The sequence below is a fragment of the Chthoniobacterales bacterium genome, from assembly GCA_018883245.1.
GTDB lineage: Bacteria > Verrucomicrobiota > Verrucomicrobiia > Chthoniobacterales > JACTMZ01 > JACTMZ01.
This window is the reverse complement of sequence record VEQL01000017.1, coordinates 1-54,004: the sequence shown is the minus strand read 5'-3', so window position 1 is coordinate 54,004 and position 54,004 is coordinate 1. Positions and strand designations below refer to the sequence as shown.

Here is a 54,004-nt window from a genome sequence, read left to right as displayed (position 1 = left end):
CGCCATAGCCTTGGTGACCTCTACGACTTTACGAAGGATGTCGCAGAGCACTGCGAATATATCACCATAGAGAAGAAAGATTGGGATGCCGGGATGCCCGGACGCTCTGGCGTCTGGCATGTGGTCACAACCACCAGCCGGCGTGCACTCAAAGCAGAGATGAGGGCTAGAGTGTCTGAGATTCTCCGGACGGATCGGGACTCGATCGAACGCTACAAGAAGAAGTTGAAAGCTGAAGCCTCTAAAGAGGCGAAGGGACCCAAGTCCGCCCGCCTGTTGTTCGAGGCGGATATCTGGGACGATTTCAATCCGACATCCTACGCCGTCTACCTAGAGGAACCTTCTCAAGACTCGCGCATGTTTCGTTTATGGGAACGCACGAATGATTTTTGGCGACTCAGCGCTATTTCGGTCCCTGCCTACATTAGTGTGAAGGAAGCTGCTCGCACCATGGTGCTTCAGTATCTTGGGCCACCAGGGGCGTCGGGAGTGCTGTCATTTAAGGCTGGGCCTGTTTTCTCCGAGGAGGGCCTTGAATCGCTGGCAAAGGAATACCAACGTGGCGGTTGAGAAAGCTCGGGCATTGGCACGCCACGGAATTTGGGCAGCGCTGCCCACCAAGGCTGTATTCAAACAACTGCACGCCCCGTTCCCAGCCTAGCAACACCTTCAAATCGATAAGGTTGTGCCCGTGAGCCTTGGGGTGAGAACCAAGCTCTGGTGGGGCGGGCAATACGAGGGCTGAGGCTGCTGCTCAATCAGCGAGCCGATCCTGATTGGCTGATCCGTTTCGTTTATGACGCACAAAATCCTCGCTTGCCGTGGCCTCTTTCAGAATGGTTTCTCCATCTATCGCACAATCACAAATCAGCCATGAGTTACTACATATGGATCGGAGAGCAGGAACAGGGACCGTATTCCCTTGAGGAACTTCAGCACTCGCTGAATGCGGGCGAAATAGGTCTGGACCAAATGGTTCGACTAGCAGACAGCTCCGACTGGGTATCGGTCGGCCAAATCGTTTCTGCTGCCTCAGTTCCGAAGCGTTCACAAGTTGAACCGACAGTTAGCCGGTCAGCCCTTAATGTGCCTCGGGGAATCCTGCTAGGCGTTGGAGGTGTTGCAGTTGTTGGTCTAATCGCAATGGTTTTTAATAGTTGCGGCCCTGCTCGATCTGGTGCGGTTGCCACTGCACCTGTTGAGCCATCTGAATCTCAGCCTTTACCAGCAACGTTAGCCATCGCCGCAAAAACGCCTGAGGTCGTGGTGGACGAATCTGACCCACGGTTTGCTAAGGCCGCGCTTTTTAGGCAACACGGCCTTAATGAGGATTCAAAGCGTGAGTTAATTCTAATCCTTACTGCCGATGATGATGATGCCCTAAAGGCTAAGGCGGTCTACCTGCTAGGCATGATCGCATTCGACCAGAATCAGATCCCTCTTGCGCTGGAGACTTGGCAGAATCTCGTGGCCACTTATCCGGAATCCGAAGAAGCGAAACTGGTCAAAGAACGCATCAATGACCTCGCCCAAATCGTCGGCGAATCTCAGAAAGAAAGTCTCAACAATGCTGTAGCCGAATCCTATCTACGACACGCTGACTTTTGGTCTCGAGGGAAGAGCGAGGTATTTTCGTTGGATACTAGTTGGATACCGAATGTTGATGCGGCAGTGAAATGGTTCGACAAGACCATAGCTGAATTTCCGAAGTCGACGGCCGCCCGTATCGCCTATGAAGAGAAGATGAAGACTCTTCTCGGGTGGGAGGAACCCGGACAATATGGAAACAAGCATGGTGTAAAAGCATCTCCTCAAGCCTACATCCCGAAGCTTGTTGAGACGTTCAAGCAATTTGAGGCTGAGTTTCCCGACGCAGCAACTTTGCCGGCGTTTCGCTTCCAGATTGCGCAAGCTTACTGGGGGGAGAAGGACTGGGAGAATTCGAAGGAGTGGCTCAACTCCATTATTGAAAAGAGCAATTCTTCCGACACGTTCTATGTTGACTTGGCTAGAAGGCGTTTGGAGAAGCTCGAGTTTTGAAGTAAGCAATCTTTTATGGCGACCGATGGCGTCCAAGGGTTGGTCGTCCCCCAGTTAAATCCCATGAGAAAACGTTTTTCAGCTTTACACTTTTTTCGGGGGCATCCCTCCCATACCCGAAAGTAGCAAAACGCTGATAACGAGGCTTCTACGCTCAAACAGGCGGCAGCTTACGGGTGACTTGGAAGAAGTGGAAAAGGTGGAAAATGGTGGATTTTGGCTCACCGCGCGCGAGTGGCGGTGAATTCCACCAACCGCTCGATCATGGGCGCGGTGATGTGCACGTCGGCCAACCGAACCACGGTCCAACCGGCGAGAGTCGCCTCGAGGTATTTCTCCATGTCGGCGACGAAGCCCGCCGCGCGATTGTGGCGCCCCTGGATCCAGATGCCGCCCTCGATCTCGATGAGGGTTTGGCTCGGGAGGTGGGCAAAGTCGGCCCGCCAGCGCCGGCTCAAGTCGAAGCGATATTCGCGCTCGATGGGCGGACCGCCGAGGGATTTCCAGTAGAGGGCGAACTTGGATTCGAGCTTTGAGCCGCTGGAGCGGTAGCGCAGGCGCCGGGGCATGCCCGACGGGCCGAAGTCAATCCGGGTCGTCTTTGAAAAGCGATGGCTGCTCGAGGCTTTTGGCGGGGGTCGGCTTTGATGAGCCGAGACCGAAGAGGCCGAGGATGCGATTGAGCCAAGAGCGAAGGAGTTCCATTTCCACCGCTGAAACTAGACAGGTCGTGGCGACCGGGCAACCATGCGGCGATGATCCGCGATGACGCCGCCAAGGGAGTTCGAGTCCGCTTTGCGGGAGGAGAGATCGGTCTTCTTGGTGAGCTTGGCCGATCGCTCAAGGGCAAGACGGGCACGATTGTCTATGGCGTGAGCGAGGACATCTTCTGCTACCCCGACAATCCGGAGATGGACATGGTCTGGGTGGCCTTTGACGAGGACCGGCTGCCGATGAGGCAGGTGTCATTGGCGTTTCTGGAGCCGGCGGGCTTATGACGCGCAAAGTCCTTGCTGCCGCCTGAGCGGGAGCCGGATGCTGGTCGAGCGATGACGAAGCTTCAGATGATCTGGGCGTGTCCCAAGCTGCCGAGCGGCCGCTGGGTGGCACTGGACTGCTGGCGCTTGAGGGAAGCGGTCAACGAGGCCGACCGCACAGGTGATGTGACCGAGTTGCTGGAGATTTGGCGCGAGCACAACGTGCGCCGACACATCGAAGTGGTGGAAATCGTGGAGCGTCCGGATCTTCCGCCAAGCGAGCTGGCCATGGCCGAGATCAACGATCAGCAGCGGGTGCCGGTCATGACGATGGAAACCGGCTACACGATGGACGATGTTCTCTCGGACAAAGCGCCCTGGTCGCCGGAAGACACGGCTGTGTTTCGCGAGTTCACCCGTGAGATCTGGGTGCATGCGCGGGTTGCCCTCTGCCTGATGAGGTTGCGTGACTGCTTGGCCATGATTCTGGCCCGCACGCCCGAGGAGCAGGCATGCCGATGAAACTGGCGGCGATTCTGGTTTTGTTTGTTGCAGGTTGCGCCACGAGGCCCGAACCCGAGCCTGAGCCGATCGTGGAGCATTGGCGGGAGGTGTTGGTGCAGACGATTCCGCGCGGCGGTTACGTTGAAAGGGACAACGAATACATCGGTGTGGCGCCGATCCACGTGCGCGTGCGAACTTCGGAAAGCGGTTATCCCAAGCGCCGAGTGAAGATCACGGCAACGGACAGGCCGACCGGTTCGTATGTCTTCAAGGTATTGATGCCGGGCGAGGTGGTGCCGGAGAAGATGCTGATGGACATCCGCCCGTATCTGCCGCCGCAACTCACGTTTTAGATGTGCGGCTCGGGAGCGAGTTCAAGCTCCGGCTGATTCGGATCGGCGACACGCAGTTCGATCTCATCGACGAACGCGCGGCTGACGCGGGAGGTGACCTTGACCATGGTCTGCGGGTGGGAGCGGTCGAAGGTGACGCGGAAGGTGATGGCGAAGCGGCCTTCGTCGTCGGCGGATTTTTCGGCTTCTAGGAAGTTGGTTTCCAAAAGTTCCTTGATCGCCTCGAGGGCGGCGGCTTGATGGGCTTCGGTTTGGGCTGGTGTCATTGGTCGTCGGGGCGCATTTGGTATTCGGATTGGAGGGCTTTGACGATGGCGACCACGCCCTCGAAGTCCTTAAGGAGATCGCGCAACTGGTCTTTGGAGAGTGTGCGCAACCAGTCGCGACCACCGTTTTGCCGCCACCACAGGCAAAGATTTGTGATTGCTTGGACGGCCCGGGAGCTGTTTTCCCCGGCTGGCGTCAAACCGTCGGATCCTGGGGCCAATTTCTCGTAGATGTCGAGAACCGGACGCAGGTCGCGCTGCATGGCGGCCCGCTTTTCGGGCGGCGCATCTGCTATGTAGCCGGCATCAAGGAAGCGGCGGTAAAGTCCACTGATTCGGTTGACCCAGACGCAAAATGTTTCGATCGGTTTGTCGTTCGGATCTGGCTCGAGTTCCTGTGGCGCGAGAACCCGGCCGGCCTCGATGGAGCGGGCGAGGCGCCGCTTGCCCATGCCATGCTTCTCGGCCAGAGCGAGCCACTTGTCTTGCTCGGACGGCGGGAGCTTGGCGACCGTGTAATGGTGTTCAAAATATAGGTTACGCCGGCGTAACCCATTTGCGATATTTCGGCACACGCTCGCAGCTTTTTCCAGTGTCTCGGTGCTCAGGCCCGTAATCTCGGTCGCCATCTCGTAGCGCCTTTTGATCTCTTCGGACATTCTGCGACGGCCGAATTTGAGTCCGCCGCCTAGTTCTTCCTCCCGATGGATCAGCCAATCGCCGATCATGAACATGGACGCTTTGGTTACGCGGCCAATGCGGTGGCCGAGGCTGGTCCACTCGTCGTCGTTGAGGCGTGTGTGGAACTGAAGCCCGACTTCGGTGACGGTGATCTTGTCGTTGTTGATGGTCAGATCATCGTTGGTGATCGCGAGATCGTTGCTTGGAATGGCGAGTTGTTTCATCGGTTGGCCTTGGCGTTGTGTTTCAATTGGGCTTGGCGGTAGGACTGGCGGGCTGTGGCCGGCCGCATGGAGCGGGACGGCGGAAGATTCAGTTCGCGGGCGATGTCAATGCAGCGCTTGGAGACCGCCGCGCGTGTCATTCCGTGCCTCCGTGCGATGGCCGTCATGCTATCGCCCAGAAAGCTTGCTCCGCTGACAAGAGCGAAGCATTCGAGGGTTAGCTTGGCGTTCTTCTGGTTGAGGAGTTCTCCGAGCATTCGGCGCAGCGCATCCCACAGCGCCTCTGAATCGAATGGTCCTTGGTCGTTTGCCTGCGTCTCGGGTTCGACTTGGGCCATGATGTCGGGGGTGTAGGACGCGAGGCTGGAATCGGCCATGTCGCCGTCAAGGCCGGTGCCGGTTGCGTGGTGGTCATCGACCAAAGGCTTGTCCAAGCCGAGGGCCGCCAACTTGGCCAGATCGGCATCGCCCAAGCTTGCGGTCCATTCCGCGTAAGCACGCACGTATTTGTTCGTTCGCGTGTGCTGACCCTCGGCGGAGGTTTCGACGCGCGAGAGAGGCTTCTGCGCACGATTGCGGGGTGCTGGCGTTTGGCGGTCTGACCCCGCATCTGCCGGCTTACCTGCTTTGCTACGTGAGTCGCGTGGTCCAAGATTTTTGGTCTTTTGGCCTCCCTCCTCGCGCGTGCTGCAAGCTGCAAATACAACACCACCCCCCTTTAGGGGGTGGGTATGTGTATTATTTGCAGCAGCTGCAGCTTTAGTTTTTTGCATCACTTTTTTCGGCATTTTTGCAGCAAGTCACGAAGGGTTGGTTTGCAGGAGCTTGTGCCAGTTCCAAATTGTGCGGATCGACACGGCTAATTTTTCAGCGACCTCGTTTTGGTTTTGACGGGTCAAAGAGCCGCCGAATTCGCTCAAAGCGGCGCGAAAAGCGGCCTCCTCAAACTTGCTCGGACGACCCCGTTTGCCCGTGGAGTAGGAGGCTGCTCCCTTCGATGGTTTCGGCGGCTGTGCGCACTGCTCCCAGCAGATGCCGGGGCCAGAGGAATGGCGGACAAAGATGGTGTCGGTGGGGTTCTCATCCATGTCGCGCAGGCCCGCGCGCTTGCGGCGCTTGGTCATGGAAAACTGAAAGGTCGGGGGTGCGCCCTCGGGCATCGGTACGCGAAGGATGACGGCCATCTCGCGCGCCCAGTTGGTGAGGGCCGAACTGCCGAGGCCGCTGTAGGCCAAGTCCGAGGCGGTCCAATGGGAACCCGCCTTGGGATCCTTTGACGGCTTTCCCGTGTGGTGCAGGAGAGCCCAGATGACGCCGGTGCGGTGGGAGATGGCGTTGAGCTGATTGCAGCAGAACTCGGAGATCACCTTCTGGTCGCTGATGTCATCTCCGATGAAGTTGAGCAGGGGATCGACCCAGACGATGTCGGGCTTGTGGCGGTCGATGAGCTTCGAGGTCATCTGCACGAAGCCGGGTCCGGTGTGCGTGGTGTTGCGGTAGATGATGATGCGGGAATCGAGCAGTCGTTCCTCCTCGGGCGTGAGGCCCATGCCTTGGCGCACGCCCTGATACATTTCGGCCAGATCGCCGATGTCGTTCTCGGCCTGGATGAGCAGCGACTTGAGGGGCTTGCCGCGGGTTGGGGCGATACCGAAGGCCTCGCGGCCGAGCGCCCACAGGATCATGAGCTGCATGCAGAGCGAGGACTTGCCGATGCCCGATTGGCCGACGATGACGAGCGACCCGCCCCGGCAGAGCCAGCGGTTGCCGAGCACGGAGTTTGGATCGTTGGAAATGTCATACACCGACAGCGACGACACCGGCATCGGCTCGAGTTCGTCGTCGATCTGGCGGGCTTCCCACTCGATCCACGACGCGGCGCCCAGCCCTGTGGCCAGCAGGCGCTGACGACGCAGTTCGGAGCCGACCTGGCGGAAGCCGTCGGGACAGCGGGAGAGGCGCGAGGGGTTTCGGTTCTGGCGATCGAGGTTGAGGTGCTTGAACTTCTCGTAGACCGCATCGACGCGCAGGCGGTATTGGGCCTCGTCGGGCGCGTCGACGCGGATCCAGGCGTGCAGGCTCTTGTTGCCCGAATCGATCAAGGCCGAGACCGGAAGGCCGCTAGTGACAATGGCGGCCAGTTGCTTCTCCTTGGGGATCGGCTGGCCCGCGGCATCGCAGTCGAATTCCACGAGCACGTGGCGGAAGGCGGCCACGTCCTGGTTTCGCGCCCCGCCGTCGCGCATCGGGTTGATGCGCACGTAGAGACCGAGCTTGGCGGGGAAGACCTCCTCGATGCCGCCCTTGGCCTCGATGTGGCGGATCCACTGAGCTGCGGTGCGCGTCTTGCCGCGCTTGGGCACGGCCGCTCCGTCCTTGCCCTCGCCGGCTACGGCAATGGCGACGAACTCGTCGGGCATGAAGCAGGTTTCAAGGAGCGTGCGCCATCCATGGTCGAGCGGGGTCGGAAGTGCGGGCAGCGGTTCGTGGTTCTCGCGGTGGTCGCCGTTTTTTCCGTTGGATCCGTTGGAGCCACTTGCTGCCGCGCCCGTGGCGGGCGAGCGCACGGCACCGGAGTAGGCGCTGTGCACGGTGTGACGGGCCTCGTGTTCGCTCAGGCCGTCGGCCAGGGCGCGGGCGATGAGCGCCTGCTCGGCCTCGGCCGCCTCGATCATGGCATCGCGGAACTGGCAAGCGGCCTCGAACAGCTCGCGGTTGCGCGAGCCTTCGGGAGCGCCGCGTTCGAGATACTCGCGGGTGCGGCACGGAAGACGGCCGCCGCTGGTGGCGCGATACTTCATGCTGCGACGGCGGTGGCGGGCGAACGTTTGCCAAACTTCTCGTCCAAGAACTGCTTGGCCTCCTCGAAGGTGGCCAACTGCGGCTCTGGGTGCCCGAGCTTGGTGAGCCAGCGAAGTTGCTTTGGCGTGGCCAGCTTGAGTTGGCCGCGCATGAAGACACGATCAAGGATCGCCGCGGCGTGGCCCTTGCAGGTGACTTGCTTTGAGTCGAAGCCGAAGCGGCTCAGGACTTGAAGTTGTCGGGGCGTGGCCGCATCGGTGTGCCAATGCATGGTCGGCTCGAACTCGGCCAAGTCGATGTCGCCGAGCGAAACGGCGTATTCCAGCGGGTCGAAGAAGCGCGCGCGTCGGGTGCGGTTAAAGTCGAGTCGCTCCGAGAGCTTGCGCGTGCGCTCTTCGACAGCATTGCCCGCAGCGGCTTCAAGATCCTCTTCCTGCTGCAGCATCTCGGCCACCTCCTCGGCCTCCTTCTCGTCCTTTGCCACCAAGTGCGCGGGCTTGATGAGCGAGTGGTCGTTGGTGAGCCAAAGGAAATCCAGGAGCAGCAGGTGGTCCTTGTTCGGGTAAACACGTGTGCCGCGGCCCACGATTTGGCAGTAGAGACTTCTGACCTTGGTCGGCCGGAGACAAACGACGCAGTCGATGGATGGCTCGTCGTAACCCTCGGTCAGGAGCATGGCGTTGGACATGACGCCGGTGCGCGCTGACGAAAACTCCGACAATATTTCAGCACGGTCCTTGGTCGTTCCGTCCACATGCCAGGAGGGCAAACTGGCCGCTTGGCACATGCGGGCGAAAAGCTGTGAGAGGCTGACCAGCGGCAGGAAGACGATCGTCTTGCGGTGGCGGTACTCCTTGGCCAGCACCTCGACGATTTTGCCGAGCTGCGGGGCGATGATTTCGCCCAGGTCCTCGGCGTTGTAGTCGCCGGCCACGGTGCGCGCGCCGCGCAGATCGAGACCGAGAGGAATCGTGCGAACGCGGATCGGGGAGAGCCAGCCCTGCCTGACCAAGTCGAGCAGGCCCACCTCGTAGGCGATGTTCTCGAAATACTTTCCGAGTTCGCGCTTGTCGGACCGCTCCGGAGTGGCGCTGGCGCCCAGGGTGCGCGTGTCGAAATACCACAGCACTTTTTGCCAAGAGTCGCTGGTGGCGTGATGGGCCTCGTCAGCCACAACCAGCCCGAAATGTCCGCGCGGCCAGCGCTTGAGGCGGTTGTCGCGCATGAGGGTCTGCACGCTGCCGACAACCGCGGGCGCATCGAGCGACGCTTTGCGGTCGGCCATCTCCACCTCGGCCGCGATGCCGAAAGACTCAAGCCGTCGGGCGGCCTGATCGATCAGCTCTTCGCGGTGGCAGAGGATGAGCGAACGCTCGGGCATGATGCGCCGCACCACCTCGCAGAAGATCTGGGTCTTGCCTGCCCCGGTGGCGGCCACCAGGAGCTGGCGGCGGAATTCGCCGAAGCCCGACATGATCGAGTCGGCCGCCGCCAGCTGGTAGCCCCGCAGGGAGCTAGAAGGGGAGTCCATCGCGCTTCTCCGGCTTGGCGGGCATGAGCCAGGCGGCCACTTTGCTGCGCTGGCGCCCCTCGTAGGTTTCGTTGACGACGCGGATGCGCGCGGTTTTGCCGACGAGTTCGTCGGCCTCGATGTTCACTTCCTCGTCGGGCACGACCTTCTGGCCGATGGCGGCGCGGAAGCTGTCGATTTTCCAGAACGCCGAGGGCGTGAAGACCAGGCGGTCGTAGAGGACGGCCTCGTTCTCCAGCCGCAACTTGAGGGAGATGATCGGGTTGCCGCCGCTTTGGGACTTGCCCTCCTCGGCGTTGATGATTTCGCAGTGGTACTCGCCGGGCTTGACGGCCTCTGGAGCAACGGACGGTTCGCTTGCTTTGTAACTTGGCATGTTGGTCTATGGGTTGGTTGTTGTGGTGGTTGTTGGAAGCGAGGCGGTCTTGTCGGCCAGGAGAGCCGCGACGGGCTTGCCTTGGCGGATGACCTCCTCGGGAAATGGACGGGACGGGAGCCTCGACTCCCAGAGCGCGCGGAATTTCTTGGCCGACAGGTTTCCGTAGGCGGCGAGCACTTCGCCGAAGCCGAGCGCGGTGATGTGGCGGCCGACGTCCACGTGGTCGACGAACTCGCGCGCGGAGCGCTTGGAGAGTTTCCAGCCGGGCACGGTCTTGCCTTCAGACAGAAGCGTTTTGGCCGTCTCCTGCGCTTTCTCGCGGAAGTCATCGAGCACCGAGCAGGCGGTGAGAAAAAGCCCGAGGCGTTCGGGATCGGCCAACACCGCGGCGAAGTCGAAGCCGGCGCCGGGCGCGATCACCGAGTTGGCCAGCTCCATGCGCGCCGGGCAGGACATCGCCTTGGCGCACCATGAGCAGTATTCGCAGAGCACGGGCTTCCTGTGCTCGTCGCGGTAGGAGGCCACGACCCGCTCCACGATTTCGCGCGCCTCGCGGTGCGTGAAACTGTGCGTCACCACCTCGCGGCTGTCGCAAAAGAGCAGGTGCGCGGTCCAAGTCGGGGCGAAGTGCTGCTCCATGAGTCCGAGGGCGTAGGCCGCCATTTGCTCGCGGTAGTTGCGCTTGGCCCCGGTTTTGAGGTCGGCGTGGAAGAATTTGGTCGGCACGATCGCATCGGCCGTGCCCGGGGCTTCGAATCCGGGCACCGCCACACGACAGGCCTCCTCGTCAACGATTTGCCGCTCGCCGCCGGCCATGGCGCGCAGCGCGCTCACGGCCCACTCGACCGCCTCGAGGTCGGCCTCGGTGAGATTCTCGAAGTTCGGGGCCGGCTTTGACTCGACGCGGGCGCGGAAGACCGCGTCCATGCGCGTGCCGCGCTCGGCGGCCGGACCGGGACTTGGATCCGACTCGTAGCAGGGGCAGAGCGCGAGCTTGGGCAGCGCGGAGGGACGAAGACTCACTGCGCGGCCCCCGAGTTGAAGCTCTCCACGGCCGCCAAGAACTTGTCGGGATCGGCGAAGATGCGCGCGGCGTAGTCGGCGTCCACATCGTTGAGCGATCCGTCCTTGGTGAGTTGGCCGCGGTCGATCAAGAACTCGCGCCCGTCGTTGACGCGGTCGCCGAGGATTTCTGCCAGACGCTCGCCTTGGGATTTCGCGCGTGCGGCAGGCGCCATGTTGGAGGCGAACACCGGAGCGATCGCGTCGTAGGAAAAGGGGAGCTTCTCCTCGAGGCCGTGGCGATTCTTGGCGTCGTAGGCCGCGCAGTGCGTGGTCATGATGACGCGCTCGCGCCCGCCGATGCCGCGGCGGCGGCCGGAGTCGCTCTCGGCCACCTTGGTCACGTAGTTGGTGAAGAGGATGAGATCGGCCCACTCCTTGAGAAGCGGAGCCACCTGCTTGGAGAGCTTCAGCTCGTAGCGGTCGTAGCTGCCTACCTGATCGGGCGACTCGAATCTGCGCACGGTGGAATGCGCGAGAAAGACGATGTGCATGCCGCCGTGGAGCAGCGTGTCGAGGGAGGCCAGGAACTTGGCGAACTCCTCGGCGACCAGCACGTAGCCCTTGCCGTAGCCGAAGTCCTCGATCGACTCCTTGCTGGCCTTGCGGCAGAGGTGCTCGGCCAGTCGTTTCTCGAGCCAGTCGGCCGTGTCGATGACGAAGCTCTTGAACTCATGGTCGCCGCGGGCGAGTTGCGCGGCGGCGGAGGTGACGTCGTCCCACGTGCGTGCATCGGGGAAGCGGACAACGTCGAGGTGGTGCGTTCCGCCTTCGGTGTCGAGGAAGACGGGCGAGGGGAGGTGGCTGGCGAGCGTGGACTTGCCCACGCCCTCGGGGCCGTAGATCACGGCCTTTTGCGGCCGTGCGATCTTGCCGCGCGACAGCGTGAGGTTGGAATTTTTCATATCGGGGTTCGGCTGCCGCTGCGTTGTTGGCGGGCCCCGCCGACGATCGCGGCTTGTCATCCGCGGGGCCGTGACACCGCTGGTTCGGCGCACGCAAGAGCCATACACCCCGATTTTTTTTGGCCGGTTGCGCGATCCCGCGAAATCCCGCTCAGTCCTCCTGGGTCCTCCTCAGTCCCGCTGAGTCACGGATTTTCCCGCGCAAAAAATTTGACGGTGCTCGCGGAGAGCCAGCGCTTACTGGTGCTGCTTGAGCGTGAAGTCGGGATGCTCGTGCAGCCAATCAAGCACCCACTCGGGACGGGTGCGGCCGCCCGGAAACGGAGCACCTGCTCTTCGCGCCGCAGTGATCCAGTTCTCGGTCACTTGCAGTGCATCGGCCGCCTCACGAGCCGTGTAGAGCTTGTAGACGTGGGCCGGCGGCATTGGGGCGGCGGCAGGCATGGTGCTTTAAAGGGGGAGGAGAGTCTGATAGCGCTGCAAAAATTTTCCAGAACTGCCCCGTAAACTTTGTCTTACAATGAAAAGAACTGAAAACGTGTCACTTAGGGTGAGCGAGCCGGTCAAAAAGGCTCTTGTTCACATCACCAAGAACGAGGAAAAGCCGGAGTCGACCGTTCTGGTTGAGGCCGTGGTTGCCCACATCACCGAGCGGGGGCTCTCGCTGCCGCCGGAGTGCCCGGAATACCAAGTAAGCGAGGCGGCCCGGGGCAGCCTCAATGCCCAACTGGCAGAGCTGATGGACAGGGCGATCCCGGTGGCGAGGGATCGGTGCTGGAAGTGGGCCGAAGAAAACGCCCTCAGCCGGTTCGGGGCGGTGTGGCAGCGGGTGCAGGAGATCGACCATCCGGCCCTGTACAATGCGGCCTTGGAGCTTTTCTCCGATGCAAAACGCACTCCGCGCGAACGGCTTAGGGCCATGGAGTTCCGGGTGCGGACCTTCGAGGAGGAGATGGCGACTGACAGGTGCTGAAAAAAATCGCCTTATGACACATACGGTTGTTTGCAATGACGCTTTCGTGCCTACCATTCGGAGGCGATATGCGTCGCCGCGAATTCCTGTCGCTTTGCGGACTCGCCGCGGGGTCGTGCCTTGTGCCTGACGCCGTGGCGAGAGTCATCCGCGAAACCTGCGTGCTGGCCCGCCAGCCCTATCTTGTGCTGCCGCGGAACCCAAAGAGCACGCTCTACGCGCTGAGCACGGACGGTGCCACGGATTTCATGCTCCACCTTGGTGATCCCTCCGAAGAAGCAAAGATTCCGACGTGGCGAGAATACTTTGACGATTACGAGGGCATCGACATCAACGACAAAGCCGCGGTTGAGGAATGGTGGCGCGAGCAGGTTGGAGATCCCGAGGACGATCCGGTCACGATCCAAGCCGACGAGGAAATCGACGGCGTGGCTCTGGAGCGCTACGAGACGCACCAAGAACTCATTGAAGGCCCTGCGGCCAGCGCTTTCCACTACCTGCGCGATGTTCCGCTGGACGATGATCGTGGCGTCGGGGAGGGGAACCTGCTTGGAGAGTTGAGCTTCATCCAAGGTGATCGCCCCGGATCGAACCTCACCTATGTCGAGGCACCCGATCTGGCCACCCTGGCCTGCCTCCAAAATCGCCTCAACGAAATCGGCGAAAACCTCGCCATCGAGATTCGGGGTTGGTGATCCATGACTGCCCAAAACAGAGTCCGAAAATTTCGTATTGACAGCAACACTGTCAACTGTCAGAGTGGCCGCATGAACCGCTCATCTACCTACGACAACCTGCAGAAGCTCGCCGACGCTGTGAACGACTGGTGCTCCGAAAGGGGCTTCTCTCCCGCCAGCGGACAAGCCGCCGAAAACCTCTCCCAGCGTAGCCTGCGCTACTACCGCACCCTCGGGCTTCTCGACGGACCAAAAGCCGGCGAAGGGACCTACGGCGAACGCCACTTCCTCCAGCTCGCCTCCATTCGCGCCCTGCAATCCCGCGGCATGCCCCTGCGCCGCATCCAGGAGCTTCTCTACGGACGCGACAACGCCAACCTGCGTGAGCTCCTCACCCGCGCCCGCCAGGAGCACCGCCCCGCGGTCACTCTTCCTCCATTTTCCGCCGAGACTTGGAACGTCGTCCCGCTCGAAGGCTCCTTCGCCTTGATCGGACGCGACGGCGCGCGCCCCACCGCCGCCCAAGTCGCCGCCATCAACCGCATCCTGCAAAAGAAAACCCCCGTCACCAAATGAACAACCGTCTCGACGAAAACTCCAACGAACCCTTTGGTCTCGAAGGCTGGCTCGAATCCACCCGCATCCTCCTCCCGCTCCGCTCCATCTCGGTCAACGCCGACGTCGCCGCCGGCCTCGCCACCGTCGAGATCGACCAACTCTTCGAGCAATCGAACGAAAACCCCCTCGATTGCCGCTTCGTCTTCCCGTTGCCCGCCGACGCCGCGGCTTACCGCTGCGAGATGCACGTCAACGGACGCATGATCCTCGCCAAAGTCGAGGAAGCCTCCACTGCCCGCAAACTCTACAAGAAAGCCAAAGCCGCCGGCCACCGCGCCGCCCTGGCCGAATCCGAGCGCGAGAACCTCTTCACCCTGCAACTCGGCAACCTGCAACCCGGCGACAGCATCCTCATGCGCTTCGCCTACCTGCAACCCGTCCAGCGCCTGCGCGAACAGCGCACCGTCCGCATTCCCGTCAATCCCGGCGTCCGCTACATCCCCGGCGAACCGCTCCTGCGCGGCAACGAAGGACCCGGAGCCGCCGACGACACCTCTGAAGTTCCCGACGCCTCGCGCATCACGCCTCCCCGCATCGACAACGACCATCCCGATGCCGCCGGTCTCAGCGTCCAAGTCCGTTTGCGCGGGGAAAACGGCATCGCCGACTCCGTCTCGTCGCCCTCCCACATGATCGCCGTCCGCGGCGAGAAGAGCGACCTCACCGCCTCCTTGGCCGTGAACCACAACATGCCCGACCGCGACTTCGTCATCTCCTGGAACGAACCCAAGCCGCAAAGTCCTGTCACCCGCGCCTGGCTCGACGCCAACCGCCGCGGAGTCCTCGAAATACGCCTTCCGGCCTCGCCCTCCGACAGCGCCTCCAAATTCTCGCCTCCGCTCGACGTGTATTTTCTCCTCGACTGCTCCGGCAGCATGGAGGGCTCCAATTGGGAAGGCGCCTGCAAAGCCCTGGCCTCCTTCCTGCCCCGCCTCGGTCCCGACGCCCGTGTCTGGATCACGCTCTTCGAGAGCAAGGTCCACGACCACGACAGCAGACTCGTCCGCGCCGCCGAACTCGACCTCGGTCCCAACGGTGAAAAAATCTGCAACTTCGGCACCCGCGGTGGCACCGAGTTGGTTCCCGCCCTGCGTCACCTCGGCGAAAAAATCCGCCAGCACAGCACGGAACGAGACACCGCCGTCCTCCTCATCACCGATGGACAAGTCGGCAACGAGAGTCAGGTCATCAAGGATGCCCGCAGCCTCGGATGTCCTCTCCACATCGTCGGCGTTGCCATGACGATGAACGACGCCCTAGGCGCCGTTTCCACCGCCACCGGTGGTCGCTCCGTCTTCCTCTCTCCCGGACAAGACATTCCTTCTGCCATTGAGCGCTTCGCTCCCGTCCTCCGTGCACCTGTGCTCACCGATCTCGCCCTCCCTGCTGGATGGACCACCGCGGACGGCGAGAAATTGCGCAACCTCGTCGACGGCGACGACGTCATCATCCCCCTCAGCGCCAGTGCGGATGCCCCGCCACTCTTCGTCGCCGCGCAGGATACCTCCGATGGCATGCTCAAGCTCGTGCCCGAAGAGCACGTGCTACCCGGCGCCGGCCTCGCGTGGGCACGCGCCCGCGTCCGTCACCTCGACTTCAAGCACCGCTGGTCCGACTCCCTCGCCATTGCCAAGGAGTTCAACATCCTTTCCGAGAAGTCCGCCTTCGTCGCCTGGGACGAAGCCGAGAAAGTCCCCGTCGCCCAGACTGAACTCTTCCAGCCCGCCATGGCCGTAGCCGAAGACATGAATGTCCGCTACAGCCTACGCGATCCCGCCGATTACTGCTCCGCGCCTCCTCCCGAGCCGCCCGAAGATCGAATTCTACGCGGTGGTTCCTCAAGAGCGCCGAAAAAACGCGCCGAAAAAGCCCCCAAAAAATCACCGGCCGAAAAGTCCGAAGAGCAACTCGTTGCCTACCTCGTCCGCCTGCACGAAGACCTGCAACGCTTCTGGGATCCGCAACCGATCCCCGCACGCCTGCAAGACATCTTCGATGAACTCAAAGCCCTCTTGGGAGCGTCCGAAGAGCCCGACTTCGCCGAGCGCGTAGCCGTGCTCCTGGAAGCCCTCGTCAAGGAACTCCAAGAGATCCGGAGCCAAGAACACAGCCTCCTGCGGAAGTTGCGCCTCATGGCCGGTCTCAACCGCCGCGCCGAGGAAGCACTTCACCTCTTCCAATCAAAACCAACCACCGTCCATCCATGAAAATCACATCCTGCACCATTCGTTCCCTGCACCGGGTCGTCGTGAGACTCGTCCTTCTTCTGTCCCTCGTTGCGTCTGCTCGGGCTCAAATTCTGACCTTCCAAGTCTCCTCCGGCTCCACCAGCCTTTTTTACGATACGGTTGGATACGCTTTCACGGTGAAGCAAGACCCCCTCAGCGTCCATCGCTTGGGAGTCAACGATATCGGCGGTGATGGACTCGACAGCATGAACATTATTGGCCTCTGGCGTGAGGGAGGGAGTTTACTGGCCACTGCCATTCTGCCCTCGGGAAGATCCGCGCCATTGGAGTCCGGCTTCCGGTGGTTCGACTTGACCACTCCGGTCCTCCTCGATGCCAACACCACCTACCGCTTAGGCGTGCAAGCAAACTTGGACATGCGGGCATCGGGCTTCGTAAATGACCCCATCTCCCCCAACGTGAACCTCGTCGGCGCGGTGCGAAACAACCAGCAGGGGAACTTTACCTATCCTGGAACCGTGCCATTTTCTGGCCAAGCTATTGTCGGTCCTAACATGGGTTACACCGTCGTCCCCGAGCCCTCGACGTTGGCTCTCGTCGTCGCCGCGGGAATTGCGATCGTGATCCATCGGCGCATCAACTTGCGTCGCCGATTGGCGCGAGCCCTTGGCCTTCGCCCCTAGAACGCCGCCATGTTCCCCCTTGGCACCTCAATCATCGATGTCTTCTTCATCGGGCTGATCGTCTTCGTTTTCGGTTACATGATCTACTACAACATCACCGAGATCAGGAGCGCGAGGAAGCGCCTTCGGGAGGCGGAGCGAAACCGCCAGAAGCCATGAACAAACTGGCATTTCTCTCCAACTGTTTCCCCAGGGTCATTTGTTGCCTGCCGTTGTCAGACGGCAGGCAATTATCCGCGCCGATCCGCGTCAATCCGTGGCCCGGCTTGGTTCGATTGGCTCTCACGATCATGCTCACGCTTTCAGCGACCACGACACACGCGGAAGACGAAACCAAGGTGACGGATACGACCACGACCGACACCTACCGCAGTCTCTGGACTGACGAGTCCGAGTCCGACCCGTTTGCCACTTCCACTCCGGTCTCAGCCTTCACGTCTCCGCTTTCCAAGGATCCTCTCCTGCCAAAGCGAAATCCGGACGACATCATCGACCAGCGCCCGACGCGCAAAGTCTACGACGTCGACAACCGCGGGGACCGCGAGCTCTACCCGGACCTCATCATCGAGCCCTCCGTTTACGACCGCTACGAGGTCTACGAAACGGACCGGGATGGTCTGGCAGTGGAGGAGCCCAAAGCCGTCATCAAGCACGGGCTTCGTGGCAGTTACGAGGTCTACAAAACCGACCGCTACGGCATGGCCGTAGACGAACCGCACCTCGTCATCAAAGAAGGCGTCTACGACGGCGAATACAAAGTCTACGAGACGGATCGCTACGGCATGCCCGAGGACACTCCTAGCAAGGTAATCAAAACCGACCGCCTCGGCCGCCAAGAAGTCTACCGCACCGATCGCTACGGCATGCCCATAGGCGACCCGATCGATGAGCAGATCATTGAATGACCCTCACGCCTCAACACATGAAGCCTCTGCGCCTGTTTGCCAGCTTGATTGCCTTGGCTTTCCTCGGTTCAGGGCAACTGTTTGCCCAAGAGTCCTGGCGCAGGACCAACAGCACTACCGGCGAAGATCACGAGCGCCGTATTAGGGAAATGCGCGAACGCGGCGAGCACATCCGTCAGCGTCTGGCTGAGGAATATCGGCAAGAACAGGAACGAATCCAACGCGAGCGCCGGGAAGCGTGGGAGAAGAGACAAGCTGAGGCACGAAACAATGCACAACGATTCCGCTTCGGCTACGGCACCTACACTACACCGGCTCGCCTCTATCCGGTGCCAAGAGTCACCCCGGCTCCCGGCTACTACTATCGCCCAGTGACACCAGTTGCACCCAGCTTCTGCCCTGACGACAAACCCGCCTCCATTGACATCGAGAGCGATTACGACGCGCTCAATGCATGGACAGCCCGTCGCACTTACGCCGGGCGCATGCGTATCCAGAACGACTACGATTACAGCAAGTCCTACACCTACCGCCCTACCTATGCCGGTCGCGGGCGTATTGAAAACGACTATGACGCCATGGACACGTTCACGGTCAGACCTACCTACAACGGACGCTTCCGCGTCGAACACGACTACGACTACAGCAAGTCCTACACCCTCAAGCCCCGAGCGCTTGGAGGATACACGCTGGAGAATGACTACGACCCTCTGGACACCATGACCGTGCGCCCTCGAGGCGGAGGAGGCTTCCGCATCGACGAATGACCGCTCTAATACCCCCATGGACCTCCTGATCACGATCCTCGCCTACATCCTCGCCCTCATCGCCTCGGCGGTGGCTAACGTCATTGGGTTTTGGCTCTTCCTGCCGCTGACCTACTTCGCCGCAAAAGCTCAAGACGGAGCGACCGAGTTGCGTTTACGAATCCTTAGGCAATTTCTCGGCTCGGTCGCAGCGTTCCCGCTGGCGCTTGCCGCTGCGTGCGTCGTTTTGAGCCTGTTCGGGATTTGCTACGGGTGGCTTATTTTCGTCCTCGTTGCTGCGCACATTCTGTCGGACGTCTTTAGCGCGAAAGTCTTTCCTCTCAGTCAGCAGGCAGGCGCGGCCATCTCGATCATTGTTACCGGGGCTGTCTATTTCGCCTACTTTCTGAATGGCTAAGCGGCGCTTGGTTAATTGCTTACAACTGGCGCTTTGACGACCGCCTCCAAGATTCCGAAACTTTCACAATGATCACCGAAAAAGACACAACAGATGGCTCGATGGCATGCCCGTTTTGCGGAAAAGAGATCATCCCCTCGGAGGAAGTCGCAGATGAATCAGACTGGTCGTTCGACATGGGTGACGTTTGCGAGCACACGCTCTTTGTGGCGACCTCAGAGGGTGGCTTTGAATACAGGTCTTCGGTGTTCAATAGCCACATGAATTTCCCCGACGACCAAGACCCGGAGCCGAGCAGTGAGGATGTCAGTGTTGACGAGCTAACGTCACGCGTTTCACTTCCCGGCGCAGTCAAAATCTGCAATCGGGACCCACTCTGGCAACTTTACGCGGGCTTTGCACCGAACTCGGCAGGGTAAGTGTCTTTACGGTCAGCTCAAGCAGGCCCCAAGGAGGGTCTGCTGAGTTTATGACCCACAAAGTTCTGTGAAGCGGCTCGCCAATCGTCTCTCGGTTCTCTAAGCCTACAGAGACATGCCCCTAAAAATGCCCCCTATCTGTCTACTCCTGATGGTCTAATACCGTAACGCCCGTTAGCCGCCATGTTTCGTCAGCGTCCCTACACCTTTAGCTTCACAGCCGCTTCCGTGCGGCCTGAGATGGTGGGAGCAATCGCCGATCGGTTTGTCCCTACAGGTTCTTGGGATAGCGCGAAAACGGCCGTGCTCACAGCGAATGCTCTGCAAGCACGATCCGTAGCCAGCTCGATTCGAATGGAGCGCGAGATACGTCAGCGCCTCCAGAATCTCACCAGCGAGCAACTTCGACTTCTGCCGGGGGCCACTTCCGACCTTCTCAAGGCCGTCGGCTGGTTGGCCGCAGCCAAGCACTCAGCCTTCGTTTATGATTTTGCGGCGGAGTGCCTGCGGACGAAACTCGGGCTACAAGATACAACCCTGCGGTTGTCTGATTACGAGTGTTTCGTCGCGGAGAAACTTCCGTTGCACCCCGAGCTTGGCAAGTTGGCCGAATCAACTTACGCCAAGATCCGTCGTGTGCTCTTGCTCATGCTCAAAGAGGCAGGACTTCTTGAGCCGGGACCCGAACTTGGCCTGATCCGTCGTCCAGTGTTGTCGCCGGCTCTTTCTGCCGCAATAGCTCGAGATGATCCTCGTTGGCTTGCTGCCTTTCTCGTTCCCGAAAGCGAGATTCAAAGAATCGGAGGTGTTGAGCAATGAATCACACCGACCGGCTCTATGGCATTCTTTCAAGCGAACGATTTCTCTCCATGCAAGGTTTGGCCAACGAGGTGCCGATTTTCATCCACGCCTACGATGTTACAGAAGAAGATCGGGTGGCATCGATGATCGGCGCCCTTGCTGCGCGTCTTCGCAATGCCGGAATCCAGACCGCCGAGGTGGACCTCTTCAAACTGTTTCTCCAAGGACTAAAGGAAGCGGATCTGCTCGATGAACTCATCGCCGACGAAGCGGATTACGACCGGCGGGACCTACGCGAGACATGGCAAAACTTCGCTGCCCCCACGCGCTTAGTTCCGCGCATGACCGGCATCATGCAGGAGACCAATGCCCGTCTTACTTTGCTATCCGGCATTGGTCATCTTTACCCTGCATTGCGAACGCACATCCTTCTCAACGCCATCCAACCCGCCATGCTCAGGCATCCCGTGGTGCTCTTTTTCCCCGGTGAATATGTTCAAGATTCCAGCAAGGGCTTCCAGCTGCGTCTGTTCGGAACGCTCCCCGGCGAAGGTTACTACCGGGCATTCAATCTCGAACACTACCGACTGCCAGCCGTATGAAAATCCAGGACCTTTTTCTCAAGCCCGTTGACCGCCCAATTGAAGGAGTCATCAAAGCCGACGACCAACGCCACCTTGTCACCGAAGTCGAGGAGTTTGTCATCACACGCGAGGTTGGCAAGGGCTTGGACCAATTTGTCGAGCGCTACCTCAATGAGACAACAGCAAACGGTGTATGGATCTCCGGGTTCTTTGGGTCTGGCAAATCCCATCTACTCAAAATTCTCTCCCTGTTGCTGGACCACCGACCTTTGGCAGACGGTCGACATGCCAAGGATATCATGCTTCCTCGAGTCGAAGATGAGATTCTTAAAGACAACCTGATCAAGGCCGCGCGCATCCCCGCCCAAAGCGTCCTTTTCAACATCGACCAGAAGGCCGACCACATCGGTGGCGATGGCATGGCGCCGATCTTGGAGGTCTTTGTTAAAGTCCTGAACGACCTGCGCGGCTATCACGGCAAGCAGGGTCATATCGCCAAATTCGAACACGATCTCGATCGTGCCGACCAACTGGCTTCCTTCAAGAAAACCTACCAGCAAGTCAATGGCCGCTCGTGGGAAACCGACCGCGACGTGATCAGCACAGCCCGGAGAAAGGCCTTCGCCGCTGCTTACGCCGAGCATTTCAAGATGTCCGAGGCCGAGGGCTTGGACGTGTTGACTAAGCTTCGCGACGACTACCGCCTCGACATCGAGACCTTCGCCGAGCAGGTGCGTGATTACATTGATGCCCAAGGGAAAGAATTCCGGCTCAACTTTTTCGTCGATGAGGTCGGACAGTTCATTGGCCAGAACTCCAAGTCTATGCTCAACCTGCAGACGGTCGCGGAGACGCTTGCCACCGTATGCGACGGCCGTGCATGGGTGTTTGTCACATCTCAGGCCGACCTGCGTGGCATCATCGGAGAGTTTGAGAAGACGCAGGCGGACCAATTCTCCAGGATTGAAGCACGGTTCAAGACAAGAGTGAACCTCACAGCGGCGGACGTCGTTGAGGTGATCGGGAAACGGCTCTTGGCCAAGACGGAGGAAGAGCCGGCATGCTTGACGGAGATTTACGACGCCGAGAAGGAGAATCTCGCCACGTTGTTCCGCTTCGGTGACGAGTCCCTGCAATTCAAGCCTTGGCGGGGTAGCGATGAATTCTGCGCCCTTTATCCCTTCGCCCCGTTCCACTTTCACTTGTTCCAGCGCTGCGTGGAGCAGCTTTCCAAGCACGAGATCTTTGCCGGGCGGCACACGTCCGTGGGCCAGCGCTCCCTTCTGGCCGTGTTTCAAGAGGTTCTGAAGCGGATGCGATCTGAGAAGCCGGGCGAACTGGCGACCTTTGATCGCCTCTACGAGGGCATTGAGGCTGCTCTCCGACCGGACAAGATCACGCCCATCTTACAGGCACCGGCCACCATTCACTCTCCCTTTGCCATCCGCGTGCTCAAGGCGCTTTTCCTCCTCAAGTGGGAGAAGGCGTTCAAGGCCACCCCGCGCAACATTGCCATCCTCCTCATTGATCGCCCTACGGTGGATATCGCCGCCCACGAGAAGGCCGTCAAGGACGCCTTGGAACTGCTCGCCGGCCAGTCTTATTTGCAGCGCAACGGCGACCTCTACGAGTTCCTCACGGACACGGAGAAAGACGTCGAGGTCGAGATCAAGAATACGGAAATCGAGGACTCCCAAGTCACGAAGCTACTCGCCGAGGTCCTCTTTGTGGACCTCCTCCGTGATCCCAAGATCCGCTTCGAGGCCAACGGTCAGGACTATCCCTACGCCCGGAAGCTCGATGACCAACTCGTCGGCAAGGACGCCGAGGTTGCCCTGAACATCATTACGCCGGACCACCCGAATCACGCCGAACCGGCTGTCCTTGCCGCGCAGAACACCGGCAAGTCCGAACTACTGCTGGTCCTTCCGCCGAATCTTCGTCTCATCGACGAAGCTCGGCACTTCCTAAGGACTCAAAAGTTCATCCAGCAAAACACTGGAGGCAGCAATGACGAAACGCGGCGCGCCATTCTCATCGAGCGCGGTCAGCAAAACGCCCGCCGCCGCACGGCGCTCCAAGAACTCTGCGCCGACCTTTTCAGCAAAGCGCCCATCTACCTCAACGGCTCCAAACTCGACACCGTTGGTTATGGAGAGCCCAAGATGCGCTTCCACAAGTCCGCGCAGGAGTTGATCGGCTTCGCCTTTCCCAACCTCCGGATGCTCAAAGGAAGCTACGACGAAACTACTCTCAGCAAGACTCTCCTTGAACCGGACGACCTGCTGGCGAGCGGCCAGATGCCTGTCTCCGAGGCCGAGCAAGAAATCCTCACCTACGTCCAACGCAACCAAAACGAGGGCGAACGGACGTCCGTGGAAGCGATGGTGCGCCACTTCGCCCGCCGACCCTACGGCTGGCATGCCTTGGCTGTCTGCACTCTCATCGGACGCCTTTTCCGCATGGGCAAGCTGGAGCTTCGCGCCTCCGAACTCCTTGATGCCCGATCGGCTTTGGAGCACCTGAAGAACACCCGCCAACACGGCGTGGTGCGTGTGCGTCTGCAAGAACAGTTTGATGCCACAAAAGTCAACGCCCTGAAACGGTTCCACCACGAGTTTTTCGATCGGCCCAACGAAGGCACCGACGCCCGATCCGCGGGCCAGATCACCAACGAGGCACTCTCGGGCGAAGCCGCCGACCTTGGTGTTTTGCTGGATCAAGCCTCGCGCTACCCGTTCTTGGAGAGCCTGCGCCCGGTCCGCGACCAAATCTCCACGATGGCGGGTAAGGACTACGCTTATCTCCTCAACCACCTCGGCGATTTCGAAACCTCCCTGTTGGAAGCGAAAGATGACCTCTTGGATCCCATCAAGACGTTCATGCACGGCCCTCAGCGCAAGGCTTACGATGAAGCTGTGTCCTTCCTTCGCGAAGAAGAAGCCAACTTTGCCGACCTGCCTGCCGAGGACATCAAGCCCTTGCGTGACTTGGCTGGGGCTGAGGCTCCTTTCCGTGGCGACGTTGTCCCTACCGCCAAAGCCGCAGTAGCCAAGCTGCGGAAGAAGATCGCGGCATTACTTGGCGAGGAAGGTGCCGCGGCCTCCACGGTTCTCGATGAACATGAGTCGAAACTTCAGAGCCTTCCCGACTTTGCCAAGTTGACCGAAGCCGATGCCGGTCGCGTGCTACTCCCGACCGGTGAGGCGCGCGCTGCCATCGCGTCTGCGCGCTTTGTCACTGCCATCCGGGATCGCCTCAACCGCTACCGCACGCAGGACTATCCGGCGCAGCTCGCGCTTTTGGCCCACCTCGCGGCGGCGCCTTCGGGCAAACAGGATCCTGGCGCGGGAGGGTCTTCCAAACCTGATACGCCTGTGCCGACCTACATCCCAGCCTCCGCACTTCGGCCCGATTGCAGTCTTCCCTTCATTGGATCCGAAGCCGATCTCGATCAATGGCTGGCCGCCCTCCGTGCCGAAGCCATCAAAGAACTCAAAAAGGGCAGCAGGATCAGCTTGTGAGGGAAAGACTCTACACAGGTAAGCGACTCTACACTTTACAAGTGTAGTATTGCATAGTAGTGTAGCCAAGATGAGCAACCTGAAGGCAAAGTTGGCGGAATACTGGAGTGATCTCACAGGAGACCCGTTACTCCTCGCGCCCCGCCCGGATTCCAATCTCCCACTCTATTTGCGTGAACGATACGCGATTTACGGAACCAAGTTGCTGGGCAAAGAACTCGTCATGGCGCTTGAGAAGGATCCTCCGGAGAGTTTCTCCGCAGGTGAATACGAGCGGCACGCATCGGTCCTCAGGGAGAAGCTGGGTGAGGGCGTTGTCTTCGTTATTTCTTCGCTGCCGTCGTATGCGCGGCCAGCAATGATCCAGCGCCGAATCCCTTTTGTGGTTCCGAAAAGCCAGACCTTCCTGCCTTCCGTCTGGATTGACCTTAGAGACCGGCAGCCTGTGCCTATGCACACAAAGCAGCGCAGCAGATTTACGCCGGCCGCCCAGTGTCTGCTTCTATTTCACCTTCAGCGCAAGCCACTGAACGCAATACCCCTCCAAGACATCGCAAAAACCATCGGCTACTCGCCGATCATGATTACCAAGGTGAAAAGCGAACTGGTAGCCAGCGGGCTCTGCGAAGTTGTGAAAGAGGGGAGAGTTGTCGTGCTGCATTTCGCTTACGAGCGGAGGGAACTCTGGGATAAGTCTCGTCCCTTCCTCTTCGCCCCCGACCGGCACCAACACTGGGTTCAATGGAACCAGCCCGGGCCACCGGCGCTCCTGGCCGGCATGAGTGCTCTGGCCAAGAAGACCCTTATCACGCCGGACTCCATACCAACTTTTGCCCTCGACCGCCGGAGGTATCAGCAACTTCTTGAAAAAGGAGTGTTCCACGGCTGCAGAGGTCCGGAGGATGCCAATGTCCGCATCGAGAGCTGGGCCTATGACCCCACCTTGCTGTCCGATGGCGACTGCGTTGATGACCTCTCTCTCTGCCTCAGCCTTGCGGACTCTCCCGACGAGCGGGTCCAGCAGCAAGTGGGTAAACTCTTGGAGGCTTTCCCATGGTGAAAGGCCTCGACGTTTTCCGGGAACGCTTCCGGGAATTTGAAGCCGCCTTCGTCCTGATCGGCGGGGCCGCCTGCCACGAATGGTTTGCCCGGCAGGGAGCTACGTTCCGCGCCACCAAGGATCTGGACATCGTCCTCATTGTAGAAATGGTTGATCCGGCCTTCGTTGCGGCGCTCCGGGCCTTCGTCGCCGAGGGCAACTATGCGATTCAAGAGAAGTCCGAGGGTGCGCCGGTGCTCTATCGTTTCGCCAAACCGGAGAACCCCGAATTCCCGTTCATGCTGGAGCTGTTTTGCCGCAAGCCCGAAGGGATCGAAATGGGCGACGGGCAGGTCATCGTTCCGGTCCCTGCTGGTTCTGACCAGCACAGCCTCTCCGCCATTCTTCTCGACGATACCTATTATTCGCTGATCCGAAATCAGAGCATTACGCAGGCTGGTCTCCCGTTTGCCAACGCGACCGCGCTCATCCCGTTGAAAGCGCGCGCGTGGTCGGACCTGAGCCAGCGGAAAGCAGCAGGCGAGGACATCGACTCCAAAGACGTCGCCAAACACCGCAACGATGTCTTCCGGCTGGCTGCGACGCTTCCGGGAGAACCCGGGCCAGAGCTGCCCGTTTCCATCGTCGCTGACTTGGCAAAATTCATCTCTGATTTTCCCGAGGACTCTCCCGAGTGGGCTGGCATCCAAGCCTCCTTGAAAAACACCGTCGCGGCCGGTCTCAAGCCCGCCGCACTACGCTCGGCGATCCAAACCTACTTCCGCCTTCCCTCAGCATGAACACCTCCGCGCTCAAATCCTTCGCGCCCGCTGTGCGCCGCCAACTCATGGAGGCGGTCACGCGGAAGCTCGACTACGTGCTTACCGGGGATACGCCTGATCTTCGTGCCGCGGCCGAGCAGGTGAAGTCGCTGCGCAAAGAGGCCGACCGCGACCGCACAACGCTCATCGAGCGCGTCGCCTACACTTGGTTCAATCGTCTCGCTGCCATCCGGTTCCTCGATGCCCGCGGATGGCATCCTTTTCATGCTCGCGTTCTCACGCCAGCCACGGCGGAGGAAACCCAGCCAGAACTGCTCAAGCTCGTCCGTGCCGGCTCGCTGCCGGCGGAACTCAGCCCGCACACCGATCCCGACCGGCTCAATGACCTGCTCGATGGCCGCCTGCCCACCGCCATCGCTGGGGCCGATCCGCAGGGCGAGGTTTACCGCCATCTCGTGCTCGCCGTGTGCCGGTTCTACCACGCCACGCTGCCCTTTCTTTTCGAGCAGCTCAACGACGAGACCGAACTCCTCCTGCCCGACGACCTCCTCACTGCCACATCGGTCGCCGAGGGCTTCCGCACCGAGATCAGCGACGACGATTGCAAGGATGTCGAAATCCTTGGCTGGCTCTACCAGTTCTACATCTCGGAGAAAAAAGACAACGTCATGGCGCGCAACGCCGCCGTGCCGAAGGAGGACATCCCCGCCGTCACCCAGCTCTTCACCCCGCACTGGATCGTCCGCTACCTCGTCGAAAACTCCCTCGGCCGCCTTTGGCTGCTGAACCGGCCCCAGTCCCGGTTGCGCGAGCACATGCCCTACTACATTAAGGGTGAGCCCGAGACCGACTTCCTGAAAATCGCCCAGCCCGAAGACATCCGGCTCCTCGACCCCGCCGCCGGCTCGGCGCACATGCTCACCTACGCCTTCGATTTGCTGGTGAAGATTTACGAGGAGGAAGGATATCCCCCGAGCCAGATCGCGGAACTCATCCTCACCCACAATCTCCACGGACTCGACATCTGCCCGCGCGCCGCCCAGCTCGCGCAGTTCGCGCTCCTCTGCAAAGCCCGCGAAGTTTCCCGTTCGGCCTTCCGCCGAGCCGTCGCGCCGAAGGTGCTGTGCCTGGAGGAAGTGCGCTTCGAGGAAAACGAGCTGCACGACTACGTCCGCGCGCTCGGACTGGGCGATCTCTTCGATCAGCCGGTGCTCAAGATGCTGCATCAATTCGAGGAGGCAAAAAGCTTCGGCTCACTTATCCAGCCGTGCCTCGACGAACGGGCCATCTCCGATATTCGCCGAGCTATCGAGGCGAAGGAGTTGGGCGACCAGTTGTTCCTGCGCGAGACGCACCGCAAAGTCTTGCTTGTGCTTGAACAAGCCGAGGCGCTCACCCAACGCTATCACGTCGCCGTGGCGAACCCGCCGTATTTCGGCCCGAAGCAGATGGGCGCAAGTTTGAAGGACTTCGCCAAATCACACTTTCCGAATTCGAAAACGGATCTCTACGCCATGTTCATGGAACGTGGTTTTTCCTTAGCAAAGAACAACGGCTACTGCGCGATGGTTACCATGCAGAGTTGGATGTTTCTACACAGCTTTGAGGCGTTTCGCATTGAGGTGCTTTCCACCAAAACGATTCTTTCGCTGGCGCACTTGGGCGCGAGAGCCTTTGACACAATCTCGGGCGAAATTGTTACGGTTGCCGCCTTCTGCTGCGCAAATCGGTATCTTGATGGCTACAACTCCACCTTCTTCCGGTTGGTCGATGGCAACGAGACAATCAAAGACGAGGCACTCCGCGAGCGGAGAAACTGCTACAGCCATGTTTCGCAAAAGGAGTTCGCGGCAATTCCGGGCAGTCCGGTCGCCTATTGGATCGGCGATCAAGTAAGAGCTGCGTTCAAGAACCAACATGTGTTCGACCTGACAATTTCTGACGGACAAAACATTACCGCCGACAACGAACGGTTTGTTCGCAATCACTGGGAAGTCGGATCTACGACCATTGGTAAAGGCGAGAAGTGGTTGCTCTATGCAAAGGGCGGCCCATTTCGACGGTGGTATGGGAATTTAGAAGCAGTAGTCGACTGGTCGCCAGAAGCTCGCGCTCACTACCGGAGAGACGGCAGCGCTCGCATCATTCCTGAGTATCTCTGGTATCGGCAAGGAATCACGTGGAGTCGTGTCGGCACTGCGCTCGCTGGATTTCGACTGCTTCCGGAGAACACTACCTTCGACAAAGTGGGCTCCTCGGTGTTTCTCAAGAGCGATGACGACAAGTATCTATTGCTGGGACTACTGAATAGCCCGCTTGCGCAGACAGTTTTGGATCTTCTAAATCCGTCAATCGACATTCAGGTCAAAGATGTTCGGAACGTTCCGCTCCCCAACGACCTCAATCGACAATTGGTTCAGGAACTTGTATCGCCGTCGATTTCCATTGCAAAGGACGACTGGGACAACTTCGAGAGCTCGTGGGACTTCCGTGACCAGCCGTTACTGCGGCCGGGGCTGAAGGGCGCGACTCTGGAGGCGAGCTGGCGGAATTGGCAGGCGCAGAGCACCGCCGCCATCCGCCGGATGCAGGAGTTGGAGACGGAGAACAACCGACTCTTCATCGCCGCCTATGGGCTCGACGGCGAGTTGCAGCCCGAAGTGCCCGAGGAGCAAATCACCCTCGCGCGCGCCGACCAGACCAAGGACGCCGCCGCGCTCCTCTCCTACGCCGTCGGCTGCATGATGGGCCGCTACTCGCTCGACCAGCCCGGCCTCATCCTCGCCGATGCCGGCGCGACCGTGGAGGATTACCTCTCCAAAGTGCCAAAGGCTACCTTCGCCCCCGACGAAGACGGCATCATCCCCGTGCTCGACGGCGAGTGGTTCCCGGACGACGTGGTCGCCCGCACCCGTGAGTTCCTCAAAGCCGCCTGGGGCGCGGCGCACCTCGATGAAAACATGGCCTGGCTGGAGCAAGCCTTGGGCAAAGACCTGCGGAAGTATTTCCTCCGCGACTTCTACAAAAACCACCTCAGCAACGAGCGCGCCTACGGCTACAAGAAGCGCCCCATCTACTGGCTCCTCACCAGTCCCAACGGCAGCTTCCAAGCGCTCCTTTACCTGCACCGCTACACGAGGGACACCGTCAACACTCTCCTGAACAGATATCTGCGCGAATTCATCCACAAACTCGACGCCCGCCTCAACCACCTGGCCAATGTCGAAGCCACCACCACAAGCACCCGCGAAAAAACCGCCGCCCGCAAGGAAGCCGACAAACTCCGCAAATCCCTCAAAGAATGCCAAGACTGGGAGCGGGACGTCGTCCTTCCGCTCGCCCAGCAACGCATCGAGCTAGACCTCGACGACGGCGTAAAGGTGAACTACCAGAAGTTCCCCGGACTGTTGGCGAAGATTGCGGGCTTGGAGAAGAAGGAGGAATAATGTCCCCCACACTTCAAGCATCCGATTGCCGTTTTGAAACAACGGACGCGTTCGGCTGGAACGGCTTTGCTACTAAGCTGGAAGGCTTTTTGTTAGGCGAGAGGGAATTCGTCGAGGGCAGTTTGGTTGTCAGTCTCAGTGCACCTTTTGGAAGTGGTAAAACTACGTTTTTTCAGATGTGGAAAAACCATTTGGACTCTTGCCGCGGGACTAACGCCGATGTTCCCCTGTGCATTCAGTTGAATGCGTGGGAGGACGATTATTGTGGCGACCCGCTGCTGTCCCTCGTGGACGCTATCGACAGAGAGCTTTCTGAGCGCATACAAGACCCAAAGACTGTCAGCCGTCTTAATTCCGTCAAGGAAGCGACCCGAAACCTCGGTTGGTTCATGGTCGGGATGGCAAATTCGGCAGTCAGTCATTGGACGGGGATTGATGCCGTTGCAGCTGGGGAATTAGCTGAGGTTAAAAATGCCAAACGCAGCCAGAAACCAGTGGCGCCCGATATTCTCAATCTTTTTCAGTCGCGGAAGAAGGCTCTTGGGCGCTTGAAAGTTGCTCTACGGTCTCTCTTCCAGGAGCGCAAGCAGGCGGTGTTTATCCTTGTGGATGAACTCGACAGATGCCGGCCAGACTTTGCCATCCAATATCTTGAGACGATCAAGCATATCTTCGATATCGAGGGCTTCGTTTTTGTGATCGGGGTTGATCTGAAGCAATTGGAGAACTCGGCACGGGCAATGTTTGGAGATGGTCTGAATTTCCCGGAGTATTTTCGCAAATTCGCCCACCGGAACATTCGTCTCCCCATCCCGGATGAAGCCGGCATTCGGAATCTTGTCAACAAATACACCGACCGCTATCTCGACGACTCAGCCCCAGAAACTCCCCGTCGTAAATCGCTGCTTAATTTAAATAACACGCGCCGCGCGCTAACGGAACTGCCCTACGACTTTCGCCTGACACCGCGTCAGATTCTGGAGGGATTCAGAATCCTCGGCCACATGACGTCGGTGCGCGAAAAGAAGAGCGGGGACCTTTATTACCACATCGCGAATGCAGTGATCTTTCTTGTCTTTCTGAGTTTTCTGAAGCCAGAGAAGTTTCACGAATTCCAATCAGGAAAGGTGTCCCTAGCTAGGCTGCTGGAGATAATATCCGCGCTGCCAATTTCGAAACATCGAGAATGGTGGGCGAGCGTGCTCACGTTAAGCGTGGACAATTGTGGCAATCTAAAAATCGAAGACATCCATGCGGCTTTCGTCAAACACGGTTTTGCTGCGAGCGAAATCTCTGTTGAGCAGTTTCAGAAAGATTTCGCACGTTTCACCCCAGATCTAGGCAGTTGGTCCTCCTTGGGCGACTTGGCTAGAAGGATTCAAGAAGTCGAAAGTTTTGGGAAATAGCGCATGAAACGCATCCACGAGAGCCTGCAACAGACTTTCCAACGGCACCGTCTGGTTTTCTGGTATGACACCCAGGGCGAGTGGCGGAAGGTCTTCGATGCCTTCGCCGTAGAGGGGGTGGAAAAGCTCGTTCTGGATCGAAATGATTTCGGTCTGAAAGTCAAAATCCTTGGCGGGGACGTTCGGGCGCGCTTCTTGGTTTACTCGCCGTCAGCCCGTCCCCCGGATGCGGACAACTGGCTGCTGGATCTTCTGCTGCAGGGGCACGAGTTCAAAGCCGACCGTGCTTCGCTGGCCGTGCAAGAGGTGGGGCTGCCCTACGAGTTTCGATCCTTGGCCGAAGAACATGTCGAGTTCTTCAAAGACCCCAAACGGGCGCAGGCCTTCAAAGAGGCCATCTCCAAGCATGATGGAGTTCCCGAGCTGCGTCTGAAAATGATGGCGATCATGGCCGGCTGCCCTGCGGAGATTGATTTGATTCTGCTGGAGTTTCTCAAGCGTGCTTCCAGACAGGAGATGTTCGACCCAGCCGAGGCGGCCTTGGGCGAGTTCAACTTGCTGGAACCGTTCTGGAAGGAGGTCGGCAGACTGTTTGGCTATTCGCCAGAGACTCCGTCCCTGCGGGATTTCGCGGTGACGTTGTTCCGTGGTGCGAATCCGCTCGACTCCGCTGTCTCGCAGTCAGCGCATGCGGTCGTGTTCCTCCAACGGTGGAAGGACAGTCAGTCGCACCGGGAATCCTTCCGGGCATGGGCATCGGCCCTCGAACAGGATTTTCGTGTGGCATCGCAGTTAGAGGCAGCAGGGGGCAAACTAGTCCTTGGTGGGGCGGACACGTTTGAGGTTTTCGAGAAGTTCACTATCCACCAGCTTTGCCGGGCTTTTGAAGACGGGGCCCGCGCTGAGGACGTCCAGCAGAGGATCCAAGCACGACGGAATTCCTTCTGGTTCCCTGAGCACCAACACGGCTACGGAGCCATCCAGCAGGCCGTCACTTTGCGAGAGTTGATCGCCTCAGCCGAGTTGACGGTGGATTCCGTCGAGGCGGGCGTCGAGCGTTACCGCAAGAGTTGGTGGAAAATCGACCGCGCTTACCGTGAGGCTTGTCTGCACCTACGCCGCTACGGGCAAGTCAACGTGATGGAGCGGCTGGCGGGGTGGCTCGGCAAGACCTACGTGAACAACTTCCTCCTTCCGCTGGCGGATCGCTGGGGCGACAGGGTTGGTGCCTTGGAGAAATGGGCGTGCACCTCGTTGACGCCTCAACAACGCTTCTACGAAACCTTCGTCGCGCCCTACTTGGAGAAGGGGCAGAAGGTGTTCGTCATTGTGTCCGATGCCCTCCGTTACGAGGCCGCAGCCTCCCTCGCCGAGCGCATCAACACTGAGAACCGTTTCACGGCGGAGGTGGATGCCGTCTTAAGTTCACTCCCTTCCTTCACGCAGCTAGGCATGGCGGCGCTGCTGCCGGGCTCCAAGTTGGAGTTGGACCCCGCCAGCGGTCAGGTTGCGGTCGATGGTCGTAGTGCCACAGGAACGGAAAACCGGGGCGAAATCCTGCGCGCAGCAACTGGGGGGCGGGGTGCCGCGATCCAAGCCGAGCGTTTCCTTGAACTGAACACCAAGACCGAAGGCAGGACGCTCATGCGGGAGCACGACGTGATCTACATCTACCACAACACGATCGACAAAACCGGGGATGCTTTGGCTACGGAGGCCAAGACGTTCGAAGCTGTGGAGCATGCTTTCGAGGAACTGCTGCAGATAACCAAGAAGGTAGCCAACGTGAACGGCAACAACATGCTTCTCGTGTCCGACCATGGCTTTCTTTTCCAGCAGGACCCTCTTTCGGAAGACGATGACACCCAGTTCCCTGCGGGCGCGGCTTGGCTGATGCGCAACCGGCGCTTCGCCATTACTGAAAGCGTGGGCGATCACACCGGTGTCATCACCTTTAGCGCGGACCAACTCGATCTTCCTGGGACATGGCACTGTGCATTTCCCAAATCACTCGGCCGTTTTCCCATCCAAGGATCTGGCAAGCGTTACGTTCACGGAGGGTTCACGCTGCAGGAAACTGTCGTGCCGGTGATCCACATCCACAAGGCTCGCACCGACGACACTGGGCGGGTTGAGGTAGAGTTCATGCGCGTCCCTTCAAAGATCACAACCGGTCAGGTAGCTCTGTCCCTTTATCAAGAGAAGGCAGTCACAACAAAGTTACTTCCGAGAACTCTGCGGGTCGGTCTCTATGCAAAGGACGGTGCCGTCCTCTCCGAGGTCAAAGTCGTGCAGGCGGATATCGACGACGAGGATCCGCGAAAGCGTGAGTTCAACCTCGTGCTCGTGCTTTCACGGACAGCAGATTCCCACAATAATACCGAGGCGGAGATCCGGCTGGAGGAGACGCTTCCCGGAACAGCCCAGACGGTCACCTACAAATCACATCCCATCAAAATCCAGAAACCATTCACCAGCGACTTCGATGAATCCTGAATCCGATCAGAACACCCCTCCACAGGACGTGACCGAAGCACTGCTTCTCGATTCCCCGCCGCTTCGCGATTTGGACCGTAAACTCATCGACGCGTTCCCCGGACTGGTTGTCCGGAAGGATCTCACCAAAGGCCTCAAACAAAATGCCGTGGTGCCGACCTACGTGCTGGAATTCCTGCTCGGGCAACACTGCGCGACCGACGACCCGGTTGTGCTCAAGACCGGCTTGGAATCCGTGCAGCGAATCCTTGCCAAGCACTACGTCCAGCGCAACTTGGCTGAGTTGGTTAAATCTACGATCAAGGAGAAGGGGCGCCACAAGGTCATCGATAAACTGACTGTCGAACTCAACGAGAAGGGTGGATTCTATGAGGCGGAGTTTACCAACCTCGGACTCAAGAAGGTGCCTGTGTCCGACGACTTCGTTCGCCGGTTCCCCAAGCTTTTGGTTGGCGGCATCTGGTGCATCGTGGATGTCGCCTACGAAGTGGCCGACGACACCAAGCGCAGTCCTTGGACCATCGACACCCTCAAACCAATCCAAGTGGCCAAGGTGGACTACGAGGAGTTCCTGGCGGCCCGGTCGAAATTCACTTCCGAGGAATGGATCGACGTGCTGATGCAGAGCATCGGTTTCAATCCGGAGATGTTCACCCGCCGGGGCAAGCTCCTTGCCCTGCTTCGTTTGGTGCCTTACTGCGAACGGAACTACAACCTCATCGAACTCGGTCCGAAAGGCACGGGAAAGTCCCATGTCTATGCCGAGTTTTCCCCACACGGAATTCTCATCTCAGGAGCCGAAATCAGCGTTGCTAAACTTTTCGTCAACAACTCCTCCGGAAAGATCGGGCTGGTGGGGTTCTGGGATGCCATTTGCTTCGATGAGTTCGCCGGAAAAGACAAGAAAGTGGACAAGGCGCTGGTGGATATCATGAAGAACTACATGGCGAACCGTTCTTTCTCTCGTGGCATCGAGCAGCTGACCGCGGAGGCTTCGATGGTCTTCATGGGCAACACGAAGAAGTCCGTGGCCTACATGCTCAAGCACTCACATTTTTTTGACCAGTTGCCCGACAAATACATCGATTCCGCCTTCCTCGATCGTTTGCACGCTTTCAGCCCCGGATGGGAGGTGCCAGTAGTTCGGGCCGAACTCTTTACCAGCGGCTACGGCTTCATTGTCGACTACATTGCAGAGATCCTCAAACACCAGCGGACGGAGGATTTCACCGGCGCTTACAAAGAACACTGTGAGGTGGTCTCCGAAGTTTCGACCCGCGATCAGACCGGGTTCGAGAAGACCTTTTCTGGGCTCATGAAAATTATTTACCCCGCAGGTGGAGCTACCTCAGCGGAGATCCAAGAACTCCTGCACTTCGCCATGGAATGCCGGCGAAGAGTGCGCGAGCACATCCTTCGCATCGACGACACATTCCAGAGGCATGATTTCGTTTTCAAGCCTCTGGACGGGGAGCCGGTCTCGGTAACAACTCCCGAGGAGCAACAGTATCCCTTGTTTGCCGCGCCCCGACCGGTCGGCGAGGAAACGCCAGCGGTCGAAGTAGCCGCGGACTCTGCCATTCCGGCATCTTCATTGGCCGCCGCAGCTGTCGAAGCACCGCAACCAGGTCATCTGGTCGTCCCCGAGAACACCACGGGTTGGAGTTACCGGCGCCTTTTTGCCAAGCACCTGATTGGAGCTCAACGAATCACCATCCATGACCCCTACGTGAGGTTGTTTTTTCAAGTGCGGAACCTCATGGAATTCCTTCAAATGGTCCACGAACTTGTCCCGGAGGGCGATGAAGCTTCCGTTCATTTGGTGACCCAGTCTGATGATGTCTCCTGCGTCAAACAGGAGGAGAACCTCAACCAGATCGTCGAAGCGTTCACAGGTTCGCGCGTGGCGTTCAGTTGGGAGCTTGATGCGAACCCCAGTTTCCATGCCCGCAATATCACCACCGACAGCGGGTGGAAAATCACCATGGATCGTGGTTTGGACATTTTCCAAAAGTTTGAAAGCGGCCCATTTTCTCTAGAGCAAGCGATGCAAGAGGCCAGGCTGACGCGTGGCGTGGAAGTAACCTATTTAAAGGCTTGAATGAGGCTTAGCTGTGAACGCAACCAGTTTATGTGTCATAAGCGCCTACGGCTTGCAGGCGGCCTGAAATGTGGCTGAATAGGAATATGAGAAGCCTTGGCTTTGGCCTCTGCATCTATCTGGTCTTGGTTGGTCCGTCTTTCGGGCAGGACAGGTGCACCGCCCCGGTGGTCATTCCTGGCGTCCGGGGCAACGCCACGACCAGCAAGTTCGGGGATGGCTACATCACCCGCACCTCGGACGGCAAAAGCTACACGACCTCGCGCTTCGGCAGCGGTTGGATCACCCGTGGGTCAGATGGCCAGAACTTCACCACAAGCAAGTTTGGCGATGGGGCCATCACGCGCGGGCGCGACGGCCAGACGGTGACCACCAGCCGTTTTGGCAGCGGCACGATCAGCCGCTCCTCGGACGGTGCCACAACGACGACCCAGCGCTTTGGCGACGGCACGATCAGCCGTACCAGCTCGGGTGCCTCGGCTACGACCTCGCGCTTTGGCAGCGGCTTTACGACCTCGCAGAGCAGTGGGCGCGGCGGGGCAGGTGTGTTGGTGGTGCCGGGATCGGTGCGGTGTCGATAAGCTCTGCCCGCAGTTGGTCCCGCCTTGGCAAAGCACACTGCCGAACGTAGTTTTCGCGCCAGCCGCTTAGCCTTGATGAAAGCAGTCTTCGTATTACTGGCCCTTATCGTTGCCTTAACTCCGATCCGCGCGGACCTGGCCTCCGACATCCAGTCCATCGTCGAGGCGGAGATGGCAGCCAATAGCGTGGCGGGTGCCGTTGTCGGAGTTTGGCGCGGAGGTCAACCGGTTACGGTGTTTGCGCGCGGTTTCTCCGACATCGGGGGCGGTGTGCCGATGACGGTCGCAGACCATTTTCGCATCGCGAGCATCACCAAGACGTTTACCACGACACGGGTGCTTCAATTGGCGGATTCTGGGCGGCTCTCGCTCGACGATCCGATCAGCGCTTACGTGAATCTGCCAGGCTCGGGTTTGCTTAACGGCACGGCGACCCTGCGACAGCTCGGCAACATGACCGCGGGATTTTTCGATTACTCCCGCGACCCCGACTTCATTGCGGCGGTCACGGCCGCTCCCCTCAGGGTCTGGAGCCCCTTGGAGTTGGTGGAACGGGCCAATGAGAAGGGACCCAATTTCGCCCCGGGAGCAACCTGGGAGTATTCGAACACGCACACCGTGCTGCTGCAAATGGTCATCGAGCAGGTGACGGGCAACAGTCTGTCTCAGGAATTCCAGACGGCGTTCACCACACCGCTGTCCCTGACTCAGACCGCTTACCCTGCGACCGCGGACCTGCCGGATCCCTACGCGCGCGGTTACCTGGTTGATTCCGCCACGGGAGCGCAAACCTTAGCCGAAGTCGGCCACCCGTCCATCTTCGGCGGGGCGGGGGGCATCGTTTCAACCTTGGAGGACGTGCGGGTTTGGATCGAGGCGGTGGGACGCGGCGACTTGGTGTCTGCCCAAAGTCAGAGCGAGCGTCTTGATCTGGTCCCGCTCGCCGAGGGCTTCGGCTACGGTTTTGGTGTCATGGATGCCGAGGGTTGGGTTGGGCACAACGGCAGCTATCCGCCCGGCTACCAAACGATTGCCCTTTATGATCCGGCGCTGGACCAGACGATGGTCGTCCTCGCCAATTCGTATTCTACCGACGGCTATCACTTCCCCGACGAGGTGGCCTCGCAAATCAGGCCCCTGCTCGTGCCAGAGCCGTCGACGTATTCGTTACTGGCCTTGGCCGCGGCTGGTCTCGGTGCCTGCCTCTTGCGGCGTTGCGTCTAGGTTGTTCTGCCACGCGGCGCGGGCCGCGGTTTCGAGAATATGCCGGCTGACCAATGCCGGTTCTTTGAGGAAGATGTAGTGTGGTGCCCCGGGGACGACTTCCACAATGGCTGGCACTTGGCTGCGCACTTGTTTTAGGCCAGCTTGCTCGGCCCATGTAGCCATCTTGGTCGCATGGTGGCGCAAGGTCTCCCGCGCTTCCGCTCCTGCCAAGGCTGTGATGGGAAACGCCGCCGCCGGGTCGCCCCAATCGGCATAAAGCGCGGTGACCGGCACGACGATGCCCCGGTAGTCGGCCTTGACGCGACTGGAACCGGTGCGGATCGCCCTCTCTTGAGCGGAGGTGTCCTTGAAATGGTAAACGCCGTTCCGATCGACCGACAGTTGTGCGCGCAGCTCGCTGGCGGGCACCGGCGCTCCCTGCTCTGCTTCGATCAAGCGTCGGGCGGCAGCGAAGCTTTTCAGCTTCAATTCTCCTGATGCCACCTCCGCTTCGTCGCTGGAGAAGCGGACGACTTCTTCTGGCTGCGGCAAAAGTGGCACCACTCCAGCGAATGTTGCATCGGCCGCCTGGTCGGTGCGGTCGAAAGCCGCATCAAGGTAAACCAAACCCGCAACCAGATCGGGTCGCGCCTGCACGATACCGGTCAACTCATCTCCCGCGATCGAGTGTCCAACCAACAGTGCCCGCCTGATGCCGAGAGCCTGCATGGCTGCCGCATCATCCGCCACGCGCGAAGCAACATCGTAGCCTTCTGCCGTCACGGTTGAACCGCCGTACCCGCGGCGGGTCAGTCCGATGACCCGGTGAGCATTCGTCAGCTGCGGTGCCAGATCGTCGAAAATCGCTGCCGTATTGCCCAGGCCGCTCAGCAGCACAATCGGCGGACCGTCGCCGCCCCAGTCGCGGTAGTGCAAATCCACGTTTTCCGCGACGCGGACAAAACCCTCCTCAGGACCGACGCGTCGGGCACTGTCCTTTTGCTCGCAACCAATCATCACGCAAGCCACCGCGGTCGACATGGCCACGTGGATCAAAGGGCGCAAAAGCAGGGCATGCATCTGGGTGCTTGTTTCGCAAGGCGAGCGCGAAGGCAAGTTCTTGTCTTCTCATGCCGCGGCGACGATCGCAGGCCTTGGCAGCGGCTTTACGACCTCTCAGAACGCCGGTCGGGGCGGGGCAGGGGTGTTGGTGGTGCCGGGGTCGGCGCGGTGTAAGCAGGCTCTGCAGCAAATACGATTCCGCCTTGGTTTAGGACCCTGCTGTAGCGAACGTGCGGCGCTAAATGCACGCAGGAGTTCCTGAGGACGCGTTTACTCTGGTGAATTGTTGCAAAAGCGACGACGCCGCGGTGCACGGGAAATAGCTACGTGCACCGATGCACCCCCGAAATTTCTTTGAATTTTTGCAACGGTTTGCAACAAACGGGACATAACGAATTTCAACTCATGTCAACTCGGTCCAAAAACGAAAAAGCCCGCGAAGCCAGTATTTATGCGGGTTCGCAGGCGGGTCGGTCCGGCGGAGGGGTGGCAGCGCGCACGGGATTCGAAGGGAAGCCCGTATTTTTGACAATCAGGAAGTTATGGGGCGGCCCCCGCTAGCAACTTGATTGCAATCCGTTTCATGATGAAAAACAACACCCACAAAGCACTAGTCACGACGCGCCGATTCTTCGGGCCGTGGGGGAGAAAGGCGCGCAGTTCTTCAGGCAGTCCTTTGAGCTGAAGATCAAGGGCGACATGATTCCGGAGTCGGCCGTGGAGTCGATTATCGGCGAGTTGCAGGACCTATTCGCCCGCCACGGGGCAGGGGCCGCGCTCTCCGCCAAGGCCGTGTTCAAGCCCACCAAGGACTTCCACACGGCGCGTCACACGCTGTTCACAGCCGAGCAAAACCTTGAGATCGACAAGGTTGTGCCGGTGAGCGCGAGCGTGAAGACCAAGCTCGGGCGGGGCGGGAGTTACGAGGATTGAGACTGCTGCTCAATCAACGGGCCAATCCGGGAGGGTTGGTCCGTTTTTGTGTTGCCTCAGCATTCGTTGGGTGCGAACAGGGGAAAAGAGTCTAGCATTCTATGTTTTCTCGTAAAATCCGGTCTCCCGTCATTCTGCTGCTCGCCCTGCTTACGCTTGGCGCTGGATTGGCCTGGAAGCACTGGTCTGTTCCTAATCATTCGATTATAGGCGAAATTGAGACTGTCGAGTGGGAGGAGACAAAGCCTCGCGTAACGGCCGGTGAATGGGTGCTTGTTGATGCGCGGAGCGAGAAAAGGTTCGCTAACGGCCACCTTCCCAAGGCGTATTCCCTGCCGGCGGACGCTCCTTCGGAGTACCTGCGATTCGCCGTGGAAGAATGGCCCCCGGATAGCGTTGTGGTTGCCTATTGCGGTTCGCCTTCGTGCAGTCTCGCGGCGGAGCTGGCAACGCGGCTGCGCGAGGAGGCCGGGCTGGAGGGCGTGCGCGTCCTTACGGGAAACTACTTCAAAGACCTCTACCAGACGGGGCGGGATGCGGGAACGCGTTCAGCGCAGGACCGCGAAGAAGAGTCCGCTCACTGAATCATGCAACGGAGGTTCGGTGACGAGACGAATGCGCGTTTGACCGGGTGCGACATCTTCCTTGGGAGTGATCTTGAGAAATTCCTCGCCAGGCGCGGGGCCATCGACGACCTCGGCGGACACCAGGTCTTTTTCCGGTTGCGCGCCGGTGACCGCAACCGGTGAGCGCGCATCGATCTTGAAAGGGATACTCTTGGCCGCGCGTTCCTCGCCTTGCTCCCACACGGCCACGCGCACCCCGGCCTCGATTTGGCGGGCGATGTTGACTTTGAGGATGAGTTCGTCGGGCTTCGCGCCGTCTTCGTCGGTCCGGACGGTGATGCGGTAGGCGCGGACGCCGGTGCGTCCTTCCGGATCGTGGGTCACGGGGAGTGTGCCGCTTTCGCCCGGGGCATATTCACGTTTCTGCGGGGCGGCCACGGTGCAACCGCAGGAGGTTTGCACGGCTTGGATCCGGACGGGAACGGCTGCTTTGTTGGTAAAATGAAACTCGGCGTTTACTTTCTCGCCCATGGTGTCACGCTCGATGGTGGTCTGGTCCCACGTCAGGGCAAATAACGGCGCAACTGGCGACAAGATCAGGACGAGTGCAGCAGTAGATCTCATGGCCCGAGCGACACGCTATACCAATATCCTGTTGACCGCAAAAAACTTGTTGCGCATTCACATTAGCTGCGTATTTATCAATTGTCGTCGGCCTTGTGTTTCGGGTGAGACGCGCCCCGAAACGCACTTTCCCCCTTATGCCGAGCGTAAAAAACGTCGCGACCGTAGCGTTCAACGCTCTCCTTATTTGCGGCGCCTGTGCCGCGGTGACAGTCACCACGCCGAATTACACCGTCCCCGGCCACGTCATTGCGGGCGATGCGACGAGGCGCTCGGTCAGGTCCAGAGCGCAATTTGCCTATGCTTCGCCGATCACGGGAAATCGCACGTTGCGGGTGACATTTCAATTGGTCGATGACTCGGCGTTTCCGGCGCCCGTCGGGATCTACCTCGATGGCGGCACGGCCAAAGCCAACGAGACCGTCTCGGTTGATGTCACGCAGGCTTTTGTCAAAAGCACGCCCGCGGGCGTCACCGTCGATGCCGACATCGTGCCCTACGATCGTCTCGATCCGTCGCGTGTTTACAAATTCAAGGTGCTTTCGGTCTGGGATGTGACCGATGCCATTCACGCGGATCTGAGTGAGTCCGGCACCCAAGCGACCGGGAACAGCTACATTCATTTTGCGAACACCGCTGCCGCATCCCTGCGCGTCTCGGCCCTCATGCAAACCGGTGCCTACTCGCAAACTTTCCGCGTCTCCTCGGCCGACGCCGCCGCGCCCGAATCCGCTTTCAAGATCACGCCGACGGTGAAGCTCTACCGCTACGATCCCGGTGCTGCCACCGCCTCGGTCAGCCTGCGGGTCTCAGTGGTCCTGCGCGACGACCTCAATGCGGTCATTCCTCTCGCGACTTCGACTTTCGATCGTTCGGTTGCCGATGTGCTGGCCAAGGCTTTGTTTGCCGATGATCCTTATTCCAAGACTTCGGCGTTGGGCGACCTCGAGATCCGTCCGACCGGCCAGCTTGATGCGGTCAATCGCACCTACACTGCGACGGTCACGGTGGCTTTCATGGATGTGCCCGGCTCCGAGACCTACATCAGTGTTTACAATGGAGCCGCAACGGGCGCCGCCACGCTGCTCGACTTCAACGGGGAACTGCGGTTCAACACGATCCAGACCACGTTCACGGACATTTCGAACACGCCGTCGGCGGGCGGAATCAGTGGCACCCGTCGGTCCACGACGCTTACGCTCGCTGCGGGAACAGGGCGCATCGTCGGGCAGGGGGATGCTTACACGTTTGGCGGCGGCCCGTTGAACGTGGCCCTTGCCACGAACGGCATCGCTTATCTGCTCGCCGGCAGCCCGACGGTCAACGTCACTGGTCCGGCGTCCGACACGGACTCATTGAAGGGTATCGGCTTCGAGCGCGCGAATCTTCAACTCAGCACCTCCGGGTTGGCGGCGGGAACCATGTCGGTCACTCTGCCGCCCGGTGTCAGCTGCACGACGAATGCGAATACCATGCGCTTCGGTTCGACGCTCAGCACGACGAATGTCGGTTTGACGCAAGCGCTCGACCCGTCCGGTGTGGTCAGTCTGCCCGCCGGCCGCCTGACCGAGGAGTCGAAACCGGTTGAGTATGCGGTCAGCGGCATCGACTGGACGGGATCGACGGGGCAGATGACGGCCGCTGTCACCAGCGTCACGCCAGTGCGTTTGGCCGAGGTGGAGTCGCTCGAGGCTGATAGCGCAAAACTCATCAATCCCTCCGCGGCCAAGAAGGCGGCCAACGACCATCTTTACCTCGGGGCCAACAATGTGAGCGGGGGAACTTTGACCATCGCCCGTGACGGCAACGGCAATGGCACCGTGACGGCCCAGTTGACGCTTGGCGGATACAAATTCCATCCGCATTTGCCGTATGCTGCGCCGACGGATCTCAGTCAGGACATCAACTACGGCGGTGGCACGATCACCATCGCGGCTGACAAGATTGTGCCCGCGGCCAGTTCGATGACAGGGGTGGGGGCTTTCCTTGTTCCCTACAATCGGGCATGTGCCGACAGAGGAGATGTCTCACCAGCCTGCGACAACGCGCCGGATACTGGACTGATGCAATTCACACCCGACGGTGCCGTCTTGCGGGTCACGCGGGACGGCGGACTGCAGGCCAATGGCCAAGCGCGGGAGAGTGATGGCGGGGCGGTTGGTCCGCTCTATCTCATGTGGGGTCAGAACCCGGGCGATATCACCAAGTATGCGCACACCATCACGACTTCGTTCGACGAGGGAGCCTACCTCATGGCGGGTTCGTCCTTGCCCGGCGGCGTGGCGGCAACAGCCTCAACAGCCCCGGAAGCTTCGAGCAGCGCGTGGCTCGGGGCGGGTGCCATCCTCTACAGCGGCGTCGATCGCGCCGGCGTGGCCGACGACAATGTGGCACGCCCCGGCACGGCGGCTTACGTCGAGTCCGACGCGCACATCGCGGACTATCCGGGCATCAACTTCCGCACGACGGATTTCGGCACGGCGAATGCCAGCAGCATCCTCGCCGGCGGGGCACCTGCGGCTTACGCGCTCACTGCGCGCTCGCAATACTACACCCGCAATGCCGGCGTGAGCGGCATCCACGAGGCGGCGGATTTCGACCGTCTGCTCCAGCTCTATGGCGCGGCACCGGTCGGCTACCCGGTCAAATTTACGACGTTCAAATTCTCCTACCTCGACAATTTCAACGAAGACTCCCGCACGGACGGCAGCATCACGTTGCCCGAGCCCTCGGACTTCACGGTGGATTTCAGCCGGCTCACGCTCACTTGCCCCGGCGGACTCAACGAGGCGCAGGTGGATTCGTCGGTTCCGCTGCTCCTCAAGTATTGGGGCGATGCGCCGATCACGCCGCTCTCGTTGCGTTTCCACACGGCCGACGGTTGTTCGCCGGCGGGTCCGGCCGTGCTCGTCATGGGCGTGCAGGCCGAGTGCGAGTTGTTTGACAAGTTGTTGAGCGGCGAACTTGGATTCCGCGGGTCGGGGCAGATCGCCGCGCGCGCGGATCCGCAGGTGGCTGCGAACGGTGTTCCGCCGTTCGACTCGCGCCTGAAGGTTCCGTCCGTCGGTCTGCCCGGCCCCGCGTCGAAGACTTACACGTTCACGCCGAGTCAGGATGCTTATTTCAACGCCGCCGATGCCGACGGTGCGGCGGACACCGGTTACCTGAATTTGGCCGGCACCGTCGATGTGCCGTTCTTCGAGGATCTCAAGTGGCATGTGCAGTCTGGCGCGGACTATACCGAGGGGCTTGTTCCCGGGCTCTATGAAGTGGCCGGCGGATGGGAATCGGCAGGCGACACCTTTTTCAGCAACATCTTTTTCGACGCCGAGAACAAGGGCTTCGGTGGGGCATCGGCCGAAGCTTACCGTCAATCCTTGCGTGACGGTGGCACTTACGCCGTCACTGCTCGGCAGGACTGGCTCGGGATCACCGATGCGTTCCATTACGACCTGCAATGGAACCAAGGCGGCCGCGCCTTCTCCTCGGAAGATGTGACGAAGGATTTCTTCGTCGTCAGCCTGAGCCACCGCGCGAAATACCTCTGCCCCGACACGGCCGAGCTGACCTTCGGACTCAGCTATGACGGTCTCCCGCAGGTCAATCTCTCTGGATTGGCCGACAGCGCGCTGGATTCCGGCGTGGGTTACACGCAGAACCTCATCGATGCGATGGGCGACGTGGCCGCGGGAGCTTTGCTCGGCGGCCTCGATGCCGGGAAGACTTTGCTCTCGAACGAAATTGAGGACCTGATGGCGCCGGTCATCGACGGGCCGGTGATGTCCGAGGTGGACACGTTGCTGGACAGTCTTTACGGCGGTGCTCCCGGCGAGCCCGCTGCCGAGATTTCCGTGGCGAACGCAACGGCCGCGGTCAACAGCGCCATCCGCAATCCCGGAGCTGTTCGCGCGGCGATCAACACGGCCTTCACCACGGTCGGCGACGTAAATGGAACAGGCACCGCCGTCGGGGTGGTCAATTCAAGCCTCACGGATATCCGCGGCGGTGTGGAAAAACTCACGGCATCCAACGGCCTGTTCCAGACCGCGGGAATCAAGAAATTGGTCAGCTCGCTCGTAGCGCGCGAGGCGCCGCAATTTGTCAGCCTCGTCGCCGGCGAATTGGCCGGAGCCGCGCTTGATGACGTGGTCAATACGCCGGCCTTGGACGAAATCCGCAGTTCCCTGGGCGGTGTGAACACCTTGCTCGCGGAAATCGGCGACAAAGTCGTCAATCCGACGACCGGACTCAAAGCCCAACTGAATGCGAAGATGAGCGCGGAAATTGTCTCGCTTTCGGATTCCATCGCCGATGCCGTCGACGAGGAGTTGGCGCGTTTTGCCAGCGCCGGGAATATCGACATGGCCGAGGTTCCGCGCGCGGAATTACGCGCACGCATCCGCAGCATCATCGCCGACCGGTTGGTCTCGAGTGAGACAGCCGGCGCGCTGCAAACGCAGGTCCGGCAATACGTGCAGGATGCGGTGACCGCCTGCACCACACAGATCGACAGCGGCATGCAGCAGGTGAATGGCACGCTGCGCGATGTTATTGCCACGCGGTTGGCCGAGGTGGACCAGTCGATCAACGGCTCCATCCTCGGTCCGATGTCCGACATGCTTGGCACGGGCCGGCTCAGTGGCTACGCGCACATCACCGGCGACTCCCTGACGTTGTTGCGGGTCGACGGGCGGTTCCGCTTCAAGGTGCCCGACGATCTCGATCTCAGCGCCTACCTGCAGATCAAGCAACTCACCTCGGACAATGCCGGCGGCTGCGTGCCAGCGGGACAGACGGCCAATGAGGTGCTCATCGGTGCCGAGCGAGTGCCGCTGGAGTGGATCTCCCCGAATCTGAAAGCGAACGTCGGCGTGAAATTCACCCTGATGGACGGCGATCCGATCGGTTTGGGCGGATTCTTCGACATGACCGGCGGACCGCTGACGTTCGAGGCTTTCACCATCAACGACATGAATGCCGCGCTCGCCTTCGGTGCGATCGACGGCGATCCGTGGGCGGCGGAAAATTATCTCGCGGCCAGTGCCGATTTGCAGATCGAGAGTTGGGGGATGGCCGGCGGCGTCTTCTTCGGTCGTTCTTGCTCGCTCGATCCGATCGCGCTGATCGATCCCGAAGTGGCCGGTGTGCTGGGTAATCCTCCTTTCACCGGCGCCTATCTTTACGGCGAAGCGCGATTGCCGGTGAACGAACTCATCGGCATTCCTTCCTCCTGCATGCTGCATATCGGCATCGGCGCCGGCAACGGGGTGTTCTACTTCGCCGAGGGCCCGACGTTCGGCGGCAAACTCGTCGGTGAAGTCAGCGGCGAGGCGCTGTGCCTGGTGTCGATCAGCGGGCGGATGTCTTTGGTCGGGTCCAAGCAGGGGCTCGACCTCACCGGCCCGATGCGCTTCGCCGGCAAGGGCACGCTCAAAGGCAAGGCGGGCGCGTGCCCGTTCTGCGTGAGATTCAAGAAGAGCGTGGGGATCAAATTCAACGTCTCCGGCGGCGACATCAGTTCGCCGGATATCAGCTACTGACATGAGAAAGACTGTCATCACCGGTTCGACCGCGCTGCTTGCGGTGGCGGCGACGCTTTTCGCGCCGCCTATTCCGGTGTGTCCGGATTGCGACAACTCGAACCGTTCGCTGGTCACGGGCGCGACGTTTGTCACCGATGGAACCAACGCCACGGCTTATCTCGTCAGCCAACTCGCCGGGGGACATTCGCCCGCAGCGGGTGCGGATCCGGTTTACACGGTGTATCGCAAGGACGGCGTGGCTTCCGCGGCGGGCACGTATTCCGCCGTGGGCACGATGCGCGCGGCGGTGGATCCGGGCACGGTGAAGGCTTTGCTGCAGCGCTCGTGGTCGCTGCGCTCGTCGAGTGTCCCCGCCGCGACGCAGGAAGAGGAACTCTCCGCCAAGCTCGACCAGATGTTCGGCAGCCTGGCTGCCTCGGCGCAGGGTCAGGATGTTTCGACCAAATTGGCCAACGTGGTCGCCGCGGCCATGGCCGACGAGGAATACCGCACCGACCTCGAATTGCTCGGCAAAACCTTTCCGGGCGTGAATCTCTGCCTCGGCTCCGCGTGGGCCGGTCCGGTGCCGACCGCGGGACCTTCCACCTTCGAAGTGCGCTTGATGGACCCATCCACCGGGGCGGACATGGCTGTGGTGGGACGCGTGACGATCGATCCGAGTGTGGCGCCGGCCAAATTGCCGCGGCCCGGCGCGCCCGTGAATGCCGGGGTGGATGTGACGCCGGTCACCTTGCCGGCTATTTCCGCCAAGCCCACGCTCTTCGCGTCCTATCGCGGTGCGAGCAGCACGAACGATGTGAAGGCAACCGCGGGTTTCAACCAGTTCGTCACGCAACTGCAGGGCCAGAGGGTCAATCGCGCCGTGCGCCTGCGCTGGGCCACGCCAGACGATTTGCGGCAGCGGTCCGTGCTGCAGAACGGTTACAATATCTACCGGTTGGACGGCACCAACACGCCGCCTGCGTGGGTGGGGGGCACCAATGGTCCGACTTTCCAAGATCTCATGAACAGGTCCGGCGTGGTCAAAGTGAACACGCTGCCGGTGGTCAATGCGGACGATCTCAGCGCGGTGCAGGCGGCGGACACGAACAATACCGCGACTGTGTTCTACACCGACGAGATCACCAACAGCGTGACGTTGTCCGGTGGCTACAAAGAGTATTCCTATTTCGTTACCGCTCTGGATGTGCTCGGGCGCGACGGTGCTGTCTCCCCCGGAACGAAAGTCGCCATCTTCAACCGCATGCCGCCGCCGACCGTGCGCGGGGTCGAGGTGCGCAACGATTTCAATTGGTCGGCAGCGGCCGGCGACCGGCAACGTTTCAAAATCACATGGGACGCCGTCGATGCCGGACCGGAAGCGGGAACCATCCGCTACGAAGTGTATCGCTGGGATACCTACGACGGAGCGCGGCGTTCGGTCGGTGCCGACCCCGTGGCCACCAACATAGCCACGACTTATTTCACCGATGACATCGCCGGAAGCCCGGACGAATCGGATGCCGGCAAGACATTCTGGTATACGGTGCGGTCCGTGCGGACGGTCAACGCCGGCACCTACGGCACGCAGACCTTCCGCAGTGGTCACAGTGCGCCGGTTTTCGGTGTGATCCGTGATCGCGAAGGCCCGCAGGTGGTCGGGGGCGGCGTCGATGTGCCGTGCCAGCGTCCCACGGTCACGCCAAAAGCCCCCGTGACGGTGAAGGGCACCAACACGGAAGTCGGCGGACGCATTCCCTTCATGCTGAAATGCACGCGCACCGATCCGGCCATCGCGTGGGTCGAGTTTTCCTACAAGAACGGTGGAACTGCGCCGGACACGGTGCTGGCGACGATTGCTTACGGCCCCGGGAACAACGTGGCCGAATATGTCGTGACGTATGATGCCGCCACGTTCGGACAATCCTCGGCCAATGTCGCCAACCTGCGCTGCCGCGCGGGCACGGCCAACGGTGCCGTGTCGCCGAAAGTCGCGCCCCTCACGGCCGGCATCAATGACAACGGAGTGATCAGCGGCGAATTGCCTTTCGAGGCCGACACGACGATCGAAATGGTCCCGGCCACGGCCCAGTGCCCCGATGGCGGCGATCCGGGTCCGGTGGATGCCGGCACCGGAGATGTCGTGCCGTCTTCCGGCACGGCGGAGGTCGAGCCGCTGACCCGCGAAGTGAAGATTTATCGTCGCGTCAACGACGGTCCTATGACGTTCATCGACCGTATCGAGTTCGACGAACCGCCGGTGGCCATGACCGTAGTAACGTTCACCGATCGCAATCCCCCGCCGATGAACGGCGGCCGTGTCTGTTATTACGCGCAGGCTTATGACGTGGACGGCAATGCTGGGGCTTATTACCGGTGCGGATGCCGCGAATTCCCCGCGCTGAAAGTTCCGGTGCCTTATCTTGAGCGCATCACGGCTAACCCCGCGGCCGGATCGAGCCGTACGCTCAATGTCTCGTGGACGTGTCCGCCGCAAGGCGTGGATCATTTCCTCGTCTGGATTTCCCAAGGCGGCCATATGCCCCCGTCGAGCTTGGGAGTGGCGGAACTTGGCGACAATATCGCGCCCGGTGACGGCCAGCTTTACGGGCCGGAGGGTGACAAAAAATTCGGTCTCTACCGCACGTCGCGCGTGGCGGGTCGCTTCTCCGGGGAAGCCAATGCGACCACTTTGCCGGAGCCGCCCGCGGAGTTCAGCATCGCGCTGCCGGCGGAAAGCGGGTCGACCTACACGGTGCTGGTGCAGGCGGTGAGCGCGACCTCAACCTTGGGTGGCCCGAGCAATGTGCAATCGGGTTCGTGGGAGACCCCCGTCGTCTCGGAGGCGCATGTCCCCTGGCCGCAGCGGCCGGTGCCGCCGAAGTTCCAGCCCGAGAAGATTTACCTCGGCGCTTCGGATGCAGGATCGGGGTTTGAATTGCCTGCCGTCCTCAATATCGCGCCGAAGGTCCTCACGACTTTCGAAACGGGGAATTTCGACGGCATCGGTGTGAGCATCGGGCGCATCGATCTACCTTCGGCTCCCGACAAGAACGACAATGGTCTGACAACACTGCAAAACCGGCGCGTCGATCCGAACAAGGCGGTTTTCCGTGTCGCCAGAGAGGATGATGCCAAGAACAGCCTCTTCCCCTGTGCACTCTACCGCTACCGCGTGGCGGATCCTTTCGGCGATACCGGGATCAAACAGGATCTGGTGCAGGTGACGCCATTGATGGAAAGCATCGCCTACGGATTTGTCGATGCGCAGGGCAACGTTTCCAATCCCAACGGTGCTTGGACGCGGATCTACGACCGTTTCATCCGGCTGAGCAATACGGCCGGCGAAATTACTTCCGACGGAAAGTTGATCTACAAAATGTATCTCACCGACACGCTGCCGGTGGTAAGCGGTGCGACTTACCGCTACCTGCTCGTCCGCTTTGATTCCGTGTCGAAGGAACCCAAGCATGTCATCCCGGTCCTCAACTCCGTCACGGTGCCATGAAACGTCTCACCCTCACCCTAACCGCCGCCATCCTCGCGTTTCCCGCGTTCGTCCGGTCTGCCGCGCCGACCGAGGAAAACGGCCGCGAGTTGGTCGCCTCCGCGGATTTCAACAACGACGGCGAACCGGACGTGGTCATTGCCGACAAAGACAACGGCCAGGTTCGCGTGGCGCTCGGTCAGGCCGGAGGAGCTTTTGCCGTGTCCGGCCCGCAGGTCATTTTTCCGAAGATCAGCGGGCTGACCGTGGGGCGCATTTTCGCGACCAACCGCGTTGATGCGCTCCTGCTCGAACCCCAGAGCGGCCTTTCCGCAGTCAGACTTTCCGGCACCAATGCGTTTTCCGTCACTCCCTTCCACCCCATGGGTATTGGTCCATCGAAGGGTTTGCTGGCACGCCTGACCAACGCTACCGGCTACGAGGATGCGGTGCTGTCCACTGTGCTGAACAATGCCCCGGACGGCACAAAGGTGGAGACCCTGCGCAATGCGGCCGGCAATCTGAAATCACCGGTGGCCAATGGGAGTCCGACCAATTCGATGACGGTCAACCGCATGCTCCCTGTCTTGACCGCCCGCGGATCGACAAATGCTTTGGTGGCCATCAGCGTGGGATCAACCTACGGCGCCAGCACACTGCAACTTCACGACGCCAGCGATGGGTCGATGAATGTGGCCACTCCGGACGCGACTTTGGCCATGGACGGAAACTACTCCGTGGCCAGCGGGTTCTTTGGCCCCGCGCTGCAACCGCGCCTCATCGTGCTCAAGGACGGCATGCTCTACGCCTACAAAGTCGTGCCCTCGCCATTGGCCATTGTCGCGGGAGTGGCCAATGCGGCGCCGGATTACTCGCCGCAGATCGTGAACCCGGGCAACACGGTGGCGAGCGTCACGGTCGTGCCGGGGCAGGGGGCTGCCCCCGACCGATTGCTCCTTCGTTTCACTTACGGCACGCCGCGGGCCGCGTTGTATGATTACACGCCCGGTTCTCCTCTCACCCTCGCGAAGGCCTTGTCGCCAAGCGCGGCATCGACCTTCACTGGAGCGGTGGCCTTGGCCAATGGCGAATTCGTCCTGCTCGAGGGAGCGACCGAGGATGGTGCTTCGTCCTCGCTCGGACGCTATGACAAAGACGGCAAGTTTGTCGCCTCGACGGCGCTCCCGTCCGGTTCGCCCCTCGCTTCGCGCGGCAATGTGATTTTCTTCAACGGCAAGCCGCTGGCTGATCCCTTCGCCCGCATCGTCGGCGCCGTCAACGCAGGCGACTGGAGCAGCGGCGTTTCGACCAACTCGCCCCTTCCATCGCCGAACAACGTGACCAAGGAACTCTTCCTCGGAGCGGCCGCCGGGCTTGGTTCGGCTTCCGTCGTCAGTGCGGGGAGCACCCCTGCCGGCGCGACCCATGCGCTGGGCAGCCAATTCGCCGACGATGTTTCCTACTTCAACTACGGCGCGGCCTCGGGTCCGGTCACTGACACCGTCACGGCGAGCCCGGCCGGCGGGCATTTCTCCTCCGCCACCGAAATCGAACTCACCTCCGCGGAGAATGCCCGTTTGGTCGGTGCCGGATCCGCGCCGGATCGCGCCATCTACTACCGCTTCGATGCCAACTCGAGCGAGGGAACATGGGCCGTTTACAACGCATCGAAACCCCCTGTGCTCATCCAAAATGGCACCCTGCTTTTCTATTCTACGACCGCGACGGGCCTCCGCAGTCCGATGGGTGCGGCGGAGTTCACCTTCGAATCTTCGGGGTCCGCCATGGACAGCGATGGCGATGGCGTGCCGGATTATGTCGAACAGGCTTACGGGCTCGATCCGACCGCAGGGGCCGACACCGACGGCGACGGCGATTCTGATCTGGCGGAAATCGCCGCGGGCACCGATCCGTCCGACCCTGACGACTACATTGCGCGTGGCAGCGATGGATCGAAAATCGGCACACTCAACGATCCGTCGTTCATGCTGCGCGTTTATGTCAACGGGCGCGATGGCACCGGCGCCTCGGCGACCAATCGCGCGGCCGCCAGCAATGTGGTGGTCTCCGTGAAGTCGCCGGTCGGTTCGTTGCTCGGGAGTGCCCCGACCCACATCACCGCCACGACTTCCAACGCCTTGGCCGATGTCAGGAACGTGGTGGCCGGTCCGACCACGCCGTATCTCGCGGCGTTCACTCCGCAGAATTTCAAGTTCAACGTGAAGGCCAGCACGAATTACCCGACCCCGGGGCGTGAAATGGTCGTGCTGGTGGACTCACCGCAACTTTCCTCGATCCTGCCCGAATCCTATTTCGGTGGCGGCGATATCTCCTCCGCGGCGACGAATTGGGTTTCCATGCTGCGCGCGAATTATCTTCCGACCAACGGGACGTTCGTTCTCAGCGAGGGCATGGCTGGCGGTGCTTCGGTGACCAACGCTTTCAACGTCACGGCCGCGGCTCTGCAGGCCGCGCTGAATGCGACGCACGGCGGCGCCGGCTGGATGAGCCGCGGACCGGTCACCGTGACCGGGTCGATGCCCCGTTTCGTGGTCAGCCAGAATGCCCCGACGAATACCGGCTTGGGTTACACGCAGGCCAATTCCGATCTCGAGCCGAGGACGGTCGTGGCGCTCGGCGAGAAGCAGCGGGCCGACACCGGCAAGCCGCTCATCTTCGAAATCGTGTTCACGCCGGGAACGGAGCATGTCTATGCCACGAATTCAGTCCCTGAAACGCTCACAGCCCTGCTCGTCGAGCGGAAGCTGGAGTCCCTGCTGGGTGAAACCAGTCTCACCCTGCTGCCGGGGCGGGCCGGGGACGAGTCGCGTGTTCCCTTGAACGACACCAATCTGACCGCCCTCAAGTCGGGCGGTATCGCGGGCGTTCCGGCCTACACGTTCGCAGGCCTGCGTGATCCTATCCGCGACACGTTGGCTGCCACCAACTCGAAGACAACGAACACACTGGCCCTGCTGCAACTGGCGGACGCGGTTTACGAATCCAGCAGCCGCACGAAGCCGGCGGATGCCACGGCTTTAACGGCGGACCAAATCGCCCAGGTTCTCTCCAACACCGTGCCGACCAATGTTCCGCCGGCTGTGCCGATGCCGATCGACACCCTGCGCACATTCATCCGCACCGGGACCCTGTCGACCAATGTCACCGGCATCACGGGCTCCACCAGGACCAACGCTTTCAACGCTGTAGCCCAGTTGCTTGCTTCGTCCGTGCCGCGTCCGGAGAGCATTCTGACCCTGACCCTCGGGCACGGTGGCGTGTTTGAAATACCGGCCGAGCCCCCGAGTTTCATGGCGACTCCCTACCATCTGCTCGATGCCAGCGGCGCAACCTACAATTTCAATGGCAGCATTTCGCTGCGTCCGGGGACGCGCATCGTGGTCACGGGATACACCGATGTCACGGCGCCCGCCGGTTCTTACGGACAGGCCATCGAGGTGAAGTCCGTGGCTCTCCTCGCTTTGCCCACGCAATTAGGCGCCGATGCCGACGGCAATCTGCTGGCGGACGCCTGGGAGCAGGCGTTCTACGGGGCGAAAGGACAGAATCCGCAGGCCACGGGCGCCGGCGGCAAATCGCTCGTGCAACTTTACCTCGACGGAGCCGATCCGATGCTCGGTTCAAGCACGCCCGTGGCCGACCTGTTCCCGCGCAACGTGCGCGTCAACCGGGAGACAAATGGCAGTTACACCATGCGCTGGCGGTTCCCCGGCGCCTACGCGGAAGCCTTCAGCTACGAATTGCAAAGCACGCTAAATTTGACGAACACCTTCGGGGCGGTTGCTCCCGCGGATCTCATCACAACCGCCGGCGACGACAACGAGTTGCCCCTCGGCCTGCCGTCAGATCCAAAGAAGCAATTCTGGCGGCTAAAATTGCATCTCAACCGCTGACCTCGTGAGAGCAGATCCAAGGTGAGAGAGGCTTTTGGGGCTGATTGATTGTCCAAGCCGCACTCTCGTAATGCGGAATCACGCCACGGGCGCGCAAACTTTAGCCGAGGTCTACCATCCGTCCATTTTCGGCGGGGCAGGGGGTATCGTTTCGACCTTGGAAGACGTGCGGGTTTGGATCGAGGCGGTGGGGCGCGGCGACTTGGTGTCTGCCCAAAGCCAGAGCGAGCGTCTTGATCTGGTCCCGCTCGCCGAGGGCTTCGGCTACGGTTTTGGTGTCATGGATGCCGAGGGTTGGGTTGGGCACAACGGCAGCTATCCGCCCGGCTACCAAACCATTGGCCTTTATGATCCGGCGCTGGACCAGACGATGGTCGTCCTCGCCAATTCGTATTCTACCGACGGCTACCACTTCCCCGACGAGGTGGCCTCGCAACTCAGGCCCCTGCTTGTGCCAGAGCCGTCGACGTATTCGTTACTGGCCTTGGCCGCGGCTGGTCTCGGTGCCTGCCTCTTGCGGCGTTGCGTCTAGGTTGTTCTGCCACGCGGCGCGGGCCGCGGTTTCGAGAATATGCCGG

Annotated in this window: 42 protein-coding genes; 30 read left to right on the top strand and 12 right to left on the bottom strand. The window is 60.4% G+C overall.

The window, feature by feature from the left end; genetic code table 11:
• The first annotated feature begins 873 nt into the window (after positions 1 to 873).
• Positions 874 to 2,040, top strand: a complete 1,167-nt coding sequence (locus FGM15_07645; protein MBU3665733.1) for a tetratricopeptide repeat protein — start codon at positions 874 to 876, stop codon at positions 2,038 to 2,040.
• Positions 2,041 to 2,261: 221 nt separating this feature from the next.
• Here FGM15_07645 and FGM15_07640 read toward each other — a convergent pair whose 3' ends face one another.
• Positions 2,262 to 2,609, bottom strand: a complete 348-nt coding sequence (locus FGM15_07640; GenBank protein MBU3665732.1) for a hypothetical protein — start codon at positions 2,607 to 2,609, stop codon at positions 2,262 to 2,264.
• A gap of 186 nt (positions 2,610 to 2,795) precedes the next feature.
• On the opposite strand from FGM15_07640, the gene FGM15_07635 reads away from it, so the two are divergent.
• The 3 genes from FGM15_07635 to FGM15_07625 are packed head-to-tail and all read left to right on the top strand — an operon-like array spanning position 2,796 to position 3,874.
• Positions 2,796 to 3,038 carry a hypothetical protein gene (locus tag FGM15_07635; protein ID MBU3665731.1) on the top strand — a complete coding sequence of 81 codons (243 nt, stop codon included), beginning with the start codon at positions 2,796 to 2,798 and terminating at the stop codon, positions 3,036 to 3,038.
• Positions 3,039 to 3,089: 51 nt separating this feature from the next.
• Positions 3,090 to 3,539 carry a hypothetical protein gene (locus FGM15_07630; protein ID MBU3665730.1) on the top strand — a complete coding sequence of 150 codons (450 nt, stop codon included), beginning with the start codon at positions 3,090 to 3,092 and terminating at the stop codon, positions 3,537 to 3,539.
• The gene (locus FGM15_07625) at positions 3,530 to 3,874 is read left to right on the top strand and encodes a hypothetical protein (GenBank protein MBU3665729.1); all 345 of its coding nucleotides are present in this window, start codon (positions 3,530 to 3,532) and stop codon (positions 3,872 to 3,874) included. Before FGM15_07630 ends, FGM15_07625 begins: the two co-directional genes overlap by 10 nt.
• Here FGM15_07625 and FGM15_07620 read toward each other — a convergent pair.
• The 9 genes from FGM15_07620 to FGM15_07580 all read right to left on the bottom strand — a co-directional run bounded on the left by FGM15_07620 (position 3,871) and on the right by FGM15_07580 (position 12,150).
• Positions 3,871 to 4,140 carry a hypothetical protein gene (locus FGM15_07620; protein ID MBU3665728.1) on the bottom strand — a complete coding sequence of 90 codons (270 nt, stop codon included), beginning with the start codon at positions 4,138 to 4,140 and terminating at the stop codon, positions 3,871 to 3,873. The two genes, FGM15_07625 and FGM15_07620, sit on opposite strands and share 4 nt — an antisense overlap.
• Positions 4,137 to 5,045, bottom strand: coding sequence for a hypothetical protein (locus FGM15_07615; protein ID MBU3665727.1), 909 nt, complete (start codon positions 5,043 to 5,045; stop codon positions 4,137 to 4,139). The genes FGM15_07620 and FGM15_07615 overlap by 4 nt, the downstream gene beginning before the upstream one ends.
• Positions 5,042 to 5,548 carry a hypothetical protein gene (locus tag FGM15_07610; GenBank protein MBU3665726.1) on the bottom strand — a complete coding sequence of 169 codons (507 nt, stop codon included), beginning with the start codon at positions 5,546 to 5,548 and terminating at the stop codon, positions 5,042 to 5,044. Before FGM15_07610 ends, FGM15_07615 begins: the two co-directional genes overlap by 4 nt.
• A 297-nt stretch (positions 5,549 to 5,845) precedes the next feature.
• Positions 5,846 to 7,846, bottom strand: coding sequence for a hypothetical protein (locus tag FGM15_07605; protein ID MBU3665725.1), 2,001 nt, complete (start codon positions 7,844 to 7,846; stop codon positions 5,846 to 5,848).
• A complete protein-coding gene (locus tag FGM15_07600; GenBank protein MBU3665724.1) occupies positions 7,843 to 9,378 on the bottom strand; it encodes a DEAD/DEAH box helicase in 1,536 nt (511 codons plus the stop codon). Before FGM15_07600 ends, FGM15_07605 begins: the two co-directional genes overlap by 4 nt.
• Positions 9,362 to 9,754, bottom strand: coding sequence for a DUF669 domain-containing protein (locus tag FGM15_07595; protein ID MBU3665723.1), 393 nt, complete (start codon positions 9,752 to 9,754; stop codon positions 9,362 to 9,364). Before FGM15_07595 ends, FGM15_07600 begins: the two co-directional genes overlap by 17 nt.
• Positions 9,755 to 9,760: 6 nt before the next feature.
• Entirely contained in the window at positions 9,761 to 10,780 is a 1,020-nt protein-coding gene (locus FGM15_07590) for a DUF2800 domain-containing protein (protein MBU3665722.1), read from the bottom strand.
• Positions 10,777 to 11,784 carry an ATP-binding protein gene (locus tag FGM15_07585; GenBank protein MBU3665721.1) on the bottom strand — a complete coding sequence of 336 codons (1,008 nt, stop codon included), beginning with the start codon at positions 11,782 to 11,784 and terminating at the stop codon, positions 10,777 to 10,779. The genes FGM15_07590 and FGM15_07585 overlap by 4 nt, the downstream gene beginning before the upstream one ends.
• A gap of 177 nt (positions 11,785 to 11,961) precedes the next feature.
• Entirely contained in the window at positions 11,962 to 12,150 is a 189-nt protein-coding gene (locus FGM15_07580) for a hypothetical protein (GenBank protein ID MBU3665720.1), read from the bottom strand.
• Positions 12,151 to 12,244: 94 nt separating this feature from the next.
• Between FGM15_07580 and FGM15_07575 the strand changes: the two genes are divergently transcribed.
• The 20 genes from FGM15_07575 (at position 12,245) to FGM15_07480 (ending at position 37,336) form a co-directional block, all read left to right on the top strand.
• Positions 12,245 to 12,697 carry a hypothetical protein gene (locus FGM15_07575; protein ID MBU3665719.1) on the top strand — a complete coding sequence of 151 codons (453 nt, stop codon included), beginning with the start codon at positions 12,245 to 12,247 and terminating at the stop codon, positions 12,695 to 12,697.
• Positions 12,698 to 12,765: 68 nt separating this feature from the next.
• A complete protein-coding gene (locus FGM15_07570; protein MBU3665718.1) occupies positions 12,766 to 13,392 on the top strand; it encodes a hypothetical protein in 627 nt (208 codons plus the stop codon).
• Between the two features lie 3 nt (positions 13,393 to 13,395).
• Positions 13,396 to 13,950, top strand: a complete 555-nt coding sequence (locus tag FGM15_07565; GenBank protein MBU3665717.1) for a MerR family transcriptional regulator — start codon at positions 13,396 to 13,398, stop codon at positions 13,948 to 13,950.
• Positions 13,947 to 16,199 (top strand): VWA domain-containing protein, encoded by a 2,253-nt coding sequence (locus tag FGM15_07560; protein ID MBU3665716.1) that lies wholly within the window; start codon positions 13,947 to 13,949, stop codon positions 16,197 to 16,199. Before FGM15_07565 ends, FGM15_07560 begins: the two co-directional genes overlap by 4 nt.
• Entirely contained in the window at positions 16,196 to 16,864 is a 669-nt protein-coding gene (locus tag FGM15_07555) for a PEP-CTERM sorting domain-containing protein (GenBank protein ID MBU3665715.1), read from the top strand. The genes FGM15_07560 and FGM15_07555 overlap by 4 nt, the downstream gene beginning before the upstream one ends.
• A gap of 290 nt (positions 16,865 to 17,154) precedes the next feature.
• Positions 17,155 to 17,769: a hypothetical protein gene (locus FGM15_07550; protein MBU3665714.1), complete on the top strand. Its 615-nt coding sequence runs from the start codon at positions 17,155 to 17,157 to the stop codon at positions 17,767 to 17,769.
• Complete coding sequence (locus FGM15_07545) at positions 17,766 to 18,536, top strand: hypothetical protein (GenBank protein ID MBU3665713.1); 771 nt, start codon at positions 17,766 to 17,768, stop codon at positions 18,534 to 18,536. The genes FGM15_07550 and FGM15_07545 overlap by 4 nt, the downstream gene beginning before the upstream one ends.
• 16 nt (positions 18,537 to 18,552) lie before the next feature.
• Positions 18,553 to 18,933, top strand: a complete 381-nt coding sequence (locus tag FGM15_07540; protein MBU3665712.1) for a hypothetical protein — start codon at positions 18,553 to 18,555, stop codon at positions 18,931 to 18,933.
• Between the two features lie 68 nt (positions 18,934 to 19,001).
• Positions 19,002 to 19,352 carry a hypothetical protein gene (locus FGM15_07535; GenBank protein MBU3665711.1) on the top strand — a complete coding sequence of 117 codons (351 nt, stop codon included), beginning with the start codon at positions 19,002 to 19,004 and terminating at the stop codon, positions 19,350 to 19,352.
• Between the two features lie 183 nt (positions 19,353 to 19,535).
• Complete coding sequence (locus FGM15_07530) at positions 19,536 to 20,171, top strand: DUF1819 family protein (GenBank protein MBU3665710.1); 636 nt, start codon at positions 19,536 to 19,538, stop codon at positions 20,169 to 20,171.
• Positions 20,168 to 20,755 (top strand): DUF1788 domain-containing protein, encoded by a 588-nt coding sequence (locus tag FGM15_07525; GenBank protein ID MBU3665709.1) that lies wholly within the window; start codon positions 20,168 to 20,170, stop codon positions 20,753 to 20,755. Before FGM15_07530 ends, FGM15_07525 begins: the two co-directional genes overlap by 4 nt.
• Positions 20,752 to 24,261 (top strand): BREX system P-loop protein BrxC, encoded by a 3,510-nt coding sequence (gene brxC / locus FGM15_07520; GenBank protein MBU3665708.1) that lies wholly within the window; start codon positions 20,752 to 20,754, stop codon positions 24,259 to 24,261. Before FGM15_07525 ends, brxC begins: the two co-directional genes overlap by 4 nt.
• A gap of 70 nt (positions 24,262 to 24,331) precedes the next feature.
• A complete protein-coding gene (locus tag FGM15_07515) occupies positions 24,332 to 25,321 on the top strand; it encodes a hypothetical protein (GenBank protein ID MBU3665707.1) in 990 nt (329 codons plus the stop codon).
• Positions 25,315 to 26,100: a hypothetical protein gene (locus FGM15_07510; protein MBU3665706.1), complete on the top strand. Its 786-nt coding sequence runs from the start codon at positions 25,315 to 25,317 to the stop codon at positions 26,098 to 26,100. Before FGM15_07515 ends, FGM15_07510 begins: the two co-directional genes overlap by 7 nt.
• Positions 26,097 to 29,528: a BREX-1 system adenine-specific DNA-methyltransferase PglX gene (gene pglX / locus FGM15_07505; protein ID MBU3665705.1), complete on the top strand. Its 3,432-nt coding sequence runs from the start codon at positions 26,097 to 26,099 to the stop codon at positions 29,526 to 29,528. Before FGM15_07510 ends, pglX begins: the two co-directional genes overlap by 4 nt.
• Positions 29,384 to 30,934, top strand: a complete 1,551-nt coding sequence (locus tag FGM15_07500; protein ID MBU3665704.1) for a hypothetical protein — start codon at positions 29,384 to 29,386, stop codon at positions 30,932 to 30,934. The genes pglX and FGM15_07500 overlap by 145 nt, the downstream gene beginning before the upstream one ends.
• A gap of 3 nt (positions 30,935 to 30,937) precedes the next feature.
• Complete coding sequence (gene pglZ / locus FGM15_07495) at positions 30,938 to 33,430, top strand: BREX-1 system phosphatase PglZ type A (GenBank protein MBU3665703.1); 2,493 nt, start codon at positions 30,938 to 30,940, stop codon at positions 33,428 to 33,430.
• Positions 33,420 to 35,531 carry a BREX system Lon protease-like protein BrxL gene (gene brxL / locus FGM15_07490; GenBank protein ID MBU3665702.1) on the top strand — a complete coding sequence of 704 codons (2,112 nt, stop codon included), beginning with the start codon at positions 33,420 to 33,422 and terminating at the stop codon, positions 35,529 to 35,531. Before pglZ ends, brxL begins: the two co-directional genes overlap by 11 nt.
• Positions 35,532 to 35,617: 86 nt before the next feature.
• On the top strand, positions 35,618 to 36,112 hold the full coding sequence (locus tag FGM15_07485) for a hypothetical protein (protein MBU3665701.1): 495 nt from the start codon (positions 35,618 to 35,620) through the stop codon (positions 36,110 to 36,112).
• A 75-nt stretch (positions 36,113 to 36,187) separates the two neighbouring features.
• Positions 36,188 to 37,336 carry a beta-lactamase family protein gene (locus tag FGM15_07480; GenBank protein MBU3665700.1) on the top strand — a complete coding sequence of 383 codons (1,149 nt, stop codon included), beginning with the start codon at positions 36,188 to 36,190 and terminating at the stop codon, positions 37,334 to 37,336.
• Here the strand turns inward: FGM15_07480 and FGM15_07475 are convergent.
• On the bottom strand, positions 37,280 to 38,398 hold the full coding sequence (locus FGM15_07475; GenBank protein ID MBU3665699.1) for an alpha/beta hydrolase: 1,119 nt from the start codon (positions 38,396 to 38,398) through the stop codon (positions 37,280 to 37,282). The two genes, FGM15_07480 and FGM15_07475, sit on opposite strands and share 57 nt — an antisense overlap.
• Positions 38,399 to 39,079: 681 nt before the next feature.
• On the opposite strand from FGM15_07475, the gene FGM15_07470 reads away from it, so the two are divergent.
• Together FGM15_07470 and FGM15_07465 are read left to right on the top strand one after the other, a co-directional pair.
• Entirely contained in the window at positions 39,080 to 39,313 is a 234-nt protein-coding gene (locus FGM15_07470; GenBank protein MBU3665698.1) for a hypothetical protein, read from the top strand.
• Positions 39,314 to 39,414: 101 nt separating this feature from the next.
• A complete protein-coding gene (locus FGM15_07465; protein ID MBU3665697.1) occupies positions 39,415 to 39,897 on the top strand; it encodes a rhodanese-like domain-containing protein in 483 nt (160 codons plus the stop codon).
• Here FGM15_07465 and FGM15_07460 read toward each other — a convergent pair.
• The gene (locus tag FGM15_07460; protein MBU3665696.1) at positions 39,862 to 40,503 is read right to left on the bottom strand and encodes a DUF1573 domain-containing protein; all 642 of its coding nucleotides are present in this window, start codon (positions 40,501 to 40,503) and stop codon (positions 39,862 to 39,864) included. The two genes, FGM15_07465 and FGM15_07460, sit on opposite strands and share 36 nt — an antisense overlap.
• Positions 40,504 to 40,640: 137 nt before the next feature.
• Here FGM15_07460 and FGM15_07455 point away from each other — a divergent pair, with 137 nt between their 5' ends.
• The 4 genes from FGM15_07455 to FGM15_07440 all read left to right on the top strand — a co-directional run bounded on the left by FGM15_07455 (position 40,641) and on the right by FGM15_07440 (position 53,958).
• Positions 40,641 to 46,043: a hypothetical protein gene (locus FGM15_07455; protein MBU3665695.1), complete on the top strand. Its 5,403-nt coding sequence runs from the start codon at positions 40,641 to 40,643 to the stop codon at positions 46,041 to 46,043.
• Between the two features lies 1 nt (position 46,044).
• Positions 46,045 to 49,533 (top strand): hypothetical protein, encoded by a 3,489-nt coding sequence (locus FGM15_07450; GenBank protein MBU3665694.1) that lies wholly within the window; start codon positions 46,045 to 46,047, stop codon positions 49,531 to 49,533.
• Positions 49,530 to 53,426, top strand: a complete 3,897-nt coding sequence (locus FGM15_07445) for a VCBS repeat-containing protein (protein MBU3665693.1) — start codon at positions 49,530 to 49,532, stop codon at positions 53,424 to 53,426. Before FGM15_07450 ends, FGM15_07445 begins: the two co-directional genes overlap by 4 nt.
• A gap of 70 nt (positions 53,427 to 53,496) precedes the next feature.
• The gene (locus tag FGM15_07440) at positions 53,497 to 53,958 is read left to right on the top strand and encodes a beta-lactamase family protein (protein MBU3665692.1); all 462 of its coding nucleotides are present in this window, start codon (positions 53,497 to 53,499) and stop codon (positions 53,956 to 53,958) included.
• The last annotated feature ends 46 nt before the right edge of the window (positions 53,959 to 54,004 follow it).

Bases quoted from the DNA above. Each gene is read 5' to 3' on its own strand.
- FGM15_07645 (MBU3665733.1), top strand. From the start codon at position 874: ATGAGTTACTACATATGGATCGGAGAGCAGGAACAGGGACCGTATTCC.
- FGM15_07640 (MBU3665732.1), bottom strand. From the start codon at position 2,609: ATGCCCCGGCGCCTGCGCTACCGCTCCAGCGGCTCAAAGCTCGAATCC.
- FGM15_07635 (MBU3665731.1), top strand. From the start codon at position 2,796: ATGATCCGCGATGACGCCGCCAAGGGAGTTCGAGTCCGCTTTGCGGGA.
- FGM15_07630 (MBU3665730.1), top strand. From the start codon at position 3,090: ATGACGAAGCTTCAGATGATCTGGGCGTGTCCCAAGCTGCCGAGCGGC.
- FGM15_07625 (MBU3665729.1), top strand. From the start codon at position 3,530: ATGCCGATGAAACTGGCGGCGATTCTGGTTTTGTTTGTTGCAGGTTGC.
- FGM15_07620 (MBU3665728.1), bottom strand. From the start codon at position 4,140: ATGACACCAGCCCAAACCGAAGCCCATCAAGCCGCCGCCCTCGAGGCG.
- FGM15_07615 (MBU3665727.1), bottom strand. From the start codon at position 5,045: ATGAAACAACTCGCCATTCCAAGCAACGATCTCGCGATCACCAACGAT.
- FGM15_07605 (MBU3665725.1), bottom strand. From the start codon at position 7,846: ATGAAGTATCGCGCCACCAGCGGCGGCCGTCTTCCGTGCCGCACCCGC.
- FGM15_07600 (MBU3665724.1), bottom strand. From the start codon at position 9,378: ATGGACTCCCCTTCTAGCTCCCTGCGGGGCTACCAGCTGGCGGCGGCC.
- FGM15_07595 (MBU3665723.1), bottom strand. From the start codon at position 9,754: ATGCCAAGTTACAAAGCAAGCGAACCGTCCGTTGCTCCAGAGGCCGTC.
- FGM15_07585 (MBU3665721.1), bottom strand. From the start codon at position 11,784: ATGACAAGCCGCGATCGTCGGCGGGGCCCGCCAACAACGCAGCGGCAG.
- FGM15_07580 (MBU3665720.1), bottom strand. From the start codon at position 12,150: ATGCCGCCGGCCCACGTCTACAAGCTCTACACGGCTCGTGAGGCGGCC.
- FGM15_07575 (MBU3665719.1), top strand. From the start codon at position 12,245: ATGAAAAGAACTGAAAACGTGTCACTTAGGGTGAGCGAGCCGGTCAAA.
- FGM15_07570 (MBU3665718.1), top strand. From the start codon at position 12,766: ATGCGTCGCCGCGAATTCCTGTCGCTTTGCGGACTCGCCGCGGGGTCG.
- FGM15_07565 (MBU3665717.1), top strand. From the start codon at position 13,396: ATGACTGCCCAAAACAGAGTCCGAAAATTTCGTATTGACAGCAACACT.
- FGM15_07560 (MBU3665716.1), top strand. From the start codon at position 13,947: ATGAACAACCGTCTCGACGAAAACTCCAACGAACCCTTTGGTCTCGAA.
- FGM15_07555 (MBU3665715.1), top strand. From the start codon at position 16,196: ATGAAAATCACATCCTGCACCATTCGTTCCCTGCACCGGGTCGTCGTG.
- FGM15_07550 (MBU3665714.1), top strand. From the start codon at position 17,155: ATGCTCACGCTTTCAGCGACCACGACACACGCGGAAGACGAAACCAAG.
- FGM15_07545 (MBU3665713.1), top strand. From the start codon at position 17,766: ATGACCCTCACGCCTCAACACATGAAGCCTCTGCGCCTGTTTGCCAGC.
- FGM15_07540 (MBU3665712.1), top strand. From the start codon at position 18,553: ATGGACCTCCTGATCACGATCCTCGCCTACATCCTCGCCCTCATCGCC.
- FGM15_07535 (MBU3665711.1), top strand. From the start codon at position 19,002: ATGATCACCGAAAAAGACACAACAGATGGCTCGATGGCATGCCCGTTT.
- FGM15_07530 (MBU3665710.1), top strand. From the start codon at position 19,536: ATGTTTCGTCAGCGTCCCTACACCTTTAGCTTCACAGCCGCTTCCGTG.
- FGM15_07525 (MBU3665709.1), top strand. From the start codon at position 20,168: ATGAATCACACCGACCGGCTCTATGGCATTCTTTCAAGCGAACGATTT.
- brxC (MBU3665708.1), top strand. From the start codon at position 20,752: ATGAAAATCCAGGACCTTTTTCTCAAGCCCGTTGACCGCCCAATTGAA.
- FGM15_07515 (MBU3665707.1), top strand. From the start codon at position 24,332: ATGAGCAACCTGAAGGCAAAGTTGGCGGAATACTGGAGTGATCTCACA.
- FGM15_07510 (MBU3665706.1), top strand. From the start codon at position 25,315: ATGGTGAAAGGCCTCGACGTTTTCCGGGAACGCTTCCGGGAATTTGAA.
- pglX (MBU3665705.1), top strand. From the start codon at position 26,097: ATGAACACCTCCGCGCTCAAATCCTTCGCGCCCGCTGTGCGCCGCCAA.
- FGM15_07500 (MBU3665704.1), top strand. From the start codon at position 29,384: ATGCCAAGACTGGGAGCGGGACGTCGTCCTTCCGCTCGCCCAGCAACG.
- pglZ (MBU3665703.1), top strand. From the start codon at position 30,938: ATGAAACGCATCCACGAGAGCCTGCAACAGACTTTCCAACGGCACCGT.
- brxL (MBU3665702.1), top strand. From the start codon at position 33,420: ATGAATCCTGAATCCGATCAGAACACCCCTCCACAGGACGTGACCGAA.
- FGM15_07485 (MBU3665701.1), top strand. From the start codon at position 35,618: ATGAGAAGCCTTGGCTTTGGCCTCTGCATCTATCTGGTCTTGGTTGGT.
- FGM15_07480 (MBU3665700.1), top strand. From the start codon at position 36,188: ATGAAAGCAGTCTTCGTATTACTGGCCCTTATCGTTGCCTTAACTCCG.
- FGM15_07475 (MBU3665699.1), bottom strand. From the start codon at position 38,398: ATGCATGCCCTGCTTTTGCGCCCTTTGATCCACGTGGCCATGTCGACC.
- FGM15_07470 (MBU3665698.1), top strand. From the start codon at position 39,080: ATGATTCCGGAGTCGGCCGTGGAGTCGATTATCGGCGAGTTGCAGGAC.
- FGM15_07465 (MBU3665697.1), top strand. From the start codon at position 39,415: ATGTTTTCTCGTAAAATCCGGTCTCCCGTCATTCTGCTGCTCGCCCTG.
- FGM15_07460 (MBU3665696.1), bottom strand. From the start codon at position 40,503: ATGAGATCTACTGCTGCACTCGTCCTGATCTTGTCGCCAGTTGCGCCG.
- FGM15_07455 (MBU3665695.1), top strand. From the start codon at position 40,641: ATGCCGAGCGTAAAAAACGTCGCGACCGTAGCGTTCAACGCTCTCCTT.
- FGM15_07450 (MBU3665694.1), top strand. From the start codon at position 46,045: ATGAGAAAGACTGTCATCACCGGTTCGACCGCGCTGCTTGCGGTGGCG.
- FGM15_07445 (MBU3665693.1), top strand. From the start codon at position 49,530: ATGAAACGTCTCACCCTCACCCTAACCGCCGCCATCCTCGCGTTTCCC.
- FGM15_07440 (MBU3665692.1), top strand. From the start codon at position 53,497: ATGCGGAATCACGCCACGGGCGCGCAAACTTTAGCCGAGGTCTACCAT.